The sequence below is a fragment of the Yoonia sp. D2-7 genome, assembly GCF_055809435.1.
Genome location: NZ_CM147912.1, coordinates 743,872 through 800,250 on the forward strand (window position 1 = coordinate 743,872; position 56,379 = coordinate 800,250).

The window sequence follows — 56,379 nt, forward strand, 5'->3', positions numbered from 1 at the left end:
CGGCTGACGTACATGTCTTTGGGTTCTGTGTTGATCACGTGCCCGAATGCGACTTGGCCGATTTGATCCGCTGCAATACCCGCACGGCTAATCGCCGCCTGCGCCACTGTCGTGCCAAGCGTGATCGTCGTCGTTCCCGCCAATGATCCGCCAAAGCCGCCGATCGCTGTCCGTGCGCCGCCCAAAATTACGATATCTGTCATAGTAAATCCTCCCGTTTCGCCCTGCTTATCGCAAACACAGGCCAGCGCGAGGTGGGACGTTGGGTCATAAATCTGCACAACGCCTGCGACCTGCGCTTTCCTCTCGCCTCTGGCGTGTTAGGTCTGGGGCAAAGGAAGATGCCGATGCTGCTGAACGCGACCAATATTCACAAGACATTTCATACCGCTGATGGGCCGTTCGCGGTGCTGCGCGGTGTCGATCTGACATTAGACGCTGGCGAAAGCCTCGCGTTAACCGGTGAAAGCGGCAGTGGGAAAAGCACGCTGCTCCATCTGATTGGCGGTCTTGATACGCCTGATCAGGGGCAGATCATGATTGACGGCGCGGACATTGCCGCGATGGATGACACGGGGCGTGCGACGCTGCGGCGTGGCACCGTTGGCGTTGTCTTTCAGCAGTTCAACCTGATCCCAAGCCTGCGGGTCGCGGATAATATCGCGTTTCAGGCCCGTCTTGCGGGCACGAACGACACCGCATGGAACGCTCATCTCGCTGATAGCATGGGCCTGACCCCCCATCTGCGTAAATACCCGGAACAATTGTCCGGTGGGCAACAACAGCGCGTGGCGATTGCTCGCACGCTGGCCCCGCGTCCCAAACTGGTGCTTGCGGATGAACCAACCGGTAACTTGGACGAAGCGACAGCGGACGACGTCATGTCCCTGATGCTGGCGCTGGTTGCCGATACGGGGGCTGGCCTGTTGATGGTCACGCATTCCGACGCGCTAGCGGGGCGTCTCGCGCGGCGCGTTCATCTGCGGGCAGGGCAGGTCGCGTGACGCGGACCGCCCTTTCTGCACTGCTGTCGCACTGGCGGCGCAATCCCTTGCAATTATTCACTTTGCTGGCCGGATTGGCGCTGGCGACCGCATTGTGGTCCGGCGTGCAGGCCGTGAACGCAGAGGCGCGCGCAAGCTACGACAATGCCGCCGCGACCTTGGGCGAAGCCAGTTTTGATCAACTCGTGTCCAGCGACGACGCACCGATTGCTCAAGCGGATTATGTCGCACTGCGCCGCGCGGGCTGGCTGGTCAGTCCCGTTGTCGAAGGGCAGATCAACGGTGTTCGTCTGATCGGGATCGATCCGCTGACCGCGCCGGGTGGTCTTGGTCCCGTTGATCTTGCGGCGGGCGCGGACATTGGCGCATTTCTGTCGGGCAACGGCCAAATCTTCGGCACAACTGACACGATTGCAGCACTAGACACGTTGGACGTCGACGGCGTCATCACACCGGAAACCGCCCCGAATGTCGCCTATACTGACATCGGCGTCGCGCAGCGTCTTCTTAACCGTCCCAATCAAATTGATCTGCTTGTCGTGGCCGCTAACCAGCCCATCGTGCAAACACCACTACCTGAAATCGCCCCGAACCTGATCCGTCGGACCGCCCAAGCCGGATCTGATGTGGCGAAGCTGACCGATAGCTTCCATCTTAACCTCACCGCATTTGGGCTGCTGTCCTTTGCCGTCGGTATTTTCATCGTGAACGGGGCGATTGGTCTCGCGTTTGAACAGCGTAGGCCCGTCGTCCGCACGTTGAGGGCGCTGGGCGTGCCGTTGAACCGATTGATCGGGCTGATTGCGGTCGAGCTCATGCTCATGGCGCTGGTCGCGGGCATCATCGGGGTGGCACTTGGCTACGTCATCGCGGGGCTTTTACTGCCGGGGGTCGCCGCGACGTTGAACGGACTTTACGGGGCAGAGGTGGCAGGAACCCTGCAACTGCGCCCCAGTTGGTGGTTGTCAGGTCTGGCGATTGCGCTGGGCGGCACAGCCGTCGCAGCGGCAGGGGCACTATGGAAACTCAGCCGGATGCCACTTCTCGCCGCGGCACAACCCCGCGCCATGGCGATGGCGGCAGGACGCCGCGCGCAGGTGCAAGGCATATTGGCTGCAGTGCTAATCGGCACAGCAATTATCTTGGCGCTGACAGCAAAGGGACTGGTCGCAGGTTTCGCCATGCTCGCGGCGCTTTTGATCGGCGCGGCCCTTGGTTTGCCTGTGATCCTTAGCGTTTGTTTGGCCTTCGGGGCGAACCGCGCCAAAGGCGTCATCGCGCAATGGTTCTGGGCAGATACGCGGCAGCAATTACCGGGATTATCACTCGCGCTCATGGCGTTGCTGCTTGCGATGGCGGCAAACGTGGGCGTGTCGACGATGGTCAGCAGTTTTCGCCTGACATTCGTCGGTTTCCTTGATCAACGCCTCGCGTCGGAACTGTACGTCACGGCCACCGACACCGCACAGGCCGACGCCATAATCGACCGGATCGCACCCGAGGTGGACATCACCCTGCCCATCATGGCGGCCACGATCCCGCTGGAAGGCATCCAGACCGAAGTTTACGGCACCCGCATCCACAGCACCTATCGCGACAACTGGACCTTGCTGGAAAGCGGCGATGCCCCTTGGGACCGTGTCGAGGCAGGCGAGGCGATCTTGATCAACGAACAATTGTTCCGGCGGGCGGATTTGCGGGTCGGTGATACGCTGGACGTCGACGGCGAACCGCTGGTGATCGCGGGTGTGTATGGGGATTACGGCAACCCGATTGGGCAGGCTGTGATCGGCGAAGATATCTTTGAACGGATGTACCCCGACATCAGCCCTCTGCGGTTTGGCCTACGGATCACCGACGGCGATGTAGGTCGCGTACGGACGATCCTAAATGAAGATGTCGGCATCCCAGAGGCGAACATGATCAACCAAGCGGGGATCAAAGCGTTTTCGCTCGACGTCTTTGACCGGACCTTCATCGTCACCACAGCTTTGAATGTGCTGACGCTCGCCGTTGCTGGTTTCGCGATCCTGATGAGCTTGCTGACATTGGCCACCATGCGCGTCCCACAGCTTGCCCCTGCTTGGGCGGTGGGCGTGACGCGCAAACAACTGGGGCGGCTCGAAGTATTGCGTGCAATTTTGCTTGCCTTGCTCACCGCAGTGATCGCTTTGCCGTTGGGGCTTGGGCTGGCGTGGGCGTTGCTGGCAGTGGTGAACGTCGCGGCCTTCGGGTGGGAACTGCCGATGTATTTCTTCCCGTGGGATTACGTGCGGCTGTTCGGTTTCGCGGTTCTCGCAGCCGCTGTCGCAGCCCTTTGGCCCGCCATCAGGCTGGCCCGGACCCCGCCTGCTGATCTGCTCAAGGTGTTTTCCCATGAACGTTAAAGCCATCGTCTTCGCGCTATGTCCGATCATGGCGCAAGCCCAAGGGTTTGCCGGCCTCGGCGGTGACGCGGACGGGTTCAGCGTACCGACGCCGGACCCTGTGTTTGATTTCCCCACAGACCACGGCCCGCACAACGACTACCGCATCGAATGGTGGTATCTGACGGCGAACTTGCAAGGCGATGACGGCACCGATTATGGCCTGCAATGGACGTTGTTCCGGTCCGCTTTGGCCCCCGAAGCAGGCGCAGGTTGGACCGCGCCGCAGCTGTGGATGGGACACGCGGCTGTCACCACGCCAACCGACCACTACGTCACCGAACGCATCGGGCGCGGCGGGATCGGGCAGGCGGGTGCGATAGCGGACCCGTTTGAGGCATGGATCGACGATTGGACTTTGGTAGGGGACTGGACGACGCTGGACATGACCGCCAGCGGCCCTGATTTCGCCTACGACATGGACCTGACCGCGCAAGGCCCGCTGATTTTTCACGGCGACGCTGGCTATTCGGTTAAATCAGCGGGGGGGCAGGCGTCTTATTACTATTCTCAACCCTATTTCGACATCGCAGGTACGCTGATCTTGCCTGACGGGCCGGTCGCAGTCACGGGCAGCGCATGGCTCGACCGCGAATGGTCATCGCAACCGTTGGCCGCGGATCAAACTGGCTGGGACTGGTTTTCCCTTTCGTTCGATGATGGGACCAAGATGATGGGGTTCTTGCTGCGCCAATCCGATGGCAGCGCCTATTCGTCTGCCACTTGGATCGACAGCGATGGGACGACAACCGCCTACCCAGACGGCGCGTTTCAGGCCGAACCGCTGGCTAAGTCAGATACCAGCGGCGCAACAATTCCGACAACATGGCGGGTCCAATTGGCGGACAAGGGCGTAGATGCAACGGTCACGGCGATCAACACAGACGCGTGGATGACAACGTCAGTGCCCTATTGGGAAGGGCCGGTGCGGATCACAGGCAGCCACACAGGTCGCGGATATTTGGAGATGACAGGCTATGAATAACTGGTGGGAAACGCTCGACGGGACACAGGCGCAGGTCTGGGATCGGCTGACGCAGGGGGCGGCTGAGCGGGCGCACGTGGCATTAGGGACCGTCAGCATCGACGGCCAGCCAGAGGTGCGGACCGTGGTGCTGCGCGACGTCGATCCGGACACGCGCACCTTGGAACTCTACACCGATCTGCAGTCCGACAAAATCACCAGCCTACGGAACAATCCAAAGGCTGCGATCCACCTTTGGGACGCTGACCTCGCACTGCAAATCCGCGTGCGAGCCGATGTCACGATCCTAACCGGTGACGCTGTCATGGATCGTTGGAACGCCGTGCCGGATCATTCCAAAAACAGCTACGGGATCACGCCGGCACCCGGCCAGCCAATCCCACAAAGCACCGCCTACACCAAGAAACCCGATCCCGCTGTCTTTGCCGTTCTGTCCTGTCAGGCGACCCATATTGACACAGTTTATCTCGGTGACATCCATCGGCGTGCGGCTTTCTCACAGGTCGGTGACTGGACCGGAAAGTGGCTAGCGCCGTAACAATCGCACCGCTATCAAACGAGGCATGAATACACAGCTCCCCCAAACCCGTGATCTTGTTCTTGTTGGCGGTGGTCACACCCATGCGCTTGTGCTGCGATCATGGGCGATGAAACCGCTACCCGGCGTGCGCCTGACGGTCATTAATCCGGGACCAACGGCACCCTATTCCGGCATGCTACCGGGGTTCGTTGCAGGACATTACACGCGGGACGATTTGGACATCGATCTGGTGCAGCTTGGCCGCTTTGCGGGCGCACGGGTCATCCTTGGGGCGGTTGATCATATCGACGTAGACGGCAAAACCATCAGCGTACCGGGACGACCACCGATTGCCTATGACGTGACCGCCGTTGATGTGGGGATCACATCGACAATGCCGTCGTTGAAAGGCTTCACGGAAAATGCCATTCCTGCCAAGCCCTTGGGCGTATTCGCAAGCCGCTGGGACGCCTTCCGTGCAACGGCAAAGAACCCGCATATCGCGATCATCGGTGGCGGCGTTGCGGGGGCGGAACTTGCGATGGCGATGGCGCATGCCCTACGCTGCGACGGGTCCGATGGCGCCGTGGTCCAGCTTGTGGATCGGGGCAGCGTCCTGAAAGACCTTGGGTCCGTGGCCAAAGGCAAGGTGCTTGGCGCGTTGGAAACCCAAGGCGTCACGCTCATCGAAAACGCAGACGTTGCCGAAATCGCGGCGCATGGCGTGATTCTGACGGACGGCACGCTGATCAAATCCGACTTCACCACCGGTGCGGCGGGCGCAAAACCGCATGACTGGGTGGCGGGGCTTGATCTGGACATCCACGAAGGCTTCATCACCGTCAACGACAAGCTGCAATCCAGCAATCCAGACGTTTTTGCGGTTGGCGATTGTGCGCACCTCAGCTTCGATCCGCGTCCAAAGGCGGGCGTCTATGCGGTCCGCGAAGCACCGGTTTTGTTCGATAACCTTCAGGCGCATTTGTCTGGACGTGATCTGCGGGCGTATAAGCCACAAAAGGATTACCTGAAGCTGATCTCGCTTGGCGGGAAATCAGCGCTCGCTGAAAAGTTCGGAACAGCACGGCAGGGGACACTGTTGTGGAAGCTCAAGAACCACATCGACCGGACCTTTATGAACCAGTTCGACGGGCTCAGCCCGATGGCCTTGCCTGATCTGCCGGAAACGGTCGCGCTGGGTGTCCGTGAAACGCTTGGTGACAAACCCATGTGTGGCGGCTGCGGGTCAAAGGTCGGGCGCGGGGCGTTGCGGAACGTGCTGTCTGACCTGCCACGCGCGCAAAGGGACGATATCCAATCCGTCGCGGGCGATGATGCCGCAATTCTGCAAACAGGTGACGCGACCCAAGTCATGTCGACGGACCACCTGCGCGCAATGATCGACGATCCGGTCATGATGACGCGCATCGCGGCGGTTCACGCGCTGGGCGATATCTGGGCGATGGGGGCGCAGCCCCAAGCCGCGACCGCAACGATCATCCTACCGCGCACGTCAGAGATATTGCAGGAACGCGCCTTGGCCGAAATCATGACCACCGCGCATGACGTTTTCACCGATGCAGGTGCGGCCATTGTCGGCGGTCATACATCACAAGGTGACGCGCTGACCATCGGTTTCACGGTCACGGGGCTGGTGGACGGACAGCCGATCACGCTGAAAGGTGCCAAAAAGGGCGACGCGCTGATCATAACAAAACCCATCGGGTCCGGCGTGATCATGGCGGCAGAAATGCAATGCAAAGCGGCAGGCGCAGACGTGGCAGCCGCATTGCATCAAATGGTGCAAGGGCAGGCGGACGCGGCGGCGGTGTTAAAAGACGCGCATGCGATGACCGACGTCACAGGCTTCGGGCTTGCGGGGCATTTGGCAGGTATCTGCGAGGCGTCTGGCGTCGGTGCAGAAATCACCCTAACGGACGTGCCGTTGATGCAGGGCGCGCGCACATTGGCAGAATCTGGGCAGCAGTCCTCATTGTTCGATTCCAACAAGGCGGGTGTGGCAGGTGTCGAATGCACGAACTCCGCTCTGTCTGACCTGATGTTCGACCCGCAAACCGCAGGTGGATTGCTCGCGGCTGTTGATCCGTCACAAGCCGCTGATGTAATCGCAAAGCTGAAACAGGCCGGGTATCCAGCCGCCCAGATCGGGACGATCACGGATCAGGTCGGGCGGATCATTCTGCGCGATTAATCAACGCGGCGATTTGATCTGCGGTGCGCCGTAACCCGTCGGAATCAAGCGTTTCGGCCCTGACCTGCCCCAGCAATTGATGCGCTTGCAGCGCCCGTGCCTTGTCGTAAGCGGGGTCGTAATGCGTTTCCATTAGCGACGCTGCGAATTTCTGCAGATCACCAGACACAAGTGCCGCCTGCCAAGCATCCACAACAGCGTGGCCCCGAATATAGCGCATCGGTTGCAGGCGCCCAGACAGCGCAGTCAAATCCGTCGATACATCCGTGTATGCCTTCGCCAAGTAGGCCGCACGCGTCGCAACAGAGGCCGCAATCATCACACGCGGGGCGGCGCACATGGCTGACCAAACCGACGGAGGCAGGTTAATCCGGCCAATCTTGCTGCTTTCCGCCTCGATCACGACGGGCTTTGATGGATCACAGGCGACAAACGCCTGCGCAAGTGCAGTTTCAAACGCTTTCTGGGCCGGCTGCGGGGCGTCAGTCCCTCCTAAAAGCGACCCGCGATGGGCGGCAAGGGCTTCCAGATCAATGGTCTGGATGCCGCGATCCCTAAGATGCCCGAGCACAGCCGTTTTGCCGGTGCCGGTGTTCCCGTCCAGCAGAATAATCCGGTGCGGCAACGGCGCCTCATACAGATAGTCATGCACCAAACGGCGGTAGCTCTGATAACCACCCGCAATCGTTTCGGCACGCCACCCGATCTGCTGCAGGATCGACGCAAACGACCCTGACCGCTGACCGCCCCGCCAGCAATAGACCAACGGCTGCCAACCGCCGTCGTGATCGCGCAAAGGTCCGTCAAGATGATCGGCAACATTACGGGCCACCATCGCAGCCCCACGTTTGCGGGCGCGAAAGGCACTGTCACGGACATACATTGTGCCAATTTCGGCGCGTTGATCGTTGCTCAAGGCAGGCAGATTGATCGCGCCTGGGACGTGATCTTGCGCGAATTCCGCAGGCGAACGGACATCAATAATCGTGTCCGCATTGTGGGCTGCAATATCCTGAAGGGTCGCGAATTTGACGGGCATGGTGGCCTTAATCGGCTGGGATCAATGGCACCCTGCCAGTCTCGGTCAAGATATAACAGTCCCGACCGACAAACACGGCGGGGATCAACGGACGACCATAACCTGCGCCTGCGTCCAGATCGACGCGATTGCCGAAATGGGTCGGTGCCTCTAGCGCTGTGTGGCCGTGCACGACAAGTTTGCCGTGATCGGTTGTGTCATCCAAGAACCCTTCGCGGATCCAAAGCAGGTCTTCGGGGTCTTGATCGGCCAGCGCGACGCCCGGCATGATGCCAGCATGCACGAAAAGCAGATCGTCCGTTTCAATGGTCAGCGGCAACGCATTGATGAAGTCAATATGGGCCTGCGGAACAGCCTTTGCTGCGGCCTGCTGAACCTGATCAGGTGTCAACGCACCCGCATCGGTTTGATAATGCAGCAGTATTTCCTGTTCACCACGGGTATGAGCCGCGAAAATGGCTTCGCCTTTAACGCCGTAGGACGCGATCGTATTGGTCCCGCCCAAACGTGGGTTCAACCAGTTGATGCCTGACGCGACACGTGGATCGTGCTGTTTGCCCATCGTGACGAAGTTGGCAAAGAACCGGTCGTGATTGCCCATGATGAAGCGCCAGTTTTTACCGGCCTTTTGACCTGCAATCAGGCGGTCAATCACTGCGCAAGAATTCAGGCCACGGTCGGTATAATCACCCAAGAACACGATTTCCGCGTCCGGACCGCCATCCTGTTCAATAAGGTCAAGCGCATGGTCGAGCATTTCGATCTGACCGTGAATGTCACCAATTGCGTAGATCATAAGGTGTGTCCTGAAATTGTAAGTTACACGCGCGGATAGTGCGGGAGCCTCCGGCGGGGATTTGGAAGACGTCAAAGAAGCAAAAGGGCCGCTCAATCAATGAGCGGCCCGCTTGGCTTACACCTCGAATTTGAGGGTTTTGATTTTTTGGAACAGTCCGGTGTCGGCTAACGCCTTCAGCGCATCGGCTGGCACAGGTTCGTCGACGTAAAGCATCGCGATGGCCTGCTCTTTCGCGGCGGACCGGCCAAGGGTAAAGTTCGCGATGTTAACGTCATGCGCGCCAAGCGTTTGGCCCAAGGACCCGATGATGCCCGGTTCGTCTTTGTTGGTCGTGTAGAGCATATGTTCACCGATCTCGGCGTCGATGTTGATGCCTTTGATCTGGATAAAGCGCGGCTTACCGTCGCTAAACACTGTGCCCGCGATGGACCGTTCCATTTCGTCAGTCACAACGGTCACTTTCACGTAGCCGTCGAATGTGCCAGACTGGTCCTGCTTCGTTGTGGACACCTGAATGCCGCGTTCTTTTGCAATCACAGGGGCGGAGACCATGTTCGTATCCGGGTTCACCTTTTTCATGATGCCCGCGATGACAGCCGCTGTCAGCGCCTTGAGGTTCATGTCGGAGGCTTCGCCGTCGAACAGGATGTTGATCGCTTTGATCGGCTCGTCAGTCACCTGACCGGCAAAGTTACCAAGGTGGCCGGACAATTTGATCCATGGGCCCATGATCTTGGCTTCTTCCGCCGTGACGGATGGCATGTTCAGCGCGTTGGAAACCGCACCTGTCAGCAGGTAGTCGGACATCTGTTCTGCGACCTGCAGGGCCACGTTTTCTTGGGCTTCGGTTGTGGCAGCACCAAGGTGCGGTGTGCAGACAACGTTTGGCAGGTTGAACAGCGGGCTGTCTGTTGCAGGCTCAACGGCGAAGACGTCAAACGCAGCGCCAGCCACGTGGCCGGATTTCAGGGCTTCAGCCAGTGCCTCTTCGTCCACCAGACCACCACGGGCACAGTTGACGATGCGCACGCCTTTTTTGGTCTTGGCGATGTTTTCTTTCGACAGGATGTTGGCTGTCTGATCCGTAAACGGCACGTGCAGCGTGATGAAATCAGCGTTTGCCAGCAGTTCGTCGAGTTCGACCTTTTTCACGCCCATTTCAGCGGCTTTTTCTTCGCCAAGGAACGGATCGTAGGCCATGACTTTCATGGACAGACCTTTCGCGCGATCACACACGATCCCGCCGATGTTGCCTGCGCCGATGACGCCAAGCGTTTTGCCTGTCAGCTCAACACCCATAAACTTGGACTTTTCCCATTTACCAGCGTGTGTAGACGCGGATGCTTCTGGGATTTGACGCGCAACAGCGAACATCATCGCGATGGCATGTTCGGCCGTTGTGATCATGTTGCCGAATGGCGTGTTCATCACGATGATACCGGCTTTGGATGCCGCTTCTTTGTCGATGTTGTCGGTGCCGATACCGGCGCGGCCGATGACCTTCAGGTTCGTGGCGGCCTCGATGATTTTCTGGGTCGCTTTAGTCGCAGAGCGGATCGCAAGACCGTCGTAATGCGGGATCGCGGCCAGCAGCAGGTCCTTGTCTTTGCCAAGGTCAGGCTGGAAATCAACGTCGATGCCACGGTCTTTGAAAATCTGAACAGCGGCAGCAGAGAGTTTGTCGGAAATCAGTACTTTAGGAGCGGCCATTGGAATGGTCCTTCAACTTAAGGGGAATGTGCCACCCCATCAGCGGGGTGGCGAATTTTCTGGAAAATTCGGGCTTTACGCCGCGATTTCAGCTTCGAACGCCCAAGCCAGCCATGGCAGCATGGCTTCGATGTCAGATGTTTCCACCGTCGCACCACACCAGATCCGCAGACCGGCAGGGGCATCGCGATACGCACCGATATCAAGTGCGACGTCTTCGTCAGCCAGACGTTTTGCGACGGCTTTGGCGAATGCTGCACCGTCTGTGATCCGGTCGTCTGTGAACTTCAGGCAAACAGATGTGTTCGACCGTGTCGCATCATCTTCGGCGAGGTTCGCGATCCAGTCGTTCGCATCGCAGAAATCAAAGATCGCCTGCGCGTTGGCATTGGCGCGGTCTTGCAGGGCTTTCAGACCACCGATGTCTTGCGCCCACTTCAGCGCAACAAGGTAATCTTCAACAGCCAGCATGGATGGCGTGTTGATGGTTTCGCCGCGGAAAATACCTTCGATCAATTTGCCACCCTTTGTCAGGCGGAAAATTTTCGGCAGTGGCCACGCAGGTGTGTAGTTTTCCAAACGCTCAACAGCGCGTGGGGACAGGATCAGCATGCCGTGTGCCGCTTCGCCGCCCATGACTTTCTGCCAAGAGAACGTTGTCACATCCAGTTTGTCCCATGGCAGGTCTTGGGCAAACGCAGCGGATGTCGCGTCGCACAATGTCAGACCCGCACGGTCCGCTGGGATCGCGTCGCCGTTTGGCATCCGCACACCGGATGTTGTGCCGTTCCATGTAAAGCAGACGTCGTTGTCATAGTTCAACGCAGCCATATCAACGATGTGACCGTAGTCTGCGGTATGTGTTTTGGCTTCGATCTTCAGCTGCTTGACCACGTCAGTGACCCAGCCTGCGCCGAACGATTCCCATGCGACCATTTCCGCCGGACGTTCGCCCAGCATGGACCACATCGCCATTTCAAAAGCGCCAGTGTCGGATGCAGGCACGATCCCGATGCGGTAATCGGCGGGGATGCCGAGGATCTCGCGTGTCAGGTCAATGGCTTCTGCCAGTTTGGATTTGCCAATAGCGGCACGGTGCGAGCGGCCCAAGGGCGCGTCAGCAAGCTTGTCCAATGAAAAAACAGGGGGTTTGGCACAGGGGCCAGAAGAAAAACGTGCGTTCGCCGGGCGCACAGCCGGTGGTGTCGTGACCATTACTGGTATCCTCACAGATATATGCCCTTCGTTGGGGAAGGGTGTCCCGCTGATCGAAATAGGGGCAAGCCGCCGCCACGACAACAGGGAAAATGACGCGGCTGCCGATTCTTTTGTCGGTTTTGGTCGATACGTGGTGCGGATCGGAAACTTGGCGCTTGGCGTTGCTGGTCGTGCTGTTTGCGTTTATTTGGCGAAGGGAAGCAGGCAGACCGCACTGTAGAATAGACGGCGTAAGGACTTTGAAATGTTTGTAGCAACCTTTTTGTGCAACCCGGCGCGCCCGACATTGGACCCCGCATTGGTCGAAAGCTTACGGAACGCTTGGGGCGGCGGTGATGTAGTCTGGTTGGCCGCTGATGAAGCCGCTGAATTTTCGCTGCAAACGATGCCGGAAAACGCAGATGAGGTCTGGCAAGTGTGTCAGGATCAATCCGTTGACCTGATCATCCAGCCCGCTGATGGCCGCCGCAAGAAGATGCTGATCGCCGATATGGACAGCACGATGATCCAGCAGGAATGTATTGACGAATTAGCCGCAGAGGCTGGCGTCGGTGACCGTGTTGCGGGGATTACTGCGCGCGCGATGAACGGTGAGTTGGATTTTGAAGAAGCGATTGATGAACGTGTCGGACTACTGGCTGATCTACCCGAAACGATCATTGACCACGTCCTGAACACCCGCATCACTTACATGCCCGGTGGTGCGACACTACTGAAAACGATGCGCGGGCAGGGGGCCTATGCGGCGCTGGTGTCCGGCGGGTTCACAGCTTTTACAGCGCGTGTCGCGTCTGAACTAGGCTTTAACGAAAACCGTGCCAATACTCTCGAAATCGCGGATGGTAAGCTCACCGGTAAAGTCGTCCGTCCGATCCTTGGCCAAGACGCCAAGCTAGAGGCGCTGAACGGGATCACCGCCACGCTGGGCATCACGCCTGCCGATGCAATCGCTGTCGGCGACGGCATGAATGACCTTTTGATGCTTGAAAACGCGGGCACAGGTGTCGCGCTACACGGCAAACCGGCGCTGCAGGAAAAGGTATCGGTCCGCGTAAACCATGGTGATCTAACGGCCCTTCTTTACATGCAAGGCTACGCTAAATCGGAATTCGTCACATGAAACGTGATCTGAAACCCGCCACCATTGCCGCGCACGCCGCAGGCGCCGTCGATCTGCAAAGCGCGGGCGTCGTGCCACCCATCCAGCCTGCTACAACCTTCATGCGCGATGAAAACTATGCACTGGTGCGCCCCGACAACATCTATTCGCGCGATGATAGCGACACGGTTCGAACCGCAGAGCATGTGATCACGAAGCTGGAACAGGCCGAAGACACGCTTTTGTTCCCCGCAGGTATGGCCGCGATTGCGGGTGTCTTCCGGACACTTTTGGCAGGCGACACAGCGCTTGTGCAATCCGGTATCTATTGGGGCACAACAAAGTGGATCCGCGATTTTTGCGCCCGTCGCGACGTGACATTGCACGAAGTCGAGGCAAGCGATGCCGCGGCTCTGAAAGCAGCCTGTCAGGCGCATCGCCCGACGTTGGTGTTCATTGAAACGCCATCTAACCCGTGGCTGCGGACCGTTGATGTCGCGGCTGCGGCACAGGCAACCCATGCCGTTGGCGGCACATTGGTTGTGGACGCGACAGCAGCGACTCCTATCTTGATGAAACCGCTCGCGCTGGGTGCGGACATCGTGATGCATTCCGCGACAAAGGCGATCAACGGACATTCGGATGTCTTGGCGGGTGTTCTTTCTACGAACGCCCCAACTGATCCGATCTGGGAAGCGATAAAAATGGATCGCCACGATGCGGGCGCGGTTTTGGGACCGTTCGAAGCATGGCTCTTGATCCGTGCAATGCGAACGCTGCCGTTGCGGGTCGAACGGATGACCGAAAACGCGATGACGCTGGCGCAGTACCTTCACAGCCACCCACAGGTCGAAGACGTCTTCTACCCCGGTCTGCCCCATCATCCCGGACATGAGGTCGCGAAGCAGCAGATGAGCGGCTATGGCAGCTTGCTATCAGTTCTCGTCAAAGGCGGACGGGCCGAGGCGCTAAAGGTGGTCGGCAAGCTGCAGCTATTCCTGCGGGCCACGTCCCTAGGCGGCGTCGAAAGCCTTGTGGAACATCGCCACACGATCGAACCGCACACAGGCATCCCCGAAAACCTGATCCGTGTTTCAGTGGGGATCGAACATATTGACGACCTGAAAGACGACTGGGAACAGGCGCTGTCATAAATGGAAGTTGCCGTTGAACTGGTCATCTTGCTGGTGGCCGCAGCCTTTGCCGCGGGTATTGTGGATGCGATTGCGGGGGGCGGCGGGTTGATCACGCTGCCTGCGCTCGTCTTGGCAGGGGCGCCACCGGTAACAGCAATCGCAACAAACAAGGTACAGGGCGTATTCGGCGCTGCCATGGCCGCATGGACTTACGGGCGGGCAGGGCATGTCGATCTGCGCGCGCAATTGGGGCCAGCGGTTATCGCATTTGTGGCGGCCATCATCGGTGCGTTTCTGACCGCACAACTGCCGACAGACGTGATCCGCTACGGCCTACCCGTGCTTCTGATCGCCATCGCATTGTTCTTTGCGCTGAAACCCGGATTGGACGATCTGGACCGGACCCGCAAAATCAGCGCAGGCGTGTTTGTTGTAACCATCGTGCCGCTTGTGGCGTTCTACGACGGGCTGATCGGGCCGGGGGCTGGTGCGTTCTACATGATCGGCTTTGTGGCCTTCGCGGGCTTCGGCGTGTTGAAAGCAACGGCACATACGAAACTGCTGAACTTCGCGTCAAACGCAGGCGGCATCGCAGCTTATGCGCTTGTGGCGGAACCATGGTGGATGGTCGGGCTGGCGATGGCTGCGGCGCAAATTGCGGGTGCAGCTGTGGGGGCGCGACTGGCGATGCGTGTGGGGGCCAAACTGATCAAACCCGTTGTGGTGATCGCGGCGACGGCACTGGCACTGCGTCTGCTCTGGGACATGATCTAGAAAAAAGCCCGGACCAAAAGGCCCGGGCAAGTCCAACAGGGAGGTGGTGATATAACCCGATCACCAGCGGGCTTCGGTATAGGAACCAGTGAACGTCACAATGGTTCCCACATTATTCAAACTTTACGCGACGAGGCGATAACCACCTGATTCCGTAACCAAAAGACGGGCATTGGATGGATCAGGTTCGATCTTCTGACGCAAGCGGTAGATGTGTGTTTCCAGCGTATGCGTGGTCACACCGGCATTGTAGCCCCAAACTTCGTGCAGCAGTACGTCGCGGGCAACCACGCCTTCGGTGGCACGGTACAGGAACTTCAGGATGTTGGTTTCTTTTTCGGTCAGACGTACTTTTTTGTCGTCTTCCGTGACCAACAATTTCTGCGCAGGCTGGAACGTATATGGCCCAAGCTGGAAAACCGCGTCTTCGGATTGTTCGTGTGTGCGCAACTGGGACCGGATACGGGCCAGTAGAACAGGGAACTTGAACGGCTTGGATACATAGTCATTCGCGCCAGCATCCAGACCGTAGATCGTGTCGGCATCGCTATCTTGGGCGGTCAGCATCACAATCGGGCACTTCACGCCTTGCTTGCGCATCAGGCGGCACAATTCACGACCATCTGTGTCTGGCAGACCAACATCAAGGATCACAAGATCGTAGATGCTTTCCTTCGCCTTCACCATCGCGCTTGCGCCATCGTCGGCCTCAAACACGTCGAAATCTTCAGTCATAATCAACTGCTCACCCAGCGCTTCGCGCAGGTCGTCATCATCGTCGACAAGCAGGATTTTCTTCAATTGAGCCATCGGGACTTTCCTTCGTTGTTACGCTAGAAGTGATCGCAAATTGATCATCAGGCAAGAACGAGAGGGTGCGCCTCACACGGACGTGTGCTTTGATACAGCTAATGTTTCACTTTCGCCCTAAAACGGCTATCGGCTGAAACAATTGAAAGGGATTTCGGCGTGAGCTTCATACCAACTATTACAGAACGACTGGCGCGCGCGCGGGCGGATTTGCGCATGGGCGTGCCTGTTGTGGTGACAGATGGCGGCGAATCCGGCGGGCTTTTGGTGCTGGCAGCTGAAACGTTGGACAAGGCACGGCTGGACGATTTGCGGGGTTTGGGCGGCACGCCCGTCATCGCGGTGACGGGACGACGGGCCGAAACGCTGAAAGCGCGCGCCTATGATGGCGACATCGCGCGTGTGGTCTTGCCCGCAGACGCAACACTGAAATGGGTGCAATCCATCGCTGATCCCGCAGACGACATGCGATCGCCAATGAAAGGTCCGCTGGCGACCGCCAGAGAAGGTGACGCAGATGCGCACCGCGCGGCGATTACATTGATCAAAGCGGCACGGTTGTTACCCGCCGGTGTTTGTCTTGCGGTCGATAGCGCATTTGCCAAACAAAACGACCTGACCGCTATTCCTGCCAGCGCGATCATGGACACGCGGCTTTCGCCGTCATTACCTATCGTCGCGGCCCGCCTGCCGATGGAAGCATCAGAGGCGGGGCGCCTACACATTTTCCGGCCCGATGACGGGGCCGAAGAACATTACGCCATTGAAATCGGCAAACCCGACCGGTCAAAACCCGTGCTCGCGCGGCTGCATTCGGCGTGTTTCACCGGCGACGTGCTGGGATCGCTGAAATGCGACTGCGGACCACAGCTTCACGGGGCACTGGCGGCTATGGGTGAAAATGGTCAGGGGGTTCTGCTGTACCTGAACCAAGAAGGACGCGGGATCGGGCTGGCGAATAAAATGCGGGCCTATTCGTTGCAGGATCAGGGGTTCGATACTGTTGAAGCAAATCACCGCCTTGGGTTTGAAGACGACGAACGGGATTTTCGGATCGGGGCTGACATCCTCAAAAAGATGGGCTTCAGCGCTGTGCGGCTGATGACCAACAACCCCAACAAAATCGCGCGGATGGAAGGCGAAGGTATCGCCGTGACGGAACGCGTGCCGCTGAAGATTGGCGAAAACAGATTCAACACGGCTTATCTCGCGACCAAGGCCGCAAAGTCCGGACATTTTTTGTGACTGCGGGACCTTTGGGCGGACATATAGGAGACGTCAAACAAACAGGTGCAGCGCGTGAAATCCTCTGATCTTGTTGTGACGCCGTCTGGTTTACGGTTTATGGGGCGACGGTTCCCGCGCACAATCGGGCGTGGCGGGCTGACTGACCGCAAAGCCGAAGGCGATATGGCAACACCGCGCGGCGTGCACCGGATCGTGGGGATGTTGTACAGACCTGACCGGATCGCGAAACCTGCGGATTGGGCGCTGCCGATTGGGCCGCGTGATCTTTGGTCGGATGATGTGCGCGACGAAGACTACAATATGATGGTGCGTGCGCCACACGCGTTTAGCCACGAACACCTGCGCCGTGCCGACCCGATGTACGACCTGATCCTGATTACCGATTGGAATTGGCCCTATGCGGTCAAAGGTCGCGGATCGGCCATCTTTATCCATCAATGGCGCGGTAAAGGACGGCCCACAGCAGGCTGCGTTGCCTTCCGGCGGGACCATTTACAGTGGATTGCACCCCGTATTCGGCCAGATAGCCGACTTGTTATCGCATAACCACTGGACCTTGACCCATATTCCGGTCCAAACGGACAAGGAATTTGAGATATGAAACACCAAGGCCTTTTTATGACCCCCGACCAGATCGCCCAGCTTCCCTATCGCCCATGTGTTGGCATCATGCTTGCCAACCCGCGCGGCCATATCTTTGTAGGGCAGCGCATGGATCGGGACCAAGACGCTTGGCAAATGCCGCAGGGTGGCGTCGACAAAGGTGAAACCACACGCGATGCCGCAATTCGTGAATTGTGGGAAGAAACAGGTGTGCCGGAAAAGCTGGTTACGATCGAAGCGGAAAGCGCTGGTTTGATCCCCTACGATTTGCCGCACGCCATTGTCCCGAACATCTGGAAGGGCAAATATCGCGGGCAAGAGCAGAAATGGTTCTTGATGCGGTATCATGGCACGGACGCCGATATTAATATCGCGACCGAACATCCGGAATTTTCCGAATGGAAATGGATGCCGAAGGATCAGCTTGTTGCAAACATCGTGCCGTTCAAGCGTGAAGTCTACGAAAAAGTTCTGGCTGAATTTTCCGCAAAACTTTGACCTAACGTCAAAAAAACAGTTTCCCTTTGGTGCGGACCAACTAAGGTCCGCCTCATGGGGAATACAAAATTTGATAGTCGGTCCGTTGGTCTCGATATTGGCCTGTCTTTTTCGCGCTGGCTGACGGGTCGCGAAAATCTGCATTACGGGATCTGGGACGGATTGGACGTTTGCGCGGGCAATGTCGGTGCCGCCCAAGAAGCATATACCGCGAAACTGTTCGAACTACTGCCAGACGGGCCACTGCGTATTTTGGATATCGGTGGTGGCGCTGGCGAGACGGCGAAAAAACTGGTTGCCCTTGGGCACGACGTCGAAATTGTTGTACCAAGCGCGTTTCTGGCAGAACGGTGTCGTGCCAATGCGCCCACTGCCGTTGTACACGAAGCGATGTTTGAAGACGCCGAACTCAGCGGCCTGTTCGATCTTTGCCTGTTCTCCGAAAGCTATCAATACATCCCGCTTGATCAGGGCATACCCAAATGCATGACGCTGCTGAAGCCGGATGGCCATATCCTGATCGCGGATTGTTTTCGCAGCGAAGGCTTTTCGCCCGACAAAGTCCAAGCCACAGTTGGTGGCGGTCATCCCATTCAGAAATTCCATGCCTTTCTGGCCGACCAGCCGCTAGACCTTTTGTCGTCCGAGAACATCACCCAAAGCGTCGCCCCTTCGATTGATGTCGAACAGGGGCTGTTTAATGTCGTGGGCTACGGGATGGGGCGCGTGGACGAGCAGATGGCGGTCCAACGACCTAAGACACGGTCTGTCGTGCATTGGATGATCCGGCGTCTGCTTAGCCCGCGCAAACGCGCCCGCCTTGATCAACGGTTGAACCAGCAAACACGGACCGCCGCGCATTTCTCGGCGAACAACACCTATCTTTTGCTTAAGCTACAGGTCCGTGCCGCTTAACCTTTTCCGCGACGTCCGCGCGGATCTTGGCAAGCGCATCTTGCAGCATCGGGATGCGTCGTGGCCGGAAACTGTCGCCTGTCACAATCAGATCGCGCATCCGGTCTAGCCTGAACACGCGACTGTCGCTGCGCAAATGGCACCAGCCGATCACGCAATGCTTGTCTTGCAAGAACACAATCCCAAGCGGATCAATCGTCCGTTCCGTCTGTGCGCCTTTTCCGTCCTCGTATCTAAACGCGACTGAATATTCGTCCCATGTCGCCCGTCGCAATGCGGCAACGTCAATGCTGGGCTTGGGCGGGGGTACAATCCGGTTCACCGCCAGCACGGCATGTTTCAACCGATGCGCTTGGGCGCTGGGCAGGCGGGCCTGCAATTTAGTAAGCGCATTTTCTGCGGCTTTGGCCAATGCCGGATCAGCAATCGCTTGAACATCGCGTAAACCCAATACCAAGGCTTCAATCTCTTCGTCGTTAAACATCATCGGCGGCAACGCGGGGTCTTCAGTCAGCGCATAGCCATATCCAGCGGTGCCATCGATCACAGCGCCCAACCCCCGCAACGCTTCGATATCGCGGTATAGCGTCCGTTCGGACACCCCCGTTTCCTGAGCGAGCAGGGCTGCGGTCACGGGCGGGCGATGGTTGCGCAGGGCTTGCATCAGTTGGAACAGGCGATTTGTGCGGTTCATGCCCCATCATATCACACATCCTGACAAAAGTTGACAGGAGGCCGCGCTATCACGGGGGCAACCGCATCAGGAGCACCCCATGTACGACCTCATCACCTTTCAGGCCGGTTTCGGCAACGTCAGCTATAGCCCGTTCTGCGTCAAAGCCGTGTGGATGCTGAACCACGCAGGCGTGGATTGGCAGCGCGAAGACTGCCTTGACCCGCGAAAATTTGCGCACGGCAAGCTGCCCGTGCTGCGTGCGCATGGAAACCTCATTCACGACAGTGACGACATCCGCTTGTTTCTGGAACGTGAAGGGGCGGATTTTTGGGGCGAGACACCGATGCGCGATCAGGCGATGGGCCGCGCACTAATCCGCATGGCCGAGGATCATCTCTATTTCCATGTCGTTATGGACCGTTGGATGAATGATGATGTTTGGCCGCACATCAAAGCTGCCTATTTCACTGGAATCCCGAAATTGATCCGTGGACCTGTGACCAACGGGTTGCGCAAAGCGTTGCGGAAAGGGCTGCATGCCCAAGGTATCCTGCGCCTGTCAGACGACGAACGCCTGCGCCGTCTGGATCAGGACCTTGACGCGATCCGCACGCTTTTGGGCCAACACGCTTTCATACTGTCAGACACACCAACATTGCCGGACTTTTCAGTTGCGGCCGTTTTGTCGAACATCGCGGCCAGTCCGGTCGCCACGCCCACATCCTTGCGCGTGGCCGATGATCTGGTTTTGATGGGCTACGTCGCCCGCATGAAGGAGATGTTCGATTGACCCCGTTTCAAGATGACGCCGTGAAGGCCGCGTTTGGCGCGATGCCGCAAGGGGCGCGTGACGGTCTGCTGCAATTGCGCGAACTTGTCTTTGCAATCGCGGATGACCTACCAGAGGTGCCAAACGTGACAGAAGGTCTGCGTTGGGGGCAACCCGCGTACCTGACACCGCCGCGCATCGGGTCAACCATCAGGCTCGGCCTGCCGAAATCCGGCGGCTTCGCGATCTATGCCAATTGCAATTCCCGCATCATCAGCGATTTTGCGGCGGCCTATCCCAATTGGGATGTGATCGAAGGAAACCGCGCCGTGATATTCACGAAAGCCAAACAGATCGACCCCGTGCGGCACGGCGCGTTGATCAAATCAGCACTGACCTATCACCTGCGCAAATAACTACTTGCGGGTGCGTTTGACCTTACGCTTCGTCTTCGCTGCTTTCTTCTTCGCCGATCCCGCACGACGACGCACAGGCGCACCCCGTCTGCCACCACGCGATCCACGGGGCAGGGCTTTGCCTTCGATCTCAAGCAATTCAACGATCAGACCGCCTGTCACTGGCGTGGCCTCCGCCAAGGTGACTTTCACCTTCTGGCCAAGTCCAATCACCAAACCTGAATCCGACCCCATCAAGGTCTGGCTATCTTGGTCGTAATGGAAAAATTCGTTGCCCAAGCTGCGCATCGGAACCATGCCATCGGCACCAGTTTCATCCAGCTTCACAAACACGCCAAACTTCGCGATCCCGCTAATACGACCGGGCATTTCCGCGCCAATCCGTTCGGACAAGAAGGCGGCAAGATAGCGATCCGTGGTATCGCGTTCCGCAATCATCGACCGACGTTCGGTGTCCGAAATCGACTTTGCGGTCTCGTCCAAACGTTCCACATCTGTCGGCGACAAACCATCATCGCCCCAGCCATGCGACGACACCAATGCACGGTGAACGATCAAATCAGCATAGCGGCGGATAGGCGACGTAAAGTGGGCATAGGCCTTCAAAGCCAGCCCAAAATGGCCGAAATTTTCGGCATTGTAATAGGCCTGCGTCATCGACCGCAGGGTCGCGATGTTCACCAGTTCAGCGTCATCGGTGCCACGCGCTTGGTTCAGCAGCCGGTTCAAATGGGCGGTCTGCAAAACCTGCCCCTTCGCCAGAGTCAGGCCAGAGGCATGAACAACCTCACGCAGCGCATCCAACTTATCAGGGTTCGGTTCTTCGTGGACACGGAACAACAGCGGGGATTGCTTGGCGATCAAGGTCTCAGCGGCGGCCACATTGGCCAGCACCATGAATTCCTCGATCAGCTTATGCGCATCAAGGCGGTCTTTGAAATTGACTGACGTCACCTCGCCTTCATCGCTTAGCTCAATCCGGCGTTCGGGCAGGTCCAGTTCCAGCGGTTGACGGCGTTCGCGTGCCTTCAACAGGGCAGCATACGCAGAATAAAGCGGCTTCAGTACGTCGTAGAACATGGGCGCTGTGCGCTCATTCGGATTACCGTCGATGGCATCCTGCACTTCTTTGTAATGCAACGACGCGGCGGACCGCATCAAGGCGCGGTGGAACGTCTGGCCCGTCTTGTTGCCTTCGGCATCAATGGTCATCGCAACAGCAAGGCACGCGCGATCAACACCTTCGTGCAAAGAACACAAATCGCCCGATAGAACGTCCGGCAACATCGGAACAACGCGATCAGGGAAATACGTCGAATTGCCGCGCTTGCGGGCCTCGCGGTCCAGTTCTGACCCCGGCGTGACGTAGTAGGCCACATCAGCAATCGCGACCCAGATCGTAAACGTGCCATTGTCATGCGCTTCGACATAACAGGCATCATCATGGTCGCGGGCATCAGACGGGTCGATCGTAACAAGCGGCAAATCACGCAAATCTTTGCGTTTGCCAAGCGGCGCGCCCGTTTTGGCGTCAGCTTCAGCAATCACCGCGTCCGGAAAATGATCGGGAATACCGTGCTGCTGAATAGCGATCAACGACACAGCACGCGGGGCAGTCGGATCACCAAGACTGGCAATCACGCGGGCCTTCGGCAACCCCATACGGCCTTTCGGGCCTGCCTGCTCGGCTTCAATCAATTCACCGTCTTGGGCGTCACCGGTCAGACCTGCGGGAATGATCCATTCCTTCGTTGACCCTTTATCAACGGGGATCAAACGACCCCCTTCCGCACCTTGACGGAACACACCCAACAGACGGATCGGGTTTTCGCCGATCAAACGAATGATACGGGCGGTGTGGGTGTAATCCTCGCCCGGCACTTCGGTCAGACGTCCTAGAAAACGATTACCCTTGCCCATCGCAGGATCGCTGTCGCGCAGCGTCATCAGAATACGGGGCACATCGCCATCGCCCGACCATTCCAACGGACGCGCATAAAGGTCGCCATCGGCGTCTGGTCCAGTGACTTCACACACGGTCACAGGCGGCAGCACATTTGCGTCGCGATAGGAACTACGGCGCTTGGACAGCTTTCCTTCCGCCTCAAGCTCTTTCAGAAGGCGCTTAAGATCAATACGGGCGGCACCCTTGATCCCAAAGGCTTTCGCGATATCGCGTTTGGCGGCTTTGGTCGGGTGATCAGAAATCCATGCAAGAATTTCGGCTTTTGAAGGAATGCGTGTCATAGAGTGGCCCTACCACGCGACCCTGCGTGGGGGCCAGCCCCCACACCCCCGAGATATTTAAGACCAAAAGAACTGGGGTAGCCCGCTTGGCTTCTTTGACGTCTTCTGGGCTCCACCGGAGGCTGCCGCGGTCAAGCCCGGACATGTCCGCTCACAGGTCGCGGATCATATCCTGATGCGGAATACCCGCGTCGTCGTAGAAAGGCCCGTAACCCACAAACCCGAGTTTTTCGTAAAACCCAATGGCGTGATCTTGCGAACCAAGTTTGGCTCGCTTGATGTTCGGTAACGTGCGCAGATGATCCATCGCCGCCTCTACGATCCGCGCGCCCAGACCCGTGCCGCGATAGTCGGACAAAACACAGATACGGCCAATTTTGCCAATGTCATCTTGCAGCAACAAACGCGCCGTGCCTGCGGGTTGTCCGTCCACGGTTGCAAGCATGTGGATCGCACTTTCGTCCAGATCGTCCATCTCTTCGGCTTCGGAAATTCCCTGTTCTTCGATGAACACCGCACGGCGCAATGCAATGCAAGGCGCGTAGTCGTCAACAACAGCAATCATGCGAAATAATCCTTCAAAATCCGCCCATAGATGGCTTTGAGTTTGATCACTTCATCCACCATCACCCGTTCGTCGACTTGGTGCATGGTTTTGCCTGCGAGGCCAAATTCCACAACGGGGCAATGGCTTTTCACGAAGCGGGCATCGGATGTACCACCAGACGTGGACAGTTCCGGATCACGGCCGATTTCGGCTTTTACAGCAGCGCCCACCAAATCAGACAAAGGACCAGGTGGCGTGATGAAGCTTTCGCCGGATATTTTGATCTTCATATCGATGCTCAAGTCAAAAGCAGCGGCGACCTTATCTGCCTCTGCTTGTATCCAAGCGGTCAAACCTGCTCCGGTGTGCGTGTCGTTGAACCGAATGTTGACCGTTGCCGTACATTGACCGGGTATCACGTTGGTCGTGCCATTTCCGGTGTCGATACTGACGACCTGCAGGCTGGACGCATCGAAATGCTCGGTCCCTTGATCCAGCTCGTGTGACGCCAGCACATCCATCAACCGCGCCATGGCGTGCACCGGATTTTTCGCGCGGTGCGGATAGGCCGCGTGGCCTTGCACACCTGTCACCGTAAACCACACCGTCATCGACCCGCGCCGCCCGATTTTCATCGCGTCGCCAATGGCATCAGGGCAGGTGGGCTCGCCAACAAGACAGACCGACATGGTTTCGTTCTGCTCATCCATCCAGTCAAGCAAGGCGATCGTGCCGTGTTCAGCGACATCTTCTTCGTCGCCCGTAATCGCAAGGACCACAGCCCCGTCCGGTGGCGTATCAGCCACAAAATCAATCGCAGCCGCGGCAAACGCAGCAACACCGGATTTCATGTCAGTCGCACCGCGCCCATACAGATAGCCGTCCTTGATTTCAGCGCCGAACGGATCAACCGTCCACGCATCCGGATCACCCAATGGGACAACATCCGTATGGCCATTAAACCCGAACGTCCGGTTCGCACCCTTGCGGCCCCAGCGGGCGTAAAGATTGCAAATACCACCGCGATCCACGCGGGTGCAGTCAAACCCACCGTCAGTCAGCAGCTTTTCCAGCAGCACAAGCGCGCCGCCCTCAGCAGGGGTAATCGAATTACAGCGGACCAGATCAGCAGTCAGGGCGACGGGATCAATCGGCATTTTTGTCATCCCCTTCAAAGAACGGGGTCATCTGAGCGATGATCACAGAATTCTCGTCCAAGGCCCGCTGCATCAATGCGCGTTCCTCGTCGTTGATGTCATGCCCTTCGGCCAAACGTTCGTCCAAGGTGCCGTAGCCGGACACATCCAACGGGGCCAGATCGGCCTGTTTCAGGATCGCAACGGTTTCGCGCACAGCTTCGGCTTCGTCCACGCCGGATGCGTAACACATCAACGCGCCACCTGTGGCACCTTCGGGTAATCCGTCGTCGGCATTGCGGCCAACCTCAACCAGAAGGGTATACACCTGCTGTCTGGACACCTTTTTAGCTTTTTGCTTGGTCATGAGCGTGGCCTTTGCGCAATGGTTTTGTGTTACTGACGTCTCAAACTCTGACCGGAAGGGCAAGAGGCTTGTCATCATCAGTCCAGCGGCTAAGGGTATATGCTTGGGACATGGGGACTGCCGCGGAATGCGTATCGTAATATTTTTGACTGGGATTTGGATGTCCCTTTTGACAGGCGTGGCCACTGCGCAAACGCCAAATCAGGCGATCACAATCGCCACGGTGACGCGGGCACCGTTTTCGTTTGAAATTGACGGGGCACATGCGGGCTTCAGCATTGATCTATTGAATGCGGCAAGCGAAGAAATCGGGCTTCCGATCCAATATCAAAGGTTCGACAGCTTCGGCGGGATGTTGGCGGCTGTCCAAAACGGCGAAGCAGACGCTGCAATCGCCAACATTACAATCACCGCTGAACGCGAACGACTGATGGACTTTACGCAGCCGATTTTTGACGGCGGCGTTCAGGTTATGCTCAAGGCCGAAGCAGGGGCAGGGCAAAGCATTCTGTCCGTCATTTTCACACGCGACGTTGGTCTCTTGGTCCTTGGGGCGGTGCTGTTGCTGCTGGCGGGCGGTATGATCATGTACGTGTTTGAACGACGCCATCAGCCGTATTTTGATCACGCACCCAAAGACGCGGTGTTTCCCGCTTTTTGGTGGGCGTTGAACCTTGTCGTGAATGGCGGGTTCGAAGAACGGATGCCGCAATCCCGCTTTGGTCGGGCGTTTGGCGTGTTCTTGGTCATTGGTAGCTTGTTCTTTGTGTCGATCTTTGTGGCGCAGATCACCGCAGCGCTGACCGTGAACGCGATTCAGGACAACATTGATTCACTGGCCGACTTGGACGGGCGCAAAGTAGGTACCATCGAAGCGTCCACCACTGCAGCTTTCTTGGATAACCGCGGTTTGTCGCATGCAACCTTTGCAGGGCTTGATGACCTGCTGACCGCGTTTGAAACAGACGAAATCGAAGCCGTAGTGTTCGATGGTCCGATCCTTGCCTACTACGTCGAAAACCAAGCGCAGGGCGAAGCGCGTCTGCTCGACCGCGTTTACCGGTCCGAAAAGTACGGCATGGTTTTCAGCAACGAAAGTCTCTACCGCGAAGCCGTCGATCAGGCATTCTTGCGCCTGCGTGAAGACGGGACTTACGATAGCCTGATGACTAAATGGTTCGGGGCGCGATACGGCAATCGTTAAACGCGACAGCCGACCAACAAAAAGGGCCGCATCTGATCCAGATGCGGCCCTATTGTATTCTGACGACGGTGCGGGCTTAGTCGCGCAGCAGATCGTTGATACCCGTCTTGGACCGTGTCTTTTCATCAACGCGTTTCACGATGACGGCACAGTATAGGCTGACGTTGTTCTTGGATGGCATCGTACCGGCGACAACCACGGAATAAGGTGGAACCTCACCGTATGTGACTTCGCCAGTTTCACGATCAACGATCTTTGTGGACTGACCGATAAACACGCCCATGCCCAGAACAGACCCTTCGCGGATGATGCAGCCTTCGACAACCTCAGAACGGGCACCGATAAAGCAGTTGTCTTCGATGATTGTTGGACCAGCCTGCATTGGTTCCAGCACACCGCCGATGCCAACGCCACCGGAAAGGTGCACGTTTTTACCGATTTGGGCGCATGACCCGACTGTGGCCCAGCCGTCAACCATCGTGCCTTCGTCAACATAAGCGCCGAGGTTCACAAACGATGGCATCAGCACAACGCCCGGTGCGATGTAGGCGGAACGACGGACAATAGAACCGGGAACGGCACGGAAACCCGCGTCTTTCCATTGGTTTTCGCCCCAACCTGCGAACTTGGACGGAACCTTGTCCCACCATGTTGTGTCGCCGTTGCCGCCGTTGATCGCTTCCATGTCGTTCAGACGGAATGACAACAGAACGGCCTTCTTGGCCCACTGATTCACGAACCAGTTGCCGTCGTCTTGCTTTTCAGCAACGCGCAACTTGCCGCTGTCCAAAGCGTTCATCGTATCTTCGATGGCTTCGCGTGTTTCGCCTTTGGTGGCGGCTGTGATCGTGTCACGGGCCTCCCATGCGGCTTCGATTGCGGTCTCAAGGGCAGCGTTCGACATATGTCCGGTCCTTTGGTCTGAAAAAGAGTCTCAGCGGCTATAAAGCGGGCGGGCTTTGGGTGCAATCTATGCGAGGTCAGTGGATTGTTGCTTTGCCAATGCTTTTTGTGTGCGCACCTGCTGGATCGCGAGATGCGCCAAAAACATCGATAAGGCGACACACAGGACGCCGGGCAGAACAAAAAGCACGCGCGCGCTCTGGCCGGATTCCATGAGAATATCGTTAGCACCCATAGGGATGAGGATAAGCGCGGGAATGAGGAAAAGACCGGATAGAATGAACAGTGCAGCCGCCCGTGGTGATCGTAGCGCTTTATTTTGCATGATCCGGTTCAGATACCGCGCGGCCCAGAACGGCAGAACAGTTAGGCCAAGCAAAAAGATATATGCGGCCAACAGGGCCACAGGGTGTGCGGCATCCCACCTGACGATGACAGGAAGCAAAAACACCGAAACAAAGAGGAAAAGCATCAGTGCGATGGATGCCACCACAATACACAGCATAAAAGCGATGCGCATCCTTCCCAACGTTTGTATCGCGGTATCACAGGGTATCTGCTTTGACGCGGTCGGTTGATTTGGCAGTGTCACGACCACTTAATTGAACAACCCGTCGATGGTGTCTGCTTTTCAGGACCAAAACCGGTCTCGGCAATCTGTGTCATGCCTTCGACCAATTCAGGGATACGCCCCTTGGCATCGCCGCGCATGGGGACGTTATCCAGCCGGCCGCGATATTGCAGACCATTCTCGGGATGGTAGCCAAAGAAATCGGGAGTGCAGACGGCACCATAGGCCTTGGCGACACTTTGATCTTCGTCCACCAGGTAGGGGGCAGTCAGGCCGTAAACTTGGCCAAATTCGACCATACGTTCGGGACTATCGGCAGGATAATCGTCGTAATCATTCGACATGATACAGGCGATCCCGATTCCGGCGGCGCGCAGCGCGATCATATCCCCGACCAGCCGCGGCATCATGTCGATGACATAGGGGCAATGGTTGCAAATGAACGCAAGCAACAGCCCGTTTTCCCCCATCAAATCGTCACGACTGTAGGCCGTGCCATCGGGGGTCATCAACGTAAACTCAGGGGCAGGCATCCCAAATTCGCAAACGGCGGTTTTCAACAACATCATGGTCTTCCTTTGTTCGTGATCAACTTAAAGTCACTGTGCGAAAAAACAAAGGGGTCAGCGATTGCATCCGCGGGCACTTCCAGCAACTCTGGCGCAAACAAAAGAAAGAGACGACCAATGGACCACCGCAAACACACATTCCGCGACAGCGGCCAAGACCGTGAAGCCGTATCGCACACGCCAGTGACGCCGCAAACGCAGGCACCGTCCTATAAATTGGCCTTCGCAGACGACGACTTTCTGTGCCGCGAAGATTTGCGGCCCGTGCGGTTGCAGTTGGAACTGCTGAAACCTGAATTGCTGATGGACGAAGCAGGCATCGAATCCACAATCGTTCTGTTCGGTGGTGCGCGTATTCCAGAGCCATCCAAAAAGGACACGGCGCGGACCAAAACGCTGGCTGATTTGTCGAAATACTACGAAGAAGCCCGCCGTTTTTCCGAACTGATGACACGTAAGTCCTTGGAAACAGGCGGTCATGAGAACGTCATCGTCACAGGCGGCGGACCGGGTGTGATGGAAGCAGGCAACCGCGGCGCTCTTGATGCCGGTGGTAAATCTATCGGCCTAAACATCGTGCTGCCGTTCGAACAGGCGCCAAACGAATACGTGACGCCTGAATTGTGCTTTAACTTCCACTACTTCGCGATCCGCAAGATGCACTTCTTGATGCGCGCCGCCGCGATCACCGTTTTCCCGGGCGGGTTCGGAACGCTGGATGAGACGTTCGAGGCACTGACGCTGATCCAAACTGGTCGCATGGCACGGGTCCCTTTCCTGTTGTTTGGCAAAGATTTCTGGGAAGGCATTATCAATTGGGACGCCTTGGCCGATGCCGGGACGATTTCCGCAGATGATCTTGAACTTTTCCGCTTCGTGGAAACCGCTGAAGAAGCAGTCGAAGCGTTGGAAAACTGGGAAGGCAAAGGCGAGAAGCGCGGCGAAATTCCGGGGCGGTAAGACCTGTTCACAGGTTTCTTCACGAACTGAAACGAATTTTCAATAAATCACCGTCAAAAGGGCCTCATGAACTTGGGGCCCTTTTTGTATGAACATTAGACGCTGTGTCGTGACGTTGATTGTGTTGCTCGTGATGGCGGTGAACGCGCGGGCAGAGGTGACGCCGCTAATTGGCGGGCTCAACACGGGGCCGCTTGTGCAGGTCAACCGCGCATCAGGGCCGTCGTCTGGTGGGTCTAGTCTTTTCATCGGACAAAGCGGTAGCAGCCTTTTCGCGCCATACCCACAACGTCAAAAAGCACCGATCAGAGGAATACTGACATCACAAACACCGCCAGAAGCGCGGTTATTGACTCTCATCGCGTCTGCAGAGGCGGGACCAGATGGTTACGATGCTGTGCAGCATGGCGCATCCCGCCGCCCGTCAAATCGCCCGACCGACATGACGATTGGTGAAATCTACGACTGGATCACCGCAACGCCGGGCCAACCGCATGCGATTGGACGGTATCAGTTCATCCCACCGACATTACGAACACTCACGCGGCAGGCCGGTTTCAACCGTCAAACGCCGTTCACGCCTGCGGTGCAGGACGAACTGGCCGGAATCCTGTTGCAGGACGCAGGTCTGGCACAATTCCAAGCAGGCGGAATCAGCCGCCACGCGTTCATGAACAATCTCGCCAAAATCTGGGCGGGGCTGCCAACATCGTCCGGACGGTCATATTATCATGGCTACGCAGGCAATAGCGCGACCATGACATGGGCACGCTATGACGCTGAAATGACGCGGATCTATCCCGGTTAATCCAGTGTCGCGACCTGCGCCATTGCGTAGTCGACGGCCCACTTCGCCTCAATGCCGACAGCGACATCCACCTTCGGACGGCTTGCATCTGCGACCGTATCGCCAATGTCATCACCGGACAGCGCAACTTTGATACCGGATTTTTCAAACGTGAACTTTTCTGGAAACAGACCGGCCAGCAGGGCGGTCGAATCGTGCATGGGGCAGCCGTCAAACACGCCAACTGACCGGTAGAAACCCAGATAAAAGTTCGAAATATCGCGGACAAATCCACCAACTTTCGGCGATGTCACAGCCATCGCTTCAAAATCTTCAGGTGTCAGTAACGTTTGCATCGTCGCATCGAGGCCGACCATGACAATCGGCATCTCGGTCGCGAAGACAACGTCGGCGGCAGCGGCGTCGTGGTAAATATTGGCCTCTGCGTGTGGTGTGATGTTTCCGGGGACGGCATACGCGCCGCCCATAATCACGAGGCTTTTGATATTGGTGGCAAACGCCGGATCAAGCGCCAAGGCGTCCGCGATATTGGTCAGCGGCCCGATGGCGCAAACAACCAATTCGCCCGCGTTTTCGGCAGCCATCCGTACCAAAAATGCGGCAGCGGTTTCGTCGATATTCTTGCCGATTTCCGGCACAGTTGTCAGCGCGCCCAGCCCTTCGTCACCGTGCACATTCGCTGATGGGGTGTAGTCCGACGCGCCATATGGCAACGCGGCACCTTCGGCTACGGGACAGTCATAGCCCAGAAAGTCCAACAAATACCGCGCATTGCGGCTGGATTGTTTCACAAACGTATTGCCGAAAATGGCAGTCAGACCCAACAGCTCGACCTCTGGGATTGCAACGGCCAGTGCAATCGCAAGCGTGTCATCAACGCCGGGGTCAGTATCAATAATAAGTTTCATAAATCGTGCCTTGCCTCAGAAGCGAATTCGGCAGGGTAGATCACAGAGAATGGCGCGCTTCAAATCACAAAGTTAGCGACCTTGCGGCACTTCAAGATATTGCATCGGCGGGGCTGCCGGATCCTGAATTGCCTTGATGGCGGCCCTCGCGAGAAATTCGCCCGCCGTACCAACAGCTTCTGACAGCGTTATGATCTCCGAACGGAACAATTTCAGGAACGGAATCGCCTCTTTCGCGATGACATCAATGTCGGTTCCCAGCACCCGTTGCTTCTGTTCCAATGCCGAAACTGCCGCCATCGCCGCCGTCGTTGACGCAGTTGCAATGGCGTCGATTGTCGGGTCGCCGACAAGGGCTGCGTGAACGGCCGCAACGATCTTGGGAATATCGTTATCGCTCGTCGCGCCTTCCACAACCGTCAGCTTGATGTCGAACCTTTCAGCGCAGGATCGCAAACCCGTGACCAGATGCTGGGCGTAGCTTTGGGCCAGAGGCGGCGCGACAACGATCACGTTTCGACGCCCGCGGGCATGCAGCGCTTCCATCGCCTGATATCCGAATGCGTGGTTATCGAAATCATAATACGCGTGTTTATCGGCCCATTTACTGCGTCCATGCGTGGCAAACGGGAACCGTTTTTCCATTAAATAAGCCACGCGCGGGTCGTTTGGTTCGATCTGGTTCAGAATCACCGCGTCGGCGGAAGCGGTCTCAACGATATAGCGCACAGGCTTCATGAAATCGTCTTGGGGAAAGTACGGCATAACGTTCAAATGATACCGCGTGCCCTGCAACCCTCCGGCCACAGACGAAATAAGACGTGCTGTGTGGTTGTCGTGTTCAGTCGACATAACAAGGCTGATCACGTTGGTTCGGCCCGTCCGCAGGCGCACACCGGCACGGTTCGGAACATAACCGATTTCGGCAGCGATTTTACGAACTAAGACCTTCGTATCGCTACCAATATCGGGGGCGTCGTTCAGCGCACGCGACACAGTTGGGACGGCTAGACCGCTCATCTGTGCAATGGTCTTCAACGTCGGCTTTCCGCCAGCAGGTAATGCGGCCTCAAGTGTCATTGGCGATTTGGTGCGTGCCATCGTGTTTCCTCCCCGTATCGCAACAGAATCCGGTGATTCTGTCTTAAACCCCGGACCCTACTAGCCGCTTTTTTGTGCAATTCTAAGGTCTTGGTGAATAATTGCGTTGAACGTACCTACAATGAATTTTTATGTCTTGCTAGAACTATCTAAATCGATATAGAATTTTCTACAACGATTTAGAACCAGGGAGGAGAGAATCGTGAAGCTAACAACTAAACTCTTGGCGGCGACTGCAATGGTCAGCGCATCCGCAGCATCTGCGGTAGAACTTGAAGTAACGCATTGGTGGACATCTGGTGGCGAAGCTGCCGCTGTGTCCGAGTTTGCGAAAGCATTCAACGAAACAGAGCACACATGGGTCGACGGCGCGATCGCCGGATCCGGCGGTACTGCACGTCCAATCATTATTTCCCGTATCCTCGGCGGCGACCCAATGGGTGCGACACAGCTGAACCACGGTCGTCAGGCGGAAGAACTGATCGAAGCTGGTTTGCTGCTTGACCTGACAGACGTTGCCGAAGCTGGCGGTTGGACTGACATTGTTAACCCAACATCGCTTCTCGATTCCTGCACACTGGACGGTAAAATCTACTGTGTGCCTGTGAACATCCACTCTTGGCAGTGGCTGTGGTTGTCCCACGCTGCGTTTGAAAAAGCTGGCGTAGACGTCCCAACCGATTGGAACGAATATATTGCAGCTGCTGACGCACTGAAAGCTGCTGACGTGATCCCACTTGCGATGGGTAAGCAGGGTTGGCAGCAATCCGGTGCATTCGGCGTTATGGCCGTTGGGATCGCTGGTCAGGACGCATGGCTTGCTGTGAACCGTGACCACGACGAAAGCGTTGCGGCTGGTCCTGAGTACGCAAAAGTATTCGAAGCGGCTGCTGCTGCACGTGAACTGGCTGCTGACAGCAACGTTCAAGACTGGAACCAAGCGACAAACCTCGTGATCACTGGCCAAGCTGGCGCACAGATCATGGGCGACTGGGCGCAGGGTGAATTCTCTGTTGCTGAAGCTGTTGCTGGCGAAGACTATTCCTGCTTGCCAGGTCTCGGTCTGAACGAAGTTCTGGATACAGGCGGCGACGCATTCTACTTCCCAGTGAACGACGATCCTGAAATCACAGCAGCCCAGAAAGAACTGGCTGCATTGTTGATCTCTCCTGAAGTTCAGGTGTCTTTCAACCTCGCCAAAGGCTCTTTGCCAGTGCGCGGTGACATCGATCTGTCTGCAGCCAACGACTGCATGCAGAAGGGTCTGGAAATCTTGGCATCTGGCGGCATCTTGCCATCCGGTGACATGAACAACTCTGCTGATACATCAACACAGATCGAAGATCTGATGGCTCAGTTCTGGTCTTCTGACATGTCCGCAGCCGATGCGCAGGCGAAATACGCCGACATCATCGCAGACGCTGACTAAGTCTTTCGATCAACCTCCCCGGTTCGGCGCGTCTGACGCGCCGGGCCGACCCGAAGACCCCACCCGACAACCTTTCCTAGATGGAGCCGACACGATGACCGTGGCCTCGGACCCCCCTGCACGTCCAGCAAAGCGACCAAGTCGCTTATTCCGCAACCCGATGGCCAAGATCGCGTCCATCCCAATGATCCTGACCGCCCTTGTGGTATTTGTCGGGGCGACGACGTGGACAGTCGTTTATTCTTTCACCGGCTCGCGCATGTTGCCCAAAACCAAATGGGTTGGCTTTGACCAGTATGAACGGCTGTGGGACACAGATCGGTGGTGGATTTCGATCACCAACCTAGGGATTTACGGCATCTGTTCGATGGTCTTTACGTTGGTCGTGGGCTTTACGCTGGCGGCATTGCTGGACCGCAAAATCCGGTTCGAAAATGTGTTCCGGTCCATTTTCCTTTACCCTTTCGCGCTGTCATTCGTTGTGACAGGTCTTGCATGGCAGTGGATTTTGAACCCCGAATTCGGCATCCAATCTGTTGTGCGCGGCTGGGGCTGGGAAACATTCACTTTCAACCCGCTCAATGACCCCAACACTGTGATGTTCGGTCTGCTGATCGCCGGTTTGTGGCAGGGCACGGGTCTTATCATGTGCATCATGCTCGCTGGTTTGCGCGGCATTGACGAAGACATCTGGAAAGCCTGCCGCGTTGACGGCATCGGCACTGTAAAAACCTACATCAAGGTCATCATCCCGATGATGCGCCCTGTGTTCATCACATCCTTGGTGTTGATCGCATCAGGTATCATCAAACTCTACGATCTTGTGGTCGCCCAAACGGGCGGTGGACCGGGTCTTAGTTCCGAAGTCCCCGCAAAATACGTGATCGAATACATGTTCCGCGCGCAGAACCTTGGACAGGGGTTTGCAGCCTCAACCATGATGCTGTGTTCCGTGATCATCATTCTTATCCCTTGGGCATACCTCGAATTCGGAGGGAAGAAACGTGGCTGATATGACAACCAACACAATGACCGGTCCACGCGGACCAAAACCGAAAAAAGCGTTCAGCCGGGGCAATATCTTCCTCTATGGCACGTTGATCATGGTCTCCATGTATTACCTGTTGCCGCTCTACGTGATGATCGTGACATCGCTGAAAGGCATGCCGGAAATACGCCTCGGCAACGTGTTCGGGCCTCCAATGGAAGTCACATTCCAACCGTGGGTCAAAGCATGGGCCGAAGCCTGCACAGGCATCAACTGCGACGGTCTATCGCGCGGATTTGGCAATTCGGTCCGCATCCTGATCCCTTCTGTTCTGCTGTCCATCACGATTGCGTCCATTAACGGCTACGCGCTGTCGAACTGGAAATTCAAAGGGTCAGAGGCGTTCTTTACCATTCTGATCATCGGGGCCTTCATCCCTTACCAAACAATGCTGTATCCGATCGTGATCCTGCTGCGTGAAATCGGGCTGATGGGGTCCATCGGCGGGCTTGTCCTTGTGCACACCATCTTCGGGATGCCTATCCTGACGCTGCTGTTCCGGAACTACTTTGCCTCAATCCCCGAGGAATTGTTCAAAGCAGCCCGCGTCGACGGTGCTGGGTTCTGGCGGATTTACTTCCAGATCATGTTGCCAATGGCGCTGCCGATCTTCGTGGTTGCGATCATTCTGCAGGTGACTGGTATCTGGAACGATTTCCTGTTTGGGGTCATCTACACCAAACCCGCGACGTATCCGATGACAGTCCAGCTCAATAACATCGTGAACTCGGTGCAGGGCATCAAGGAATACAACGTCAACATGGCGGCGACATTGCTCACCGGTATGGTTCCTCTCATCATCTATTTTGCCTCGGGCAAACTCTTCGTGCGCGGCATTGCCGCCGGCGCAGTCAAAGGCTGAAACCATGACAAATTCTGTAGAAATCAAAAACCTCGACCTCAGCTTTGGTGCTGTGAAAGTCTTGAAGAACCTCAACCTCGATATTCGTGACGGCGAATTCATCGTTCTGCTCGGGTCATCCGGCTGCGGCAAGTCAACGCTATTGAACTGCATCGCGGGCCTGCTCGAAGTCACCGACGGCCAGATCTTCATCAAAGGCCAGAACGTCACATGGGCAGAACCGTCTGAACGCGGCATCGGCATGGTGTTCCAATCCTACGCGCTTTACCCGCAGATGACCGTGAAGGGGAACTTGTCCTTCGGTCTGAAAAACGCGCGCCTGCCAAAAGCCGAGATCGAAGAACGCGTCGCACGTGCCGCGTCTATTCTTCAAATCGAGGCGTTGCTTGATCGTAAACCGGGCGCTTTGTCTGGTGGCCAACGTCAGCGTGTCGCCATCGGTCGTGCGTTGGTGCGTGATGTGGATGTGTTCCTGTTCGACGAACCACTGTCAAACCTCGACGCCAAATTGCGCGTTGATCTGCGGGTCGAATTGAAACGCCTGCACAACCAGCTGCAAAACACGATGATCTACGTGACGCACGATCAGGTCGAAGCGATGACATTGGCCGACCGGATTGCTGTCATGAAAGGCGGCAAGATCATGCAGCTTGGCACACCCGACGAAATCTATAACCAACCCAAGAACCTTTATGTGGCTGACTTTATCGGGTCACCGTCAATGAACTTCATCGAAGGGCACCTCGAAGACGGCGTTTTCAAAAAGGGTGAATTAACGCTGCCAATGACTGGCTACGCCTTTGCAAGCCCGCAAGTTACGGATCGTCCCGTGACGATTGGTATCCGGCCTGAACACATCGTGACCGGCGAACTTGCCGCCAAAGCACCTGTGCAAATGGCCGTGTCTGTCGATCTGGTGGAATCCATGGGGTCCGACACGTTGGTCTACGCAACGATGAACGGCGAACCCTTCCGCATCCGGATGGACGGGCAGGCAGTAATCAAATCAGGTGAAACGCTTGGCATCGGTATCGATCCGTCACGCGCATCCCTGTTCGACAATAAAGACGAGGCACGTCTGTAATATGGCTACACATCTCAATACCGGCTGGACCCTTACGGACGGGTCCAGTGCCTACACTTGTCCAATTACGTTCCCTAACGATGGCATTTCGGCGTTGTACGACGCTGGACTGATTCCTGATCCGTATTTTGGCAAAAATGAACTTGATCTGCGGTGGATTTGCGAACGCGATTGGACTGCGACGCGGACGTTTGATCTGATCGACGTGGACGTTGATCTAGTTTTGTCGCGCATGGATACGGTCGTGACCGTGCGGGTCAACGATGTGGTCGTGTTGGAAGCCCAGAACGCGTTCCGCGACTACCGTGTTGCGCTTGGCGATGTAGCCAAATCTGGCGAAAACACCATCGCGATCACTTTCCACAGCCCGGTGGACGCGGGCCGTGCATTGCAAGACGCGCATGATTTCGAACTGCCAATTTCCAAAAACTGCCCGATCCCGTTCGGTAACTTCCTGCGCAAACCCGCCTGTGATTTCGGCTGGGATTGGAACATCGCGCTGGCTCCTTTTGGCATCTACGGCGACATCGCGTTGGAACCATCCAAAGCCGCCCGCATCGACACGTTGAATATCCATCAGGATCACAGCGGCGACGGCGTGCTTGTGACGGTTCAGGTGGCGACAACAAACCACGATGGCGCGGTGACGCTCGACTTTGACGGCCAGACCATCACGGGTACGGCGGTGCACGGGTTGTGCACGCTTAGTGCACGCGTATCACAACCGAAATTATGGTGGCCAGCAGGGCAGGGCGATCAACCGCTCTACGACCTGAAAATCACCGCTGGTGACGCGACAGCGACCCGCCGTCTTGGCCTGCGCCAGATGGAATTGGTTACGGAAGAAGACGACGCAGGGCTTGGCTTCAAGTTCCGCGTGAACGGGCGCGATGTGTTCTGCAAAGGGGCCAACTGGATCCCCGCAGACGCGCTTGCTGGTCGCATCACGGACGACAAAACCCATGCGCTTCTGGTCTCTGCGAAAGAGGCCAACATGAACATGATACGCGTTTGGGGCGGTGGCCGGTACGAGCCAACATCGTTCTACGATAGCTGCGATGAACTCGGGCTTATGGTTTGGCAGGACTTCATGTTTGCCTGCAACCTCTACCCATCGGATCGCGCCTATGTCGCTGAAGTCAAAGCGGAAATTCGCGATAACGTCGCACGGATGCACCACCACGCCTGCCTTGCGGTCTGGTGTGGCGACAACGAACTCATCGGGGCGTTGGGCTGGTACGATTGTTCTATCAACGACCGCGATCGGTACTTGGTGAACTACGATCGTCTGAACCGCGCCATCGAAGATACGCTACTTGAAACCGACCCCCGCGCGATTTGGTGGCCATCATCACCATCACCCGGTCCGCTAAACTTTGGCGACGCGTGGCACGATGATGGATCAGGCGACATGCACTTCTGGTCGGTCTGGCACGAAGGCCGCGATTTTGACCACTACCGCGACGTAAGTCCTCGTTTTTGTTCGGAATTCGGGTTCCAGTCCTATCCCGGCATGAACGCCGTGCGTGACTTTACCGGCGAAGCGGACCGCAACATCGCGGCACCCGTTCTGGAAAGTCACCAGAAGAACGAAGGTGGGAACGCGCGGATCGCAGAAACGATGTTCCGCTATTTCCGCTGGCCTGAAAAGTTCGAAGATTTCGTCTACCTCAGCCAAATCCAACAGGGCGTCGCGATCAAAACAGCCGTCACCCATTGGCGCACGCAAAAGCCGCGCTGCATGGGCACGATCATCTGGCAGCTGAACGATACATGGCCCGTCTGTTCATGGGCGTCGCTGGACTACGGCGGAGAATGGAAACTGATGCACCATATGGCGCAAGCGTTCTACGCGGACGTCATGGTCACAGCCGTGCCGACGGGCGACACGATCACACTGCGAGGAACCAACGATGCACCTGTGTCAGTTGATGTTGCAGTAACGGCGCAAGCTGTTGATATGGCAGGTAATCTGCGCCCGTTGGCGAAAGCCACGTCAACGATCGGGGATACATCCATTGATATGCTCAGCATGCCAGTAGCCGATTTGAACGACGGCGAAATGCTGGTCGTATCGTGGAAAAGCGATCAGGGCGAAGGGCGCGAAATCTATACGCCGAAGCCGTACAAAACCTTCGATTTGCTCCCTGCGAACGTCGCCATGGACATTGCGGGGAACACGATCACGTTGACCGCAAATGGCCTGTCTTTGTTCACCTCGCTCGAGGCGGACACGCAGGGCCGTTTCTCTGACAATGCGTTTGACATGCTGCCCGGCGAAAGCCGGACCATCACATTCACGCCAAGCGACGCGTCTCAAACACCAACCTTTACACTGCGCGATTTGCACAGTGCCACGACTGCCTAGAGGACATCGAATGACTCATATTTCTTACCAGCTTTATTGTTCGCGGAACTTCCCGCCGCTGTCTGAAACGTTGAAAATGCTGTCTGCAGCAGGCTTCAAAGAGGTCGAAGGGTACGGCGCGCTTTTCGACGATGTGGACGCGGTGAAAGCGGCCTTCGAAGGCACAGACCTGAAGATGACAAGCAGCCACATTGGCCTTGACTTGATGGAAGGCGATCCTGCCAAAGCGATTGAACTCATTCGCGATTTCGGAATGCGGGCGGCGTTTGTGCCATATCTGCAAGAAGACGAACGGCCGACAGATGCGGCTGGCTGGACTGCATTTGGCGAACGGCTTGCCAAGATCAGCGAACCTTTTGTGGCGGCTGGGATCAAGTTCGGCTGGCACAACCACGACTTTGAATTGGTCGCGACCGAAACAGGCGAAATGCCGCTCGATCTGATGATGGCGGCGGCACCCGACATGATGCTGGAACTCGACCTTGGTTGGGTAACGCGCGCAGGCGAAGACCCTGTCGCATGGATCAACAAATACGCAGGTCGGATCGCAGCAGCCCACATCAAAGACGTGGCCCCCGCAGGCGAAAACACGGACGAAGACGGCTGGGCCGACGTAGGTCATGGCACCATGGATTGGGCGGCGATCCACGCGGCTTTGCAAGCTGCGGGCGTGGATCACTACGTCGTTGAACACGACAATCCGTCTGACCACCAGCGCATGGCGACACGTAGCCTTGCCAGTGCGTCTAACTTCTAAGGAATTGATAATATGACACAACTTGGTGTTGGCATCATCGGATGCGGGAATATCTCAAAGGCGTATTTGACACTAGCGCCGATCTTTAAATCGCTGAAACTGGTCGCGGTTGCGGACCTCAACATGGACAACGCAAACGCGCGCGCGGCTGAATTTGACGTCCGGGCGGACACGGTTGATGACATTCTGAAAGCGTCCGACGTCGATGTGATCGTAAACCTGACGATCCCGGATGCGCACTTTGCCGTGACCAAATCCATCTTGGAAGCAGGCAAGCACGCCTATTCCGAAAAGCCATTGGTTCTGACCTTGGAAGAAGGTCAAATCCTGCGCGATCTGGCTGCGTCGAAAAACCTGCGGGTCGGCTCTGCGCCTGACACGTTCCTTGGCGGGGCGCATCAGCAGGCACGCGCAGCGATTGATGGTGGCCAAACCGGCAAAATCATCGGCGGCACATGTCACGTCATGGGCCACGGGATGGAAGCATGGCATCCAAACCCTGACTTCTTTTTCAAACCGGGCGGTGGTCCGGTGCTCGACATGGGGCCGTATTATGTCACCAACCTGATCCAATTGATCGGGCCCGTAAAATCGGTGGCTGCTTTGGCGAACAAAACCTTCCCAACACGCACAATCGGCAATGGCCCGCGCGATGGCGAAGTCATTCCGGTGGACGTCGCAACAAACATCCACGCGCTGCTGGAATTCGAAAACGGGGCAGCCGTGACGATGGGGGCCAGCTGGGATGTTTGGACAAATAAGCACACGAATATGGAGCTTTACGGCGAAGACGCGTCAATCTTTGTGCCTGATCCGAACTTCTTTGGCGGTGACGTCGAAATCGGCGGGCAAGACCGTGACATCAAGGTGCTTGATGCATGGGATCACCCATTTGGTGTGAACAACTTCGAAGACAACAGCAAAGCCAACTATCGCTGTGCGGGTCTAGCGGACATGGCCGCGGCCATCGCTGAAGGGCGTGACCATCGCTGTAATGTCGATGTGGCGGTGCATGCGACCGATGTCATGACAAGCATCTTGAAGTCCGGCGAGGAACGCCGGTTCATCACACTATCTACGACATGCGGACGCCCCGCAGCACTGTCACCGGATGAGGCGCGTGCGCTGTTGGCCTAAGACGCCTTCGACAGCTCTGATTCAGATTTCAGGACGGCGTCACCGTCGTCCTGTTTGATGTAGTAGGCGGGATTATCGCTGTCCGCATCTCGGGTGACTTCTGTGCCGCTGATCTTGCGCGTCACCTTTTCGGTGTAGGATTTTTCAACCTGACCAGTGCCGGTCCCGTTGCCCCAGTTCCATTCAACCTTGTCGCCTTTGTTATACTTGGTCATGTTGATCTCCTTTTCAGAAGGCACAACAGGATAAAGGGCGTCAGGTTCCGGTTTCAGCCGCGATTTGGGCTTTGGATTTACGGCCACGTTCTGTTTCAGACTTCAATTGACCACAAGCGGCCATGATATCTTCACCCCGTGGGCGGCGAACTGGTGACGAATAGCCAGCGTTATGCACAATGTCAGCGAACTTGCGAATGCGGTTGTTTGATGACCGTTTGTATGGCGCACCGGGCCATTCATTAAATGGGATCAGGTTGATCTTTGCAGGGATGCCGTCGATCAGTTTGACCAAGCGATGCGCATCTGCGTCGCTATCGTTCACACCGTCCAACATCACATATTCGAACGTGATCCGCTCTGAATTGGATACCTTCGGGTAGCTGCGCAACGCGTCCAGCAGATCGGCCAAAGGCCAGCGTTTGTTAATCGGGACCAACTTATCGCGGACTTCATCGGTGGTGGCGTGGAACGAAATAGCCAACTGACAGCCAATTTCTTCGGCAGTGCGGGCAATCTCTGGAACCACACCAGACGTCGACAGTGTAATACGGCGGCGCGATAGCTGGATGCCATGCGGGTCCATCGCGATTTTCATCGCATCACGGACGCTTTCAAAGTTGTACAGCGGCTCACCCATGCCCATCAGAACGATGTTCGACAAAAGGCGGGTGCGGTCGGCTTCGGTGCGGGTGCCGGGTTCTGGCCATTCGCCCAAATCGTCGCGGGCAACCATGACCTGTCCAATGATCTCGGCAGCAGTCAGGTTGCGCACCAGTTTTTGCGTGCCCGTATGACAAAACGAACAGGTCAACGTGCACCCGACCTGCGACGACACACATAGCGTGCCGCGATCGGTCTCGGGAATATAAACGATCTCAACCTCGTGGCCGCCAGCAATACGGACCAGATATTTGCGCGTACCATCTTCGGACACCTGACGGGTCACAACCTCTGGTACAGCCACAACAAATGTCTCGGCCAGCATCGCGCGGTAATCTTTGGCGAGGTTCGTCATCTGTTCAAAGTCGCGAACGCCCCAGTGGTAAATCCACTGCCAAATCTGGCCGACCCGCATCTTCGCCTGCTTCTCAGGCGTACCCGCAGCGATCAACGCATCACGCATCGCATCGCGTGTCATTCCGACAAGATTCGGCAAGCCACCGCCCGTATCCTTACGGGGGATCGTCAGCATATCAGGTGTAACAGGGGCCGTGGCGGTCATGATCGAATCTCCAACATCTGGGCCTCATATAAACAACAAACGCCGGTTTCCAATGAAAACCGACGCCTTATTTCTTTTGGCCGTAAATATCCCGGGGGTATGGGGGCTGGCCCCCATCCGATTTTCCGCGAAAAATCGACTACCCAGCGCAGCGCCGTGCGGCTTCTTCAACTGCGGCGGTGAAGCCAAGCAGTGAAAACGTATCTTTCGTGACCGTGCCGCGACCGGACCGCGCTGTCATGCTGGCACCAGACCCGCGTTTCATCGCAGCAACGATTTTCGCGTCGTCTTCAGGTGTCGCAGGCCAAGCCCATTCACCTTCGGTGAACAGTTCAAACGTTGTGCCGCCGATATCCAGCGTTGCAGTTGATCCGCTCGCAAATGGATAACCGCCAGTAAAGGCGACTTGGCCTTGGACAGACGCACCCGGACGGTAGAAAACGAACAGCAGGATATCGCCACGGCGCACCTGCACGACGTTCCCGTCACGGCTGTTTACGGTTTCTTTGGGGGCCGAAACACCCCAGCATTCGGTTGGGTTATCTTCGACAAACACGCTCCAATCGGTGTTTGCTGCGACCCGGTTTGACGATTCCTGTGCGCTGACGCTGCTGCTCGCGGCGATCAGGGCCGTTGCCGTCAGGATCCGTGCAAAATTCTTCATCATAGTGACAGCCTCCACGCTGTGATTGCCTCTGGATGCCCAACTCAGCCATCCGTGCATCTGATGTGCACCTTTTCGGCTAGCGGGTCGTGTTTCAACTCGATAGGCATAGGGTTAGCAAAAAACTGCCCAGTTGGGAAAGCCCTAAAGGCCAACCACCTGGCGTTGTGACATGAGGGACGCAGATGACACACCCAGTAGACCTGATCGAAATTTGGCGGGGCGACATGATTGAATGCATGCACCAAGGCCATGCCGTCGTCTGCGATGCGTCTGGTCAGATCATTGACGCATGGGGTGATCCGGAAACTGTGATCTTCCCACGGTCGTCTTGTAAGATGCTGCAGGCGTTGCCGTTGGTCGAAAGCGGGGCTGCGGACGCCTTTGGGTTGACTGAAAAACAATTGGCCCTGTCCTGTGCGTCCCATGACGGGTCTTACATTCACACAGAAGCCGTTTCTGCATGGATCAAGGACCTCGGGCTGGCAGAACCCGATTTCCGCTGTGGCCCGCAGGTGCCCGGCGATAAGGACGTGCGCGATGATCTGATCCGCGCGGGCGACCAGCCTTGCCGCATCCACAACAATTGCTCGGGCAAACACTCCGGTTTCCTGACGCTGAACAAACATCTCGGGGCAGGAACCGAGTATACGCAGATCGACCATCCCGTGCAGCAAGCCTGCAAAGCGGTGTTCGAAGAGGTGACCCAAGAAACATCGCCCACCTACGGCATCGATGGCTGTTCCGCCCCGAATTTCGCCAGCACCCTGCACGGATTGGCGCGGTCTATGGCCTTCTTTGCATCGGCCCACAGCCGCAGCGATACACGCTCATCTGCCGCCGCCCGCCTCGCGCAAGCGATGATGGCCTATCCTGAAATGGTCGCAGGCGAGACGCGTGCATGTACCAATCTGATGCGGGCCATGGATGGCAAAGTCGCCGTGAAAACGGGTGCAGAAGGCGTGTTCATCGCGATTATTCCTGAAAAGCAGCTTGGCGTGGCGCTGAAAATCACGGACGGTGCGACCCGCGCCAGCGAAGCCGCGATTGCGTCGATCCTCGTGAAGCTCGGCGTGTTGGATGCCAACCACCCGACCGCCAAATCCCTGATGACACCTGATATTCGCAACTGGGACGGCCTTGTGACGGGCCGGATTTCCCCTGTTTCTGCACTGATTTAAGGACTGCCCGATGCCGTTTACACTTGCCACTTGGAACATCAACTCTGTCCGCTTGCGCGAAGACATCGTGCTGCGCTTGATGCGTGAAGAAGCACCCGACGTCTTGTGCCTGCAGGAATGCAAAAGCCCGGTCGAGAAAATCCCGATGGAAGGCTTTCGCGACCTTGGTTACGAACACGTCGTGGCGCGCGGGCAAAAGGGATACAACGGCGTGGCGATCCTGTCGAAAATCCCGATGGAAGAAGCGGGCGCTTACGATTACGCGGATCTCGGCCATGCCCGCCACATCGCGGGCAAGCTGGAAAACGGGGTGACGATCCACAACTTCTACGTGCCCGCAGGCGGCGACAAGCCGAACCGCGAGATCAACGAAAAATTTGGTCAGAAACTGGATTACCTGCGTGATATGCAAGCCGGTTTCAATGCGAATAAACCGGAAAAGGCTATTCTTGTCGGGGACTTGAATATTGCGCCGCGGGAAGATGATGTCTGGGACCACAAGAAACTGTTGAAAGTGGTCAGCCACACGCCGATAGAAGTCGAAGCACTGGCCGCCGTGCAAGCCGCAGGCGATTGGGTGGACGTCACCCGCGCGGATGTGCCTGAAGGCAAACTGTACAGCTGGTGGTCATATCGGTCGCCTGATTGGGACACCGCCGACAAAGGCCGCCGTTTGGACCACGTTTGGGCGACGCCCGATATCGCTGGGTCAGCGTCAGGCAGTCGGGTCATTCGTGACGTGCGCGGTTGGGAAAAACCAAGCGACCATGCGCCTGTTTTCGCGACCTTCGATCTATAGCGACGCGATCTTGGCAGCGACCAACTGTCCAAGGGTTTGATGCGCGATCTCATCAAAATGAACGCCGTCTTCGGCGCAGGTTGTGACATGCGGGCTCGCATCAAGGAATGCGATCCCAGTATGGGCGGCGAGGTCTGCGTAAAGGGCTGGTAGGGCCGCTGATTTCCCTGCTGCCTGCCAAAGCTCTGCCACGAAGGCACCGCGTTCTTGGACCACTGGCGGGGCGATCAGCAGAATTTCAAAACCACCGTGTTTGGCCTGTACGTCCGGGTCCTTTGCAATCGCAATCAGCCCCGCTACGGCGCTTGCGATACCTTGCGCTGTCAGGCCGAAGTAGGGTTTGCAGTCATTCGTCCCTAACATGATCGTCAGCAGATCAATGGGCTTGTGGCTACCAAGCGCAATCTGTAGTCCGATCTGCCCGTTCATATGCGCGCCCATAATGGGATCGCAGGCCGCCGTCGCTGTCCGCCCCGGTAGGCCTTCCTCTATCAGCCGCCACGACGATCCGAGTGCCTGGGCGGTCACGCTTGGCCAACGTTGACCGACGCCATAACGAAAATTGTCGGATGCCGCAGTCATCGGCATCGTGCCATGGGTGTTGCTATCGCCGAATGTGAGCAGTGTTTTTTGCATCTTTTTGGTCTAAGGCCAGCGCTGTCGCCAGTAAACCTTGAAATGGCCCTTGGCCTTTTGGTGCGCGTCTCCATATATAGTCCAACTGATTTGAGGAGAGCCCGATGTTAGAGCTTGGCACGACACCATCCGCACCCGCCGCCGCTGATATGATTGTAGATGGCACCGACGCGACCTTTATGCAGGACGTGATTGAAGCCTCGCAAACGGTTCCCGTGATCGTGGATTTTTGGGCCCCGTGGTGCGGACCATGCAAAACTTTAGGACCAGCGATTGAAGCGGCGGTGACTGCCGCTGGCGGTCGCGTGAAACTGGTCAAGATCGATGTTGATGCCAACCCTGGCTACGCGGGCCAGTTGCGGGTTCAATCGATCCCGACGGTTTTCGCGTTTCATCAAGGTCAACCTGTTGACGGTTTTCAGGGGGCGTTGCCGCCGTCCGAAATTCAGGCCTTTGTCGATAAGATTGCGGCGATGGGGCCCGAAGCTGACAATGGTTTGGCCGACGCGATTGAAGCTGCAGAGCAAATGTTGACGGACGGTGAAGCCGCTGATGCCGCAGAAACATTTGCCGCAATCCTGCAGGAAGACCCTGCGAATGCTGCTGCTTATGCGGGCCTTGTCCGGTCATATCTGGCGCTTGATGATGTTGATCAGGCAGAGGCCGTGTTGAATGGTGCGCCTGCCGAAATCTCAACGGATGCGTTGCTGGAAGCGGCCCATGCCCAAGTCACATTGGCGCGTGAAGCGCAAAACGCGGGCCCGCTTGCTGAATTGGCGGCATCAGTTGACGCGAAGCCAGACGACCACCAAGCGCGATTTGATCTGGCTGTCGCGCAGCATGCGGGTGGTGACGCCGAAACCGCCGTGGCAACGTTGCTTGAACTGTTCCGTCGTGATCGCGAATGGAATGATGGTGCGGCGCGGGCCCAATTGTTCAAGATCTTTGATGCGCTCGCGGCAAATGATCCAATCGTTTTGAACGGGCGTCGTAAATTGTCGTCTTTGATATTTGCCTGATCTGGGAAACACCCTACCTTGTTCATTATGAACAAACACGAATTGCCCGACACGATCCCGGTGTTTCCATTGCCCGGCGCATTATTGCTGCCGCGGTCCCGCTTGCCGCTTCATTTGTTTGAACCGCGGTATTTGGCGATGATGGATGACGTCTTGAAAACAGACCATCGGTTGATCGGGATGGTCCAGCCCTTTGATGGTCCGGGAAAGCCGGATCAGCTGCACAAAATCGGCTGCGCGGGGCGGCTGACTGCGTTCTCTGAAACCGAAGATGGTCGCTATATGGTGACGTTGTCGGGCATGTCGCGCTTCCGCATTATTGAGGAAACAGAAGGATTTACGCCCTACCGCAAGTGCAAGGTTGACTGGGGCGGTTTTGGTCGTGATCTAGGTCCGACCGAAATGGATGACGATTTTGATCGCTCTGCATTCCTGAAAACTTTGGGACGCTTTTTTGAAGACCAAGGTCTGAATACGGATTGGGAATCCTTGTCGGAGGCCGAAGACGAATTGTTGATCAATTCACTGTCGATGTTGTGTCCATTCGAACCCGAAGATAAGCAGGCATTGCTTGAAGCACCGTCCTTGACGACGCGCCGCGAAACACTGGTCACACTGATTGAATTCGCGCTGCGGGGCGGATCAGCAGAGGAAATAATGCAATGAACGCCGACACTTTTGACCCCAAAATGCTTGAAGCGCTGGTTTGTCCCGAAACCCGCAATGCGTTGAAATACGACGCCGAAAAGCAGGAACTGGTGTCCGAAAATGCGGGCCTCGCGTTCCCGATCCGTGGTGGCATTCCCGTCATGCTTGTCGATGAGGCGCGTGTGCTCGGCTAAATTGCCGAAGTTTACTTTTTATTTCGAATTTTACGGTCTCTTGAGCGAAGTTGCTAAAGGGGATTCTGAATGAGAAATATGCATCCGGCTGACGAATTGGCCATGATCCGAACTGATATTCGTCGGCTGCGTGAACGCGAAGATTATCTGCGGAAGGGGTTTTTGTCGTTGCGGCTGCCGACCCACGGCGTCGACGCTGTCGCGACGGTTAAAATCGTGAAAAACCGCCGGTTATGTCAGCATAAACTGCCCGCACATCTGCTGGATGATCCTGATCTTTGGGAAACGCAGGTTATCCGTCACGTGCATATCGACGAAGTGGGCCACCCGGCTGCGCGAATCCCAATGTGGGCCAATCAAGCGGCCAACTGTGATCTGATCGAACCGATCTAACGTTTCATGAGATCGGGAAGGTCACCAGTCAGGCCTGCCGCTTCGCGCATAAATGACCGTCGCAGGTTCGGCGCTTTGTTGACCAGACCCATCCCCAGATCGCGCGCTGCACGCAGGAGGGGGTTATCGTTGGAAAACAAACGGTTGAATGTGTCTGTCGCAACCGCAAGCGTCGCCGTATCGAACCGACGCCATTGTTGGTAACGCGACAGCGTTTGTGCGCCACCGATGTCCTCGCCCCGCGCGCGGGCTTCTTTCAGCACCTGTGCCAGGGCTGCAACGTCGCGCAATCCCGCATTTAGGCCTTGGCCCGCAATCGGGTGGACGCCGTGTGCCGCATCACCAACCAGCGCAACGCGGTCTGCAATAAAACTGTCGGCAAGCGATAGGCCTAGCGGATAGGTGAACCTTTGCCCGACCAATGAAATCTCGCCAAGGAAACTGCCAAATGCTGGCCGTAGCGCATCCAAGAAACCCGCGTCATCAAGTCCTGCGATCATGTTCGCGCGACTGGTTTCTTCTGACCACACAATAGATGATCGGTTTTCGGTCAGTGGCAGAATTGCGAGCGGCCCATTGGGCATAAAAAACTGATGTGCGATGCCGCCGTGCGGTTTTTCATGGGCGACGGCGCAAACAATCGCAGTTTGGTCATACCCCCATGCGGTTCGCCCGATACCCGAACGTTCAGCGGTGCCGCTACGGCGACCGTCGGATCCGATCAGAACCTTGCCGGACATCGTGCCGCCGGATGCCAACGTCACCTCAACCTCGTTCGGTTTAACTGTTTGACTTACAACGGTTTCGCCCGACACTTGCGTGATCAATGGCTGCGCGGCCATGGCATCCAAAAACGCCCGCCGCAGGTGCCGATCTTCGACAAGATACCCCATCGGCCCTTCTTCGATTTCAGCATGGTCAAAGTGCATCATCCAAGGCGACGGACCTTCACCCGCGCGGCCATCGGTCACTTTAATTTCGAGCATGGGTTGCGCATGATCAGCGACCTGTTCCCAAACGCCAATCTGCCGCAACAGCCGCATCGATGTCAGTGCAAGCGCATAGGACCGCCCGTCAAAATCGCGGTCTTTGCGTGTATCTTCGGGCAGGGCGTCAATAATCGTGACCGAAAACCCCGCTTTCGCTACTGCCAATGCCAAGGCCGGACCGTTCAGGCCGCCACCTACGATAATCAAATCATTGCTCATGGGCCTAGATATGGGGGTCTGCACGGGATTGTCCATGCGCCGCGTCGCCGCTACCTTCGTCGTGAAGAAATAGGAGACCGCGATGCAAGACTGGCTTTGGATGACCGCCGCTGATTTGGGGCGCGGGATTGCGGATGGAACAATTGATCCCGTCGCGTTGACCGAAACCTATCTGACAGCCATCGACGGACATCCGTTGCGCGACCGCATTTACGCGCGGGTCAGCCACGATCGGGCGCGGGCAGAGGCGCGGGCAGCTGCAACACGTGCCGCCAGTGGGTTGCGCAGATCGCCATTGGACGGTGTGCCTGTGTCGTGGAAAGATCTGTTCGACACCGCAGGCTTAGGGACCGAAGCGGGGACGAAGCTGATGGCGGGCAGGGTCCCTGATGCCGACGCAGACGTTTTGCAAAATGCCACTTCGGCTGGCCTGGTTTGCCTCGGCAAGACCCATATGTCTGAAATCGCGTTTTCCGGCTTGGGCCTGAACCCCATGACCGCAACACCGCCTTGCAAAAACGATGCAGAGGCGGTGCCGGGTGGGTCGTCTAGCGGCGCTGCTGCATCGGTCGCATTTGGGCTGGCCGCGGCTGGCATTGGATCGGATACGGGCGGGTCGGTGCGCATCCCGTCGGCATGGAACGATTTGGTCGGGTTGAAGACAAGCCACGGATTGCTAAGCCTTAAAGGCGTCGTGCCGCTGTGTCAGACTTTCGATACGGTCGGGCCATTGTGCCGGTCTGTTGAAGACGCGAACCTTCTGTTTGGTCTGCTCGGCGGTACCAAGTCCGCTGATCTTGGCGCGGCATCTTTGGCGGGCCTGAATGTCGCGATCTTGGATACCATCGCGATGGACGGTGTGCGTGACGCACCGCTACAGGCTTTTGAAAACGCTGTCGCCCTATTGGAAGCACAGGGTGTAAACGTCACCCACGCAAATTTCCCACAACTGGCACAAGCCTTTGATGTCGCTGGAAACCTGTACGCGGGTGACAGTTACGGCTGGTGGCGTGATAAAGTCGAAGCAGCGCCAGAAAAGATGTTCCCGCAAATCCTTGAACGTGTACGTGGGGGGCAGCACGTTTCTGCGGCTGATTACGTCAGCGGATGGAATTTGCTGCGACAGGTGCGCGACGCTTTCACCGCTGCGTTCGCAGGGTTCGACGCCGTGATCATGCCAACGGCCCCGATTTTGCCGCCCAATGCGGATCGACTTTTGACCGATGACGCCTACTACAAAACCGAAAACCTGCTGGCACTGCGCAATACACGCATCGCGAACTTGTTAGACCTCACGTCGTTGACCCTGCCCACAGGGACACCGTCCTGCGGGATCATGTTCAACACACCAAAACACGCCGAAGCACGCCTATTGCGGATCGGTGCTGCGGCAGAGGCGGCATTACGCGCAGGGCAGGACACAAAAGACACAATCGCCTAACGGCTTGCCACAATCTGCCCACGCTATTCTGGACAGACGCCTAAACCAGCGGCTACGTTGGACAAAAGCGGGGCGAAATGATCCCGTACATGAGGCAGTTATGGTATACCCTGAGCGGTTTTCTTCCCTTCCGGAAGCGACGTGGCCCCGTTTGCGTGGGCTACTCGATCATCGGACACCCGGTGGCGAGGTCATTAATATGACCATCGGCGAACCACAGCACGCGTTCCCTGATTTCGTTGGCCCATTGCTGGCAAAGCACATGGGCGACTTCCGTAAGTATCCGAATAATAACGGAACTGTGGCCCTGCTAGACGCGATCACACTGTGGTTGGACAAGCGGTACAATGTATCTGTGACGCCAGAAAACATCCTGAACCTGAACGGCACCCGTGAAGGATTGTTCAACGCGGCAATCGCGCTTGGGCCAGAAACAAAGCATGGCAAACAGCCTGTCGTTTTGTCGCCGAACCCGTTTTATCCGGCCTATTCCGCTGCTGCGAATGCGATTGGGGCCGAAGCGATTTTTGTGCCTGCGACGGATGAAACCGGACATTTGCCGGATTACACAGCCATGCCAGAGGACGTGTTGGAACGCACAACGCTTGCCTACATTTGTTCGCCAGCGAACCCGCAGGGCGCTGTGGCTGACGAAGCGTATTGGACAAAACTGATCGCCTTGGCGGAAAAGTACGACTTCAAAATCTTCGCCGACGAATGCTATTCCGAAATCTACCGTGACACGCCGCCTGTCGGTGCGTTGGAAATGGCGCAGCGTTTGGGGTGCGACCCTGACCGCGTGATGATCTTCCATTCGCTGTCGAAACGGTCGAACCTTGCTGGTTTGCGGTCAGGTTTCTGTGCAGGTGGTCTTGAGAGCATTCGCCGTGTGCGCCAATTGCGCGCCTATGCGGGCACGCCTTCGCCTGAACCGTTGCAGGCCGTGGCAGCAGCCGCGTGGCTGGACGAAAACCACGTGATCGAAAACCGCGCCCTTTACCAACAAAAATACAAAGCCGCAGACCAGATCATGGGCGATGTGCCGGGCTATAAATCACCGGACGCCGGTTTTTTCTTGTGGTTGCCCGTTGAGGACGGCGAAGCCGCAGCTGTGAAGCTGTGGGAAGAAACAGGCGTGCGCACGTTGCCGGGGGCCTATTTGGCCCGCGATTTCAACGGCGTGAACCCAGCAGACAAATTTTTACGGGTCGCCATGGTGGCCCCAACACAAGAAATGCAGCGCGGTCTGACGATCCTCCGCGACTGTCTCTACGACTGAGGGAATAACGATGGCATCTTATCAGGCACGCAAGCGCGATCCACTTTTGGACAGCAACACACAGGCGGTGATCGAAAAACGCAGCAAGGAATTGCTGGGTTTTGCGTTGATCGGCGTGGGTTTGTTGTTCGCGGCGATGATCTACAGCTTTTCGCCAAACGATCCATCATGGATTTCCGCAACTGACGCGCCTGTGCAGAACTGGTTGGGTCAATCCGGCGCGTCCGCCGCTGCAACCTTGATGATGATCGTGGGCAAGGGCGCATGGATGATCCCGCTCGCGTTGGTCGCGTGGGGCCTGCGTTTTGCGCTGCACTACGGTCATGAACGCGCGATGAGTCGTGCGATCTTTGCGCCCATCGCCGTTGTGGTTGCGTCCCTTTATGCCGCGACATTGGTGCCAAGCGTGAACTGGCCACCTAATTTTGGCCTTGGTGGCCTGTTCGGTGACACTGTTCTTGGCGTGACGCTGCAAATCCTGATCCCTCTTGGTGCGCCGTTTGCGTTGAAATTGCTGTCACTTATTCTGGCGGTCTGCATGATTGTGGTGACGTTGTTCACCTTGGGTTTCACCAAAGAAGAAATTCGCACAGGCATCCGCTTTATGTTCTTGGGAGTAGTAATGGCCTACGCGCTATTGCTACGCGTGCTTGGCAGAGGTGCCGCCGCCTCTGCCAATGCCGCAAATGGTTTGGGCCAAACGATTGCTGCAAAGCGCGAACAATCCCGTTTGAACCGTGAAGCAGCAGCGCTGGCCGCAGCCGAAGAAGCCGAAGCCGCTGCCTTGATCCCCGATCCGATTATGCCGGTTCCAGCCGCTGAAATGAAGAAACGTGCAACAGCCGTTGTGCGCGCAAACCCAGCGATGCCTGTGGAAACACCGCGTAAAATGCCGCCGATGCCGGGATCTCAGGTCGAAGAACCTGCTGTCGCAGCGCCTGTCGAAGAACCTGTTCTCACGGCACCAGCACGCGAACCTGCCCCGCAATCGACTGGTTTCTTAGCTGGTTTGCTCAAGCGCAACGCGCCTGAACCCGTTGTTGAAGAAGCACCTGCAGCGCCTGAAGATCGCGTATCCGCACGGATCGCTGACGCTGTTCGGTCCCGCAAAGGTCCAGCACCTGTGACCGATTTAGGTGCGCGGATTGAACCATCATTGACCAAAGGGCGTGGCCCACAGCCGATGATTTTGGACACCACACCACGCGGTCTGCCGCCATTGCCAGAAGACGTGCCAATGGTCGAAGCGGGCTTTATGGACGCGCCTGTCGATGATCCTGTGATCGAAGAGATCGCAGAAATCGAAGCACCGATGGAAGTCGCAGCACCCGTGCGTCCCGTTTTGCAGCGCAATTTTGCACCCGTGCAAGAACCTGTTGCGGAACCAGAGGTCCAGCGCGTGGAAATTCCAGAGCAGGCCCCGAAGAAGGTCGTGCAGCACCCGCTGAAACGCGAAACGCTGCCGTCCAAGCAAGCCCTGCGCGAAAGCCAGCCTGCGCTGCCGCTGGAGGAAAACAAATACGCTGACTTTGAAATGCCGCCGCTGAACCTGCTACGCGGGCCAGAGACGATCGAACGCTATGTTCTGTCCGACGAAGCACTGGAAGAAAACGCGCGGATGCTGGAAAGCGTTTTGGACGACTACGGCGTCAAAGGCGAAATCGTATCTGTGCGTCCGGGTCCGGTTGTCACAATGTACGAACTCGAACCGGCCCCCGGTTTGAAAGCATCCCGCGTGATCGGCCTCGCCGACGATATCGCCCGTTCTATGTCCGCGCTGTCCGCACGTGTGTCCACAGTGCCGGGTCGGTCCGTAATCGGGATCGAATTGCCGAACGAAAAACGCGAAATGGTTGTGTTGCGCGAAATGCTGTCAGCGCGTGATTTTGGCGATAGCAGCATGAAACTGCCGCTGGCGCTGGGTAAAGACATCGGTGGTGAGCCAATCATCGCGAACCTTGCGAAGATGCCGCACCTCTTGATCGCGGGTACAACCGGTTCCGGTAAATCCGTAGCGATCAACACGATGATCCTGTCGCTGCTGTACAAGCTCAGCCCCGAAGATTGCCGGATGATCATGATCGACCCGAAAATGCTCGAACTGTCCGTTTACGACGGCATCCCGCATCTGCTGTCTCCTGTTGTGACGGACCCGAAAAAGGCGGTTGTTGCGCTGAAATGGGTCGTGGGCGAGATGGAAGAACGTTACCGCAAAATGTCCAAAATGGGCGTGCGGAACATCGACGGCTATAACGGTCGCGTGCGCGAAGCACTGGGCAAAGACGAAATGTTCAGCCGCACCGTGCAAACTGGTTTCGACGATGAAACCGGCGATCCGGTTTTCGAGACGGAAGAGTTCAAGCCAGAGGTGCTGCCATACATCGTCGTTGTCGTTGACGAGATGGCCGACCTGATGATGGTTGCCGGCAAAGAAATTGAAGCCTGCATTCAACGTCTGGCGCAGATGGCGCGTGCATCGGGTATCCACCTGATCATGGCGACGCAGCGTCCGTCCGTTGACGTCATCACCGGTACGATCAAGGCCAACTTCCCAACGCGGATTTCATTCCAGGTAACGTCGAAAATCGACAGCCGCACCATCCTTGGTGAAATGGGCGCCGAACAACTGCTGGGCATGGGTGACATGCTTTATATGGCGGGCGGAGGTAAGATTAGCCGTATCCACGGGCCGTTCTGTTCGGACGAGGAAGTCGAAGAAATCGTGAACCACCTGAAAGGGTTCGGTCCACCAGAATATATGTCCGGTGTTGTTGAAGGCCCTGAAGACGGCAAGAGCAGCGATATCGATTTGGTGCTTGGCCTTGGCGACGGGTCCGATACGGAAAACGCGCTGTACGACACGGCTGTGGCCATCGTCATCAAGGACCGGAAATGCTCAACCTCCTACATCCAGCGAAAGCTCGCGATTGGGTACAACAAAGCAGCTAGGCTTGTGGAACAGATGGAAGACGAAGGCGTCGTTTCATCAGCAAACCACGTCGGCAAACGCGAAATTTTGGTGCCTGAACAGCACTAGGATCGCCTTGTGAGCGACAGTTGAAATAGGGGCGGGCCGCGTAAAGCGTCCCGCCTTTCCTTATTTTAAAGGGTGATAACCCGTGACGGCGGCATGTTATCGCTTATCATGTGGCACAACGGACATGTTGGGCTTATGTCCTTGGGTGAAACATTGCCCGGTAACTGATAGGTAGCTTTATGAAACGACGTGATTTTCTGTCCATTGGTGTTGCAGCACTTGCGACCCCCGCCTTAGTGACCTCTGCGTCTGCGCAGCAATTGTCATTGGGTGAAGTGTCCGGATATCTGAACCGTCTTGTGACTGCTCAGGGTGGTTTTACCCAGATCAATGGCGATGGTACGCTGTCCACGGGCCAGATTTTTATCAAACGGCCGGGTCGTATCCGGTTCGAATACAACGCGCCGGACAATTCTTTGATGATTGCTGGCGGTGGTCAGGTGGCGATCTTTGATCCGCGGTCTAACACGGCACCGGATCGGTATCCGCTGAACCAGACACCGCTCAGCATTATTCTGGAACAGAACGTTGATCTTGGTCGCCGCCGCATGGTGACGGGCCATACGTCCGACGGCACATCCACGACCGTGACCGCGCAAGACCCCGATCATCCGGAATACGGCAACATCCAACTGGTGTTTACGGCGAACCCTGTTGAGCTGCGTCAGTGGGTTGTGACCGATGATACCGGTGGTCAGACGACAGTGATCCTGAACGACGTGGTGCCGGGTGCGGGTATCGCTGAATCAAAGTTCAACATTGTCAGCGAAATGCGCCGTCGCGGTTTTGAATAAAACCCGCGCATAGAGCAAAAAAGCCCGCGTCACTGACGCGGGCTTTTTTGTTTAAATCTTGCCGCAGGATCGCAGCTGGGCCTCATAGGTCGTGGCGCGTCGTGCCACTTCACCAGCGATCCGGATCAGCCACGGTTTGCGCCGCCATGTACCGCGCAGATACCCAGACCGTCCATCGTGGTACGCCAGATACTGGTTGCGGGTGTCACCCAATGGCACGCCAGTTTCGCGGACCGTTGCGGTCATATACCAGCCCATAAAATCGGACGCATCACGGATGCTTTCACGGTCTGCGCCGCGCCCGCCTTCTTGGTCTTGGTATTCTTCCCACGTGCCATCAAGCGCTTGGGAATAACCCAGTGCAGATGACTGCCGTCCAATCGGGATCACACCCAACGCATATTGATGCGGCGGACGGTTGTTCGAAATGAACTTACTCTCTTGGTAGATCATCGCCATGATCGTCGGAACAGGCACACCCCATTTGCGTTGGGTTGCCTTAAATGCCCGCAGGTATTCGGGTCGTTCGTTCACAATGGCACATGCATTATCAAGATCACGCGGGGCCGTGCCGTATCCAGAGGAACAGCTGCCTAGCAGAACTAAAAGTACCATTGCGCGGAAGAAACTGCTCATCGCCTCACGCCTATCATTTGTTTTTTTCCAACCTAGCCCAATGCGGCTTGGCTGTGAACGGTGAATTCGCCGCAGTTAGATCACAAATGCTAGGATGAGCGGTAAACTGATCACAGAAAGCACCGTTGATGCGACGACCAACCCCGC

57 protein-coding genes (2 of these 57 cut by a window edge) are annotated in these 56,379 nt (G+C 56.8%); 34 read left to right on the forward strand and 23 right to left on the reverse strand.

The features are described 5' to 3' along the window. Positions 1-203, reverse strand: partial view of a beta-ketothiolase BktB gene (bktB, locus tag AC0L7R_RS03495; RefSeq protein WP_473658819.1) — the start only. The gene continues 973 nt to the left of window position 1, outside the view; only the first 203 of its 1,176 coding nucleotides appear in the window; it begins with the start codon at positions 201-203; the stop codon falls past the left edge of the window. Between the two features lie 144 nt (positions 204-347). Here bktB and AC0L7R_RS03500 point away from each other — a divergent pair, with 144 nt between their 5' ends. From AC0L7R_RS03500 to selD, 5 genes are read left to right on the forward strand one after another with little or no spacing between them, the layout of a single operon-like run. Further along, positions 348-1,004, forward strand: coding sequence for an ABC transporter ATP-binding protein (locus tag AC0L7R_RS03500; RefSeq protein ID WP_247129202.1), 657 nt, complete (start codon positions 348-350; stop codon positions 1,002-1,004). Continuing rightward, positions 1,001-3,391: an FtsX-like permease family protein gene (locus AC0L7R_RS03505; RefSeq protein ID WP_473658821.1), complete on the forward strand. Its 2,391-nt coding sequence runs from the start codon at positions 1,001-1,003 to the stop codon at positions 3,389-3,391. Before AC0L7R_RS03500 ends, AC0L7R_RS03505 begins: the two co-directional genes overlap by 4 nt. Continuing rightward, positions 3,381-4,415 (forward strand): lipocalin-like domain-containing protein, encoded by a 1,035-nt coding sequence (locus AC0L7R_RS03510; RefSeq protein WP_473658823.1) that lies wholly within the window; start codon positions 3,381-3,383, stop codon positions 4,413-4,415. The genes AC0L7R_RS03505 and AC0L7R_RS03510 overlap by 11 nt, the downstream gene beginning before the upstream one ends. After that, positions 4,408-4,953, forward strand: coding sequence for a pyridoxamine 5'-phosphate oxidase family protein (locus AC0L7R_RS03515; RefSeq protein WP_473658825.1), 546 nt, complete (start codon positions 4,408-4,410; stop codon positions 4,951-4,953). The genes AC0L7R_RS03510 and AC0L7R_RS03515 overlap by 8 nt, the downstream gene beginning before the upstream one ends. A 25-nt stretch (positions 4,954-4,978) precedes the next feature. After that, the gene (gene selD / locus AC0L7R_RS03520; protein WP_473658827.1) at positions 4,979-7,147 is read left to right on the forward strand and encodes a selenide, water dikinase SelD; all 2,169 of its coding nucleotides are present in this window, start codon (positions 4,979-4,981) and stop codon (positions 7,145-7,147) included. Here the strand turns inward: selD and mnmH are convergent. The 4 genes from mnmH to AC0L7R_RS03540 form a co-directional block, all read right to left on the reverse strand. Next, the gene (gene mnmH / locus AC0L7R_RS03525; RefSeq protein WP_473658829.1) at positions 7,131-8,186 is read right to left on the reverse strand and encodes a tRNA 2-selenouridine(34) synthase MnmH; all 1,056 of its coding nucleotides are present in this window, start codon (positions 8,184-8,186) and stop codon (positions 7,131-7,133) included. The genes selD and mnmH overlap by 17 nt on opposite strands. A gap of 7 nt (positions 8,187-8,193) precedes the next feature. Beyond that, on the reverse strand, positions 8,194-8,982 hold the full coding sequence (locus AC0L7R_RS03530) for a metallophosphoesterase (protein ID WP_473658831.1): 789 nt from the start codon (positions 8,980-8,982) through the stop codon (positions 8,194-8,196). Between the two features lie 117 nt (positions 8,983-9,099). Next, a complete protein-coding gene (gene serA, locus AC0L7R_RS03535) occupies positions 9,100-10,695 on the reverse strand; it encodes a phosphoglycerate dehydrogenase (protein WP_473658833.1) in 1,596 nt (531 codons plus the stop codon). 75 nt (positions 10,696-10,770) lie between these two features. Beyond that, a complete protein-coding gene (locus AC0L7R_RS03540) occupies positions 10,771-11,910 on the reverse strand; it encodes a phosphoserine transaminase (protein WP_473658835.1) in 1,140 nt (379 codons plus the stop codon). Positions 11,911-12,157: 247 nt separating this feature from the next. Between AC0L7R_RS03540 and serB the strand changes: the two genes are divergently transcribed. From serB to AC0L7R_RS03555, 3 genes are read left to right on the forward strand one after another with little or no spacing between them, the layout of a single operon-like run. Further along, a complete protein-coding gene (gene serB / locus AC0L7R_RS03545; RefSeq protein ID WP_473658837.1) occupies positions 12,158-13,033 on the forward strand; it encodes a phosphoserine phosphatase SerB in 876 nt (291 codons plus the stop codon). Beyond that, entirely contained in the window at positions 13,030-14,166 is a 1,137-nt protein-coding gene (locus AC0L7R_RS03550; protein ID WP_473658839.1) for a PLP-dependent transferase, read from the forward strand. The genes serB and AC0L7R_RS03550 overlap by 4 nt, the downstream gene beginning before the upstream one ends. Further along, positions 14,167-14,922, forward strand: a complete 756-nt coding sequence (locus AC0L7R_RS03555; RefSeq protein ID WP_473658841.1) for a TSUP family transporter — start codon at positions 14,167-14,169, stop codon at positions 14,920-14,922. Positions 14,923-15,045: 123 nt separating this feature from the next. Here AC0L7R_RS03555 and AC0L7R_RS03560 read toward each other — a convergent pair whose 3' ends face one another. Continuing rightward, entirely contained in the window at positions 15,046-15,732 is a 687-nt protein-coding gene (locus AC0L7R_RS03560; RefSeq protein ID WP_247129214.1) for a response regulator transcription factor, read from the reverse strand. Between the two features lie 159 nt (positions 15,733-15,891). Between AC0L7R_RS03560 and ribA the strand changes: the two genes are divergently transcribed. From ribA to AC0L7R_RS03580, 4 genes are all read left to right on the forward strand, one after another. Then, entirely contained in the window at positions 15,892-16,977 is a 1,086-nt protein-coding gene (gene ribA / locus AC0L7R_RS03565; RefSeq protein WP_473658843.1) for a GTP cyclohydrolase II, read from the forward strand. Positions 16,978-17,031: 54 nt separating this feature from the next. Further along, the gene (locus AC0L7R_RS03570) at positions 17,032-17,526 is read left to right on the forward strand and encodes a L,D-transpeptidase family protein (RefSeq protein ID WP_473658845.1); all 495 of its coding nucleotides are present in this window, start codon (positions 17,032-17,034) and stop codon (positions 17,524-17,526) included. 72 nt (positions 17,527-17,598) lie between these two features. Next, a complete protein-coding gene (locus AC0L7R_RS03575; RefSeq protein WP_247129351.1) occupies positions 17,599-18,081 on the forward strand; it encodes an RNA pyrophosphohydrolase in 483 nt (160 codons plus the stop codon). 54 nt (positions 18,082-18,135) lie between these two features. Next, on the forward strand, positions 18,136-18,996 hold the full coding sequence (locus tag AC0L7R_RS03580) for a methyltransferase domain-containing protein (protein ID WP_473658847.1): 861 nt from the start codon (positions 18,136-18,138) through the stop codon (positions 18,994-18,996). Here AC0L7R_RS03580 and AC0L7R_RS03585 read toward each other — a convergent pair. Beyond that, complete coding sequence (locus AC0L7R_RS03585) at positions 18,971-19,690, reverse strand: WYL domain-containing protein (RefSeq protein WP_473658849.1); 720 nt, start codon at positions 19,688-19,690, stop codon at positions 18,971-18,973. The two genes, AC0L7R_RS03580 and AC0L7R_RS03585, sit on opposite strands and share 26 nt — an antisense overlap. 79 nt (positions 19,691-19,769) lie before the next feature. Here AC0L7R_RS03585 and AC0L7R_RS03590 point away from each other — a divergent pair, with 79 nt between their 5' ends. Beyond that, a complete protein-coding gene (locus tag AC0L7R_RS03590; protein ID WP_473658851.1) occupies positions 19,770-20,462 on the forward strand; it encodes a Tom37 metaxin N-terminal-like domain-containing protein in 693 nt (230 codons plus the stop codon). After that, positions 20,459-20,857, forward strand: coding sequence for a DUF1801 domain-containing protein (locus AC0L7R_RS03595; protein WP_473658852.1), 399 nt, complete (start codon positions 20,459-20,461; stop codon positions 20,855-20,857). The genes AC0L7R_RS03590 and AC0L7R_RS03595 overlap by 4 nt, the downstream gene beginning before the upstream one ends. Here the strand turns inward: AC0L7R_RS03595 and rnr are convergent, their stop codons facing one another. The 4 genes from rnr to AC0L7R_RS03615 form a co-directional block, all read right to left on the reverse strand. Further along, positions 20,858-23,104, reverse strand: coding sequence for a ribonuclease R (gene rnr, locus AC0L7R_RS03600; protein WP_473658854.1), 2,247 nt, complete (start codon positions 23,102-23,104; stop codon positions 20,858-20,860). Between the two features lie 151 nt (positions 23,105-23,255). After that, positions 23,256-23,669, reverse strand: a complete 414-nt coding sequence (locus AC0L7R_RS03605) for a GNAT family N-acetyltransferase (protein WP_473658856.1) — start codon at positions 23,667-23,669, stop codon at positions 23,256-23,258. Then, positions 23,666-24,808 (reverse strand): succinyl-diaminopimelate desuccinylase, encoded by a 1,143-nt coding sequence (gene dapE / locus AC0L7R_RS03610; protein ID WP_473658858.1) that lies wholly within the window; start codon positions 24,806-24,808, stop codon positions 23,666-23,668. The genes AC0L7R_RS03605 and dapE overlap by 4 nt, the downstream gene beginning before the upstream one ends. Continuing rightward, on the reverse strand, positions 24,798-25,154 hold the full coding sequence (locus AC0L7R_RS03615; protein WP_247129231.1) for a hypothetical protein: 357 nt from the start codon (positions 25,152-25,154) through the stop codon (positions 24,798-24,800). Before AC0L7R_RS03615 ends, dapE begins: the two co-directional genes overlap by 11 nt. A 160-nt stretch (positions 25,155-25,314) precedes the next feature. Between AC0L7R_RS03615 and AC0L7R_RS03620 the strand changes: the two genes are divergently transcribed. After that, positions 25,315-26,358 carry a transporter substrate-binding domain-containing protein gene (locus AC0L7R_RS03620; RefSeq protein ID WP_247129232.1) on the forward strand — a complete coding sequence of 348 codons (1,044 nt, stop codon included), beginning with the start codon at positions 25,315-25,317 and terminating at the stop codon, positions 26,356-26,358. A gap of 76 nt (positions 26,359-26,434) precedes the next feature. Here the strand turns inward: AC0L7R_RS03620 and dapD are convergent, their stop codons facing one another. The 3 genes from dapD to AC0L7R_RS03635 all read right to left on the reverse strand — a co-directional run bounded on the left by dapD (position 26,435) and on the right by AC0L7R_RS03635 (position 28,401). After that, positions 26,435-27,262, reverse strand: a complete 828-nt coding sequence (gene dapD / locus AC0L7R_RS03625; RefSeq protein WP_348107968.1) for a 2,3,4,5-tetrahydropyridine-2,6-dicarboxylate N-succinyltransferase — start codon at positions 27,260-27,262, stop codon at positions 26,435-26,437. Between the two features lie 66 nt (positions 27,263-27,328). Beyond that, complete coding sequence (locus AC0L7R_RS03630) at positions 27,329-27,781, reverse strand: hypothetical protein (RefSeq protein ID WP_473658861.1); 453 nt, start codon at positions 27,779-27,781, stop codon at positions 27,329-27,331. A gap of 68 nt (positions 27,782-27,849) precedes the next feature. Next, positions 27,850-28,401 (reverse strand): thioredoxin family protein, encoded by a 552-nt coding sequence (locus tag AC0L7R_RS03635; protein WP_348107970.1) that lies wholly within the window; start codon positions 28,399-28,401, stop codon positions 27,850-27,852. Positions 28,402-28,518: 117 nt separating this feature from the next. Between AC0L7R_RS03635 and AC0L7R_RS03640 the strand changes: the two genes are divergently transcribed. Continuing rightward, positions 28,519-29,361, forward strand: coding sequence for an LOG family protein (locus tag AC0L7R_RS03640; RefSeq protein WP_348107972.1), 843 nt, complete (start codon positions 28,519-28,521; stop codon positions 29,359-29,361). Between the two features lie 88 nt (positions 29,362-29,449). Continuing rightward, entirely contained in the window at positions 29,450-30,169 is a 720-nt protein-coding gene (locus tag AC0L7R_RS03645; RefSeq protein ID WP_473658864.1) for a hypothetical protein, read from the forward strand. Here AC0L7R_RS03645 and AC0L7R_RS03650 read toward each other — a convergent pair. Together AC0L7R_RS03650 and AC0L7R_RS03655 are read right to left on the reverse strand one after the other, a co-directional pair. Further along, positions 30,166-31,077 (reverse strand): nucleoside hydrolase, encoded by a 912-nt coding sequence (locus tag AC0L7R_RS03650; protein ID WP_473658865.1) that lies wholly within the window; start codon positions 31,075-31,077, stop codon positions 30,166-30,168. The genes AC0L7R_RS03645 and AC0L7R_RS03650 overlap by 4 nt on opposite strands. A gap of 72 nt (positions 31,078-31,149) precedes the next feature. Continuing rightward, entirely contained in the window at positions 31,150-32,178 is a 1,029-nt protein-coding gene (locus AC0L7R_RS03655) for a substrate-binding domain-containing protein (protein ID WP_473658867.1), read from the reverse strand. A gap of 202 nt (positions 32,179-32,380) precedes the next feature. Here AC0L7R_RS03655 and AC0L7R_RS03660 point away from each other — a divergent pair, with 202 nt between their 5' ends. The 7 genes from AC0L7R_RS03660 (at position 32,381) to AC0L7R_RS03690 (ending at position 40,863) form a co-directional block, all read left to right on the forward strand. Continuing rightward, positions 32,381-33,607 (forward strand): ABC transporter substrate-binding protein, encoded by a 1,227-nt coding sequence (locus AC0L7R_RS03660; protein WP_247129240.1) that lies wholly within the window; start codon positions 32,381-32,383, stop codon positions 33,605-33,607. Between the two features lie 160 nt (positions 33,608-33,767). Continuing rightward, positions 33,768-34,619 carry an ABC transporter permease subunit gene (locus tag AC0L7R_RS03665; RefSeq protein WP_473658869.1) on the forward strand — a complete coding sequence of 284 codons (852 nt, stop codon included), beginning with the start codon at positions 33,768-33,770 and terminating at the stop codon, positions 34,617-34,619. 1 nt (position 34,620) lies between these two features. After that, complete coding sequence (locus AC0L7R_RS03670; RefSeq protein ID WP_247129352.1) at positions 34,621-35,517, forward strand: carbohydrate ABC transporter permease; 897 nt, start codon at positions 34,621-34,623, stop codon at positions 35,515-35,517. A 4-nt stretch (positions 35,518-35,521) separates the two neighbouring features. Then, a complete protein-coding gene (locus AC0L7R_RS03675; RefSeq protein ID WP_247129242.1) occupies positions 35,522-36,601 on the forward strand; it encodes an ABC transporter ATP-binding protein in 1,080 nt (359 codons plus the stop codon). A 1-nt stretch (position 36,602) separates the two neighbouring features. Next, on the forward strand, positions 36,603-38,969 hold the full coding sequence (locus AC0L7R_RS03680) for a glycosyl hydrolase 2 galactose-binding domain-containing protein (protein WP_473658872.1): 2,367 nt from the start codon (positions 36,603-36,605) through the stop codon (positions 38,967-38,969). A gap of 10 nt (positions 38,970-38,979) precedes the next feature. Then, on the forward strand, positions 38,980-39,726 hold the full coding sequence (locus tag AC0L7R_RS03685; protein WP_473658874.1) for a TIM barrel protein: 747 nt from the start codon (positions 38,980-38,982) through the stop codon (positions 39,724-39,726). 12 nt (positions 39,727-39,738) lie between these two features. Beyond that, complete coding sequence (locus AC0L7R_RS03690; protein WP_473658876.1) at positions 39,739-40,863, forward strand: Gfo/Idh/MocA family protein; 1,125 nt, start codon at positions 39,739-39,741, stop codon at positions 40,861-40,863. Here the strand turns inward: AC0L7R_RS03690 and AC0L7R_RS03695 are convergent. The 3 genes from AC0L7R_RS03695 to AC0L7R_RS03705 all read right to left on the reverse strand — a co-directional run bounded on the left by AC0L7R_RS03695 (position 40,860) and on the right by AC0L7R_RS03705 (position 42,967). Then, positions 40,860-41,078 (reverse strand): hypervirulence associated TUDOR domain-containing protein, encoded by a 219-nt coding sequence (locus AC0L7R_RS03695; RefSeq protein WP_247129246.1) that lies wholly within the window; start codon positions 41,076-41,078, stop codon positions 40,860-40,862. The two genes, AC0L7R_RS03690 and AC0L7R_RS03695, sit on opposite strands and share 4 nt — an antisense overlap. 40 nt (positions 41,079-41,118) lie before the next feature. Continuing rightward, positions 41,119-42,303 carry a dual-specificity RNA methyltransferase RlmN gene (gene rlmN / locus AC0L7R_RS03700; RefSeq protein ID WP_473658878.1) on the reverse strand — a complete coding sequence of 395 codons (1,185 nt, stop codon included), beginning with the start codon at positions 42,301-42,303 and terminating at the stop codon, positions 41,119-41,121. A gap of 139 nt (positions 42,304-42,442) precedes the next feature. Continuing rightward, a complete protein-coding gene (locus tag AC0L7R_RS03705; RefSeq protein WP_247129354.1) occupies positions 42,443-42,967 on the reverse strand; it encodes an invasion associated locus B family protein in 525 nt (174 codons plus the stop codon). A 185-nt stretch (positions 42,968-43,152) separates the two neighbouring features. Between AC0L7R_RS03705 and AC0L7R_RS03710 the strand changes: the two genes are divergently transcribed. Together AC0L7R_RS03710 and AC0L7R_RS03715 are read left to right on the forward strand one after the other, a co-directional pair. Further along, positions 43,153-44,148 (forward strand): asparaginase, encoded by a 996-nt coding sequence (locus AC0L7R_RS03710; RefSeq protein ID WP_473658880.1) that lies wholly within the window; start codon positions 43,153-43,155, stop codon positions 44,146-44,148. Between the two features lie 10 nt (positions 44,149-44,158). Continuing rightward, positions 44,159-44,947, forward strand: coding sequence for an exodeoxyribonuclease III (locus AC0L7R_RS03715; RefSeq protein ID WP_473658882.1), 789 nt, complete (start codon positions 44,159-44,161; stop codon positions 44,945-44,947). On the opposite strand, the gene AC0L7R_RS03720 is transcribed toward AC0L7R_RS03715, so the two are convergent. Further along, positions 44,942-45,583 carry a GDSL-type esterase/lipase family protein gene (locus AC0L7R_RS03720; protein ID WP_473658884.1) on the reverse strand — a complete coding sequence of 214 codons (642 nt, stop codon included), beginning with the start codon at positions 45,581-45,583 and terminating at the stop codon, positions 44,942-44,944. The two genes, AC0L7R_RS03715 and AC0L7R_RS03720, sit on opposite strands and share 6 nt — an antisense overlap. 104 nt (positions 45,584-45,687) lie before the next feature. Here AC0L7R_RS03720 and AC0L7R_RS03725 point away from each other — a divergent pair, with 104 nt between their 5' ends. The 4 genes from AC0L7R_RS03725 (at position 45,688) to AC0L7R_RS03740 (ending at position 47,837) form a co-directional block, all read left to right on the forward strand. Beyond that, positions 45,688-46,602 (forward strand): tetratricopeptide repeat protein, encoded by a 915-nt coding sequence (locus tag AC0L7R_RS03725; RefSeq protein ID WP_473658886.1) that lies wholly within the window; start codon positions 45,688-45,690, stop codon positions 46,600-46,602. 27 nt (positions 46,603-46,629) lie between these two features. Continuing rightward, entirely contained in the window at positions 46,630-47,268 is a 639-nt protein-coding gene (locus AC0L7R_RS03730; RefSeq protein ID WP_473660353.1) for an LON peptidase substrate-binding domain-containing protein, read from the forward strand. Beyond that, positions 47,265-47,444: a Trm112 family protein gene (locus AC0L7R_RS03735; protein ID WP_247129252.1), complete on the forward strand. Its 180-nt coding sequence runs from the start codon at positions 47,265-47,267 to the stop codon at positions 47,442-47,444. The genes AC0L7R_RS03730 and AC0L7R_RS03735 overlap by 4 nt, the downstream gene beginning before the upstream one ends. Positions 47,445-47,513: 69 nt before the next feature. Next, positions 47,514-47,837, forward strand: a complete 324-nt coding sequence (locus AC0L7R_RS03740; protein WP_473658888.1) for a hypothetical protein — start codon at positions 47,514-47,516, stop codon at positions 47,835-47,837. Here AC0L7R_RS03740 and AC0L7R_RS03745 read toward each other — a convergent pair. After that, on the reverse strand, positions 47,834-49,081 hold the full coding sequence (locus AC0L7R_RS03745; protein ID WP_473658890.1) for an FAD-dependent monooxygenase: 1,248 nt from the start codon (positions 49,079-49,081) through the stop codon (positions 47,834-47,836). The two genes, AC0L7R_RS03740 and AC0L7R_RS03745, sit on opposite strands and share 4 nt — an antisense overlap. 46 nt (positions 49,082-49,127) lie before the next feature. Between AC0L7R_RS03745 and AC0L7R_RS03750 the strand changes: the two genes are divergently transcribed. The 4 genes from AC0L7R_RS03750 (at position 49,128) to AC0L7R_RS03765 (ending at position 55,596) form a co-directional block, all read left to right on the forward strand. Next, entirely contained in the window at positions 49,128-50,486 is a 1,359-nt protein-coding gene (locus AC0L7R_RS03750) for an amidase family protein (protein ID WP_473658892.1), read from the forward strand. 100 nt (positions 50,487-50,586) lie between these two features. Then, the gene (locus AC0L7R_RS03755; RefSeq protein WP_473658894.1) at positions 50,587-51,765 is read left to right on the forward strand and encodes an aminotransferase class I/II-fold pyridoxal phosphate-dependent enzyme; all 1,179 of its coding nucleotides are present in this window, start codon (positions 50,587-50,589) and stop codon (positions 51,763-51,765) included. 10 nt (positions 51,766-51,775) lie between these two features. Beyond that, entirely contained in the window at positions 51,776-54,802 is a 3,027-nt protein-coding gene (locus AC0L7R_RS03760) for a DNA translocase FtsK 4TM domain-containing protein (RefSeq protein ID WP_473658895.1), read from the forward strand. Positions 54,803-54,981: 179 nt separating this feature from the next. Next, entirely contained in the window at positions 54,982-55,596 is a 615-nt protein-coding gene (locus tag AC0L7R_RS03765; protein ID WP_247129259.1) for a LolA family protein, read from the forward strand. Between the two features lie 51 nt (positions 55,597-55,647). Here AC0L7R_RS03765 and AC0L7R_RS03770 read toward each other — a convergent pair whose 3' ends face one another. After that, on the reverse strand, positions 55,648-56,232 hold the full coding sequence (locus AC0L7R_RS03770; protein WP_473658897.1) for a transglycosylase SLT domain-containing protein: 585 nt from the start codon (positions 56,230-56,232) through the stop codon (positions 55,648-55,650). Between the two features lie 75 nt (positions 56,233-56,307). Beyond that, a protein-coding gene (locus tag AC0L7R_RS03775) for an AEC family transporter (protein ID WP_348107349.1) crosses the window boundary here: on the reverse strand, positions 56,308-56,379 show its 3' end. Its footprint extends 810 nt past the window's final position; 72 of the gene's 882 nt are visible here — the last part of the coding sequence; its start codon lies beyond the right edge, outside the window; the stop codon is at positions 56,308-56,310.

What these genes read in the sequence shown, in the direction of transcription:
- AC0L7R_RS03550 (WP_473658839.1), top strand. Translation starts at nt 13,030, where the DNA reads ATGAAACGTGATCTGAAACCCGCCACCATTGCCGCGCACGCCGCAGGC.
- AC0L7R_RS03710 (WP_473658880.1), top strand. Translation starts at nt 43,153, where the DNA reads ATGACACACCCAGTAGACCTGATCGAAATTTGGCGGGGCGACATGATT.
- AC0L7R_RS03735 (WP_247129252.1), top strand. Translation starts at nt 47,265, where the DNA reads ATGAACGCCGACACTTTTGACCCCAAAATGCTTGAAGCGCTGGTTTGT.
- AC0L7R_RS03760 (WP_473658895.1), top strand. Translation starts at nt 51,776, where the DNA reads ATGGCATCTTATCAGGCACGCAAGCGCGATCCACTTTTGGACAGCAAC.
- AC0L7R_RS03670 (WP_247129352.1), top strand. Translation starts at nt 34,621, where the DNA reads ATGACAACCAACACAATGACCGGTCCACGCGGACCAAAACCGAAAAAA.
- AC0L7R_RS03640 (WP_348107972.1), top strand. Translation starts at nt 28,519, where the DNA reads ATGGACCACCGCAAACACACATTCCGCGACAGCGGCCAAGACCGTGAA.
- AC0L7R_RS03605 (WP_473658856.1), bottom strand. Translation starts at nt 23,669, where the DNA reads ATGATTGCTGTTGTTGACGACTACGCGCCTTGCATTGCATTGCGCCGT.
- AC0L7R_RS03635 (WP_348107970.1), bottom strand. Translation starts at nt 28,401, where the DNA reads ATGATGTTGTTGAAAACCGCCGTTTGCGAATTTGGGATGCCTGCCCCT.
- AC0L7R_RS03655 (WP_473658867.1), bottom strand. Translation starts at nt 32,178, where the DNA reads ATGGCACGCACCAAATCGCCAATGACACTTGAGGCCGCATTACCTGCT.
- AC0L7R_RS03575 (WP_247129351.1), top strand. Translation starts at nt 17,599, where the DNA reads ATGACCCCCGACCAGATCGCCCAGCTTCCCTATCGCCCATGTGTTGGC.
- AC0L7R_RS03500 (WP_247129202.1), top strand. Translation starts at nt 348, where the DNA reads ATGCTGCTGAACGCGACCAATATTCACAAGACATTTCATACCGCTGAT.
- AC0L7R_RS03630 (WP_473658861.1), bottom strand. Translation starts at nt 27,781, where the DNA reads ATGCGCATCGCTTTTATGCTGTGTATTGTGGTGGCATCCATCGCACTG.
- AC0L7R_RS03720 (WP_473658884.1), bottom strand. Translation starts at nt 45,583, where the DNA reads ATGCAAAAAACACTGCTCACATTCGGCGATAGCAACACCCATGGCACG.
- AC0L7R_RS03580 (WP_473658847.1), top strand. Translation starts at nt 18,136, where the DNA reads ATGGGGAATACAAAATTTGATAGTCGGTCCGTTGGTCTCGATATTGGC.
- AC0L7R_RS03695 (WP_247129246.1), bottom strand. Translation starts at nt 41,078, where the DNA reads ATGACCAAGTATAACAAAGGCGACAAGGTTGAATGGAACTGGGGCAAC.
- AC0L7R_RS03690 (WP_473658876.1), top strand. Translation starts at nt 39,739, where the DNA reads ATGACACAACTTGGTGTTGGCATCATCGGATGCGGGAATATCTCAAAG.
- AC0L7R_RS03675 (WP_247129242.1), top strand. Translation starts at nt 35,522, where the DNA reads ATGACAAATTCTGTAGAAATCAAAAACCTCGACCTCAGCTTTGGTGCT.
- AC0L7R_RS03665 (WP_473658869.1), top strand. Translation starts at nt 33,768, where the DNA reads ATGGCCAAGATCGCGTCCATCCCAATGATCCTGACCGCCCTTGTGGTA.
- AC0L7R_RS03715 (WP_473658882.1), top strand. Translation starts at nt 44,159, where the DNA reads ATGCCGTTTACACTTGCCACTTGGAACATCAACTCTGTCCGCTTGCGC.
- AC0L7R_RS03705 (WP_247129354.1), bottom strand. Translation starts at nt 42,967, where the DNA reads ATGAAGAATTTTGCACGGATCCTGACGGCAACGGCCCTGATCGCCGCG.
- AC0L7R_RS03590 (WP_473658851.1), top strand. Translation starts at nt 19,770, where the DNA reads ATGTACGACCTCATCACCTTTCAGGCCGGTTTCGGCAACGTCAGCTAT.
- AC0L7R_RS03615 (WP_247129231.1), bottom strand. Translation starts at nt 25,154, where the DNA reads ATGACCAAGCAAAAAGCTAAAAAGGTGTCCAGACAGCAGGTGTATACC.
- AC0L7R_RS03725 (WP_473658886.1), top strand. Translation starts at nt 45,688, where the DNA reads ATGTTAGAGCTTGGCACGACACCATCCGCACCCGCCGCCGCTGATATG.
- AC0L7R_RS03510 (WP_473658823.1), top strand. Translation starts at nt 3,381, where the DNA reads ATGAACGTTAAAGCCATCGTCTTCGCGCTATGTCCGATCATGGCGCAA.
- AC0L7R_RS03745 (WP_473658890.1), bottom strand. Translation starts at nt 49,081, where the DNA reads ATGGACAATCCCGTGCAGACCCCCATATCTAGGCCCATGAGCAATGAT.
- AC0L7R_RS03515 (WP_473658825.1), top strand. Translation starts at nt 4,408, where the DNA reads ATGAATAACTGGTGGGAAACGCTCGACGGGACACAGGCGCAGGTCTGG.
- AC0L7R_RS03540 (WP_473658835.1), bottom strand. Translation starts at nt 11,910, where the DNA reads ATGGTCACGACACCACCGGCTGTGCGCCCGGCGAACGCACGTTTTTCT.
- AC0L7R_RS03555 (WP_473658841.1), top strand. Translation starts at nt 14,167, where the DNA reads ATGGAAGTTGCCGTTGAACTGGTCATCTTGCTGGTGGCCGCAGCCTTT.
- mnmH (WP_473658829.1), bottom strand. Translation starts at nt 8,186, where the DNA reads ATGCCCGTCAAATTCGCGACCCTTCAGGATATTGCAGCCCACAATGCG.
- AC0L7R_RS03770 (WP_473658897.1), bottom strand. Translation starts at nt 56,232, where the DNA reads ATGAGCAGTTTCTTCCGCGCAATGGTACTTTTAGTTCTGCTAGGCAGC.
- dapE (WP_473658858.1), bottom strand. Translation starts at nt 24,808, where the DNA reads ATGCCGATTGATCCCGTCGCCCTGACTGCTGATCTGGTCCGCTGTAAT.
- dapD (WP_348107968.1), bottom strand. Translation starts at nt 27,262, where the DNA reads ATGTCGAACGCTGCCCTTGAGACCGCAATCGAAGCCGCATGGGAGGCC.
- AC0L7R_RS03650 (WP_473658865.1), bottom strand. Translation starts at nt 31,077, where the DNA reads ATGAAACTTATTATTGATACTGACCCCGGCGTTGATGACACGCTTGCG.
- rlmN (WP_473658878.1), bottom strand. Translation starts at nt 42,303, where the DNA reads ATGACCGCCACGGCCCCTGTTACACCTGATATGCTGACGATCCCCCGT.
- AC0L7R_RS03755 (WP_473658894.1), top strand. Translation starts at nt 50,587, where the DNA reads ATGGTATACCCTGAGCGGTTTTCTTCCCTTCCGGAAGCGACGTGGCCC.
- AC0L7R_RS03560 (WP_247129214.1), bottom strand. Translation starts at nt 15,732, where the DNA reads ATGGCTCAATTGAAGAAAATCCTGCTTGTCGACGATGATGACGACCTG.
- AC0L7R_RS03645 (WP_473658864.1), top strand. Translation starts at nt 29,450, where the DNA reads ATGAACATTAGACGCTGTGTCGTGACGTTGATTGTGTTGCTCGTGATG.
- rnr (WP_473658854.1), bottom strand. Translation starts at nt 23,104, where the DNA reads ATGACACGCATTCCTTCAAAAGCCGAAATTCTTGCATGGATTTCTGAT.
- serB (WP_473658837.1), top strand. Translation starts at nt 12,158, where the DNA reads ATGTTTGTAGCAACCTTTTTGTGCAACCCGGCGCGCCCGACATTGGAC.
- AC0L7R_RS03585 (WP_473658849.1), bottom strand. Translation starts at nt 19,690, where the DNA reads ATGAACCGCACAAATCGCCTGTTCCAACTGATGCAAGCCCTGCGCAAC.
- AC0L7R_RS03740 (WP_473658888.1), top strand. Translation starts at nt 47,514, where the DNA reads ATGAGAAATATGCATCCGGCTGACGAATTGGCCATGATCCGAACTGAT.
- AC0L7R_RS03530 (WP_473658831.1), bottom strand. Translation starts at nt 8,982, where the DNA reads ATGATCTACGCAATTGGTGACATTCACGGTCAGATCGAAATGCTCGAC.
- selD (WP_473658827.1), top strand. Translation starts at nt 4,979, where the DNA reads ATGAATACACAGCTCCCCCAAACCCGTGATCTTGTTCTTGTTGGCGGT.
- AC0L7R_RS03680 (WP_473658872.1), top strand. Translation starts at nt 36,603, where the DNA reads ATGGCTACACATCTCAATACCGGCTGGACCCTTACGGACGGGTCCAGT.
- AC0L7R_RS03730 (WP_473660353.1), top strand. Translation starts at nt 46,630, where the DNA reads ATGAACAAACACGAATTGCCCGACACGATCCCGGTGTTTCCATTGCCC.
- AC0L7R_RS03685 (WP_473658874.1), top strand. Translation starts at nt 38,980, where the DNA reads ATGACTCATATTTCTTACCAGCTTTATTGTTCGCGGAACTTCCCGCCG.
- AC0L7R_RS03750 (WP_473658892.1), top strand. Translation starts at nt 49,128, where the DNA reads ATGCAAGACTGGCTTTGGATGACCGCCGCTGATTTGGGGCGCGGGATT.
- AC0L7R_RS03765 (WP_247129259.1), top strand. Translation starts at nt 54,982, where the DNA reads ATGAAACGACGTGATTTTCTGTCCATTGGTGTTGCAGCACTTGCGACC.
- AC0L7R_RS03620 (WP_247129232.1), top strand. Translation starts at nt 25,315, where the DNA reads ATGTCCCTTTTGACAGGCGTGGCCACTGCGCAAACGCCAAATCAGGCG.
- serA (WP_473658833.1), bottom strand. Translation starts at nt 10,695, where the DNA reads ATGGCCGCTCCTAAAGTACTGATTTCCGACAAACTCTCTGCTGCCGCT.